The following is a 57,671-nucleotide window of genomic DNA, read 5'->3' on the forward strand; positions in this document are numbered from 1 at the left end:
GAGGCTGTGCGGCTCCTGCTCCTTGGCAGCCTCGAGCGAGGCACGCGCCTCGGCAATCAGCTCGTCCAGCTGAGCACGGGTCATTTCGCCGACCGGGATGGCCTTTTCGGCCAGCACCGACAGGGAATCGCCGTTGATCTGGGCAAACCCGCCGGTGACCAGGTATTCGCTGGTCCCTTCGGGAGCTTCGACCTTGAGAATGCCCGGACGCAGCGTGGTGATGGTGGGGGAATGATCGGGCATCGCCGTCATGTCCCCTTCCGCACCGGGGATCTGGACCGCGGTCACCTGAAGCGAAGCAAGGCTCCGCTCCGGGCTCACGAGGTCGAATTGCATCGTGTTTGCCATCAGGGATACTCCTTAGGCGGCTTCTGCGGCCATCTTCTCCGCTTTGGCGATCACTTCGTCGATGCCGCCAACCATCAGGAAGGCCGCTTCGGGCAGGTGGTCGAACTCGCCGGCCACGACACGCTCGAACGAGTCGATGGTGACTTCCAGCGGAACCTGAACACCCGGCGAACCGGTGAACACCTCGGCCACGTCGAACGGCTGCGACAGGAAGCGTTCGATCTTGCGGGCGCGGGCCACGGTCAGCTTGTCCTCTTCCGACAATTCGTCCATGCCGAGGATGGCGATGATGTCCTGCAGCGACTTGTAGCGCTGGAGGATCTGCTGAACGTCGGTCGCAACCTTGTAGTGGCGTTCGCCGACGATGGCCGGGTCAAGCAGGCGCGAGGTCGAGTCGAGCGGGTCCACGGCCGGGTAGATACCCTTTTCCGAGATCGCACGGTTCAGAACGGTGGTTGCGTCGAGGTGCGCGAACGAGGTCGCCGGCGCGGGTTCGGTCAGGTCGTCCGCAGGGACGTAGATCGCCTGCACCGAGGTGATCGAGCCCTTCTTGGTCGAGGTGATGCGCTCCTGCAGAGCGCCCATGTCGGTTGCCAGCGTCGGCTGGTAGCCCACCGCCGAAGGAATACGGCCCAGCAGAGCCGACACCTCGGAGCCCGCCTGCGTGAAGCGGAAGATGTTGTCGACGAAGAACAGAACGTCGGTACCGGACTGGTCGCGGAACTGCTCGGCCAGGGTCAGACCGGTCAGAGCAACACGGGCACGCGCCCCCGGAGGTTCGTTCATCTGACCATAGACCAGGGCCACCTGAGATTCTTCCAGGTTGTCCGGCTTGATCACGTTCGATTCGATCATCTCGTGGTACAGGTCGTTCCCTTCACGGGTCCGTTCACCAACACCGGCGAACACCGAGAAGCCCGAGTGCACTTTGGCGATGTTGTTGATCAGTTCCATGATCAGAACGGTCTTGCCCACGCCGGCGCCGCCGAACAGGCCGATCTTGCCGCCCTTTGCGTAAGGGGCCAGCAGGTCAACGACCTTGATGCCGGTCACCAGGATTTCCGACTCGGTCGACTGTTCGTCGAATTCGGGCGCGGACTGGTGGATGGCGCGGGTTTCGGTCGCCTCAACCGGGCCTTTTTCGTCGATCGGCTCGCCGACCACGTTCAGGATGCGGCCCAGGGTCGCGTTGCCCACCGGCACCGAGATCGGGCCGCCGGTGTCGACGACTTCCGCACCGCGGACCAGACCTTCGGTCGCGTCCATCGCGATGGTGCGGACGGTGTTTTCGCCCAGGTGCTGCGCAACTTCGAGCACCAGACGCTTGCCGTTGTTGTCGGTTTCCAGCGCGTTCAGAATTTCAGGCAGGGCATCATCGAACTGCACGTCAACGACGGCCCCGATGATCTGCGTGATTTTGCCTTTAGCATTCGCCATGTTTCGTCTCCGGTTTTCTTACAGCGCTTCGGCGCCGGAAATAATTTCAATCAGCTCGTTGGTGATCACGGCCTGACGCGAGCGGTTGAACTGGATGGTCAGCTTGTCGATCATCTCGCCCGCGTTGCGGGTCGCGTTGTCCATCGCGCTCATCCGGGCGCCCTGTTCCGATGCGCCGTTCTCGAGCAGAGCCGAGAAGATCTGGGTCGCCACGCCGCGCGGCAGCAGGTCGGCCAGGATCCGCTCTTCGCCGGGCTCGTAGTCATAGACCGCGCCCCCGGTTTCCGCCTCGACATCCTCGAAAGAGGCCGGAATGATCTGCTGAGCCGTCGGGATCTGGGTCACGACGTTCTGGAACTTCGCGTAGAAGATCGTTGCAACGTCGAATTCCTCTTCATCGAACCGGGTCAGGATGTCCTTGGCGATGTCCTGCGCGTTGGCGTAGCCGATGCGCTTGACCTCGCTCAGGTCGATGTGGCCGATGAACAGATCGCCATATTCACGCTTCAGGGCATCGCGGCCTTTCTTGCCGACGGTCAGGATCTTGACCGTCTTGCCCTTGGCGCGCAGCTCGTCCGCCTTGGCGCGGGCGAGCTTGGCGATGTTCGCGTTGAAGCCGCCGCAGAGACCGCGCTCGGCCGTCATGACGACCAGAAGCTGAACCTGATCGCTGCCCGTGCCGCGCAGAAGCTTCGGGGCGCTCTCGCTGTCCCCGACCGAGGCCGCCAGCCCCGCCATCACAGCATTGAACTGCTCGGCATAGGGGCGGGCGCTTTCGGCAGCGTCCTGGGCGCGGCGCAGTTTCGCGGCCGCGACCATCTGCATGGCCTTGGTGATCTTGCGGGTCGATTTGACCGACTCGATCCTGTTTTTTAGGTCCTTCAGACTTGGCATCGCCGCATCTCCTTATGCGAAGGTGGCGGCGTATTCGTCCAGCGCAGCCTTGATCTTGTCGGCAGCCTCACCCTTGATCTTGGGATCTTCGTCGGTGATCCACTGGAGCAGGTCGGCGTGTTTGCCGCGCAGATGTGCCAGCAGGCCAGCCTCGTAACGACCGACGTCCTTCACGTCGATCTTGTCGAGATAGCCGTTGGTGCCGGCGAAGATCACGCAGACGATTTCGGCGTTGGTCAGCGGCGAGTACTGCGGCTGCTTCATCAGCTCGGTCAGGCGCGCACCACGGTTCAGCAGCTGCTGGGTGGCGGCATCCAGGTCGGAACCGAACTGGGCGAACGCGGCCATCTCACGATACTGGGCCAGTTCCAGTTTCACCGGGCCGGCGACCGACTTCATGGCGTTGGTCTGGGCCGACGAGCCCACGCGCGAAACCGACAGACCGGTGTTCACGGCGGGACGGATGCCCTGGTAGAACAGCTCGGTTTCCAGGAAGATCTGGCCGTCGGTGATCGAGATCACGTTGGTCGGAATAAAGGCCGACACGTCGCCGCCCTGGGTTTCGATGACCGGCAGAGCGGTCAGCGAACCGGCGCCGAAGTCTTCGTTCAGCTTGGCCGAACGCTCCAGCAGGCGCGAGTGCAGGTAGAAAACGTCGCCCGGATAGGCTTCGCGTCCCGGCGGACGGCGCAGCAGCAGCGACATCTGACGATATGCGACGGCCTGTTTCGACAGGTCATCGTAGATGATCAGAGCGTGGCGGCCGTTGTCGCGGAAGTATTCGGCCATCGCGGTTGCGGCATAGGGTGCCAGAAACTGCATCGGTGCCGGGTCGGACGCGGTTGCGGCCACGACGATCGAGTATTCGATGGCGCCGGACTCTTCCAGTTTCTTCACCAGCTGGGCCACGGTCGAACGCTTCTGGCCGATGGCCACGTAGACGCAGTACAGCTTTTTCGATTCATCGTCGCCGGCGGCGTCGTTGTAGACCTTCTGGTTCAGGATGGTGTCCAGAGCCACGGCCGTTTTACCGGTCTGACGGTCGCCGATGATCAGCTCGCGCTGGCCGCGGCCGATCGGGATCATCGCGTCAACCGACTTCAGGCCGGTCGCCATCGGCTCGTGCACCGACTTACGCGGGATGATGCCGGGCGCCTTGACGTCTGCGATGCCGCGCTGCTTGGCGTTGATCGGGCCCTTGCCGTCCAGCGGGTTGCCAAGGCCGTCAACGACCCGGCCCAGCAGCTCGTCACCGATCGGAACGTCCACGATCGCGTTGGTGCGCTTGACGGTGTCACCTTCCTTGATGTCACGGTCACTGCCGAAGATCACGACACCGACGTTGTCGGCTTCGAGGTTCAGCGCCATGCCCATGATGCCGCCCGGGAACTCGACCATTTCACCGGCCTGCACGTTGTCGAGGCCATACACGCGGGCAATCCCGTCGCCGACACTCAGCACGCGGCCGATTTCGGCCACTTCTGCTTCCTGACCAAAGTTCTTGATCTGGTCCTTCAGGATTGCAGAAATCTCTGCAGCTTGGATACCCATTTATCCGACCTCTTTCATTGCATTCTGGAGGGAGTTGAGCTTGGAGCGGATCGAACTGTCGATCATCTTCGAGCCCACTTTGACGACAAGACCGCCGATGAGGTTCTCATCAACGGTCGCATTTACTTTCACGGTCTTGCCCACACGCTCGGACAGCGTCTTGGACAGTTTTTCCATCTGGGTCTTGGTCAGCGGCTTGGCCGACGCGACCTCGGCGGTCACTTCGCCGCGCTCTTCGGCCAGCATGTCACGCAGGACCTTGAGCAGCTGAGGCACCACGAACAGGCGACGCTTCTGCGCCATCAGGCCCAGCGAGTTGCGCAGCACGGCGTTCAGCCCCATCTTGTCGGCAATCGCGGTGATGGCTGCCTCTTGCTCGGCGCGCGAGATCAGCGGAGAGGCGATCAGTTGACGAAGATCGGCACTTGCGTCCAGCGCCTCGGCCAGATCGTTGACCCCGGCCTCGAGGCCTGCAAGATCATTGTTCTCTTTTGCGATCTCGAAGATCGCGGTGGCATAGCGCTCGGCGATGCCTGCGGAAATCGAAGCTGGTTCGGACACGTCCACCCTTCCGATATTTTTGGCCCCGAATTCGCTTGGCTTTCGCTTCCCCGGGGGCGTGACGAAGCCCCGCCGAAAGGCAGGGCACGAAAATCACCGGGGATGTAGCAGAGCGCTCCCAACCTCGCAATACAGTATAGCGGTAACAGAGTTATCCACAAAATATTTGTTTTCAATGACTTGCCACAACTGCGACCCTTTGGACCCCGATCTGGGCTTGAAAATTGTTACCAACTTGCAGGTTTTCGCGATTCCTGTGACGGATTTGGCGCAATTTCAGTCCAAAGCCGAGCCGAGCCGGATACTCAAGAAAAACCGGCCTCTCCGGCCTCAAACCGGCTTCAACAAACCGTCCAGCGCCTTGACGGTGCGGCGGGGCGTATCCTTGGCGACGTTGCCGCGCGGAGGATGCACGCGCTTGCTGACTTCGACCATCAGCACCCCCCCCGCCATGATCGTCGGCAGTCTCTGGCCTGTCTTTTCGATGAGGTTGCCCGACTTCAGCCAGAAGCGCCGGTAAGATGGCGGAAGATACAGCGCCGAGCAATGGGCCTCGGGCAGGAACTGGTGGATCTTGAGTTGGGATTCCAACTGACCCAACGTGTAGGGGCGTCCGAAGCCAAAAGGCGTCTTGTCCGATCGCGACCACAGCCCGGCGCGGTTCGGCACGATGAAGATGGCCTTGCCCCCCGGCCCCAGCACCCGCCAGCACTCGTCCAGCAACTGGCTGGGCCGCTCCGAGGTTTCCAGCCCATGCATGACCACCAGCTTGTCGACATGGCCCGTCTCGATCGGCCAATGCGTCTCTTCGCTGAGCACCGAGACATTGGGCATCCCCGCCGGCCAGGGCATGACCCCCTGCGGCCCCGGCATCACCCCGATCACCCGGCGGGATTCGGCCAGGTAGGGCCGCAGCAGCGGCACAGCAAAGCCGAAGCCCGCAACGGTCTGGCCCTTGGCCTCTGGCCATATCTGCAGCAGGCGCCCCCGGATCGCGGCTTGCGCGGCACGGCCCAGCGTGCTGCGATAGTAGAAATTCCTCAGATCCTGCACGTCGAGATGCATTGCGGACACCTGCTCGATCGGCTTAGCTGGATGCAGTCTAGCAATGAAAGGGCAAAAGACCATGCCTCTCGAGATCGTCACGATTCCCTGCCTCAGCGACAATTACGCGTTCCTGGCGCATTCCGCTGAAAGCGGCGAGACCGCTCTGGTCGACGCGCCCGAAGCCGCGCCGATCCTTGCGGAACTGTCCAGGCGCGGCTGGCGGCTGAGCCATGTCCTGCTCACCCATCACCACTATGACCACGTTGACGGACTGGCCGAGATCCTGGCCGAGCACCCAGCCCGCGTTGTTGGTGCTGCGGCCGATGCCCATCGTCTGCCGCCGCTGGATGTTCGCGTTTCCGATGGCGATACGTTCAAGGTCGGGGGCGAACTGGTTCGGGTTCTTGAGGTGCCCGGGCACACGATCGGCCATGTCGCCTATTACATGCCGCAAAGCCGCGTGGTCTTTACGGCCGACAGCCTGATGGCGCTGGGCTGCGGGCGTCTGTTCGAAGGCACCGCGCCACAGATGTGGGCCTCGCTGAGCAAGCTGGCGGCCCTGCCCGATGACACGCTGGTCTGTTCGGGCCACGAATACACGCAGGCAAACGGCCGCTTCGCCGAAACCATCGAACCGGAAAACCCCGCCTTGCAGCGGCGCATCGCGGACATCGCCCGTGCTCGGGCCGCCGGGGAGCCCACGGTGCCGTCACTGCTTGCATTGGAAAAGGCGACAAACCCTTTCCTGCGCGCCGCAGAACCCGGAATTCAGGCAAACCTCGGCATGACGGGGGCGGACCCTGCCGATGTTTTCGCCGAAATCCGCGCCCGGAAAGATCGTTTCTGACGGCAAAAAAGTATTCCTCACAGCCACGGTCACAGGAAATGTGACTGTCAAGAGCAAGAAAACCCTTGAAGCCGGGCGATGATCAACCAAACTCTATAGTTATGAGGACATGGTTGGACTGGGGCTCTGACCGCAACTCGGCCCCGTTCCCGACCCAAGACAGAGGAGCACCCGCGTGCCTTCATTCTCGAGCACATTAGAACAAGCCATTCACGCCGCTCTTGCGGCGGCAAACGAGCGGCACCATGAATTCGCGACGCTGGAGCATCTGCTGCTGGCCCTGCTGGAAGAACCCGATGCCGTGCGTGTCATGAAGGCATGCAGTGTCAACCTGAACGAGTTGCGCAGCACCTTGATCGAATTCATCGACGAAGACCTGTCGAACCTCGTCACCGATATCGACGGGTCCGAGGCCGTGCCGACGGCGGCATTCCAGCGCGTGATCCAGCGCGCCGCGATCCATGTCCAAAGCTCGGGACGAACCGAAGTGACCGGCGCGAACGTGCTCGTGGCGATTTTTGCCGAGCGTGAAAGCAACGCGGCCTATTTCCTGCAAGAGCAGGACATGACCCGCTATGACGCGGTGAACTTCATCGCCCACGGTGTCGCCAAGGATCCGGCTTACGGCGAAAGCCGCCCCGTCACGGGTGCCGATCAGGCCGAGGAAGAGACGCAAAACACCAACAGCGAGGCGGACCAGAAGGAAAGCGCGCTCGGGAAATACTGCGTCGACCTGAACGCCAAGGCCCGCGCCGGCGATGTCGACCCGCTGATCGGGCGCGCCGACGAGGTCGAGCGCTGCATCCAGGTGCTGTGCCGCCGCCGCAAGAACAATCCGCTTCTGGTGGGTGATCCGGGCGTCGGCAAGACAGCCATCGCCGAGGGTCTTGCCTACAAGATCGTTCAGGGCGAAGCACCCGAGGTTTTGGCGAACACCACAATCTACGCACTCGACATGGGCGCGCTGCTGGCCGGCACCCGGTATCGCGGTGACTTCGAAGAGCGCCTCAAGGCGGTGGTGACCGAGCTTGAAGAACACCCCGACGCGGTGCTGTTCATCGACGAAATCCATACCGTGATTGGTGCGGGCGCCACGTCGGGCGGGGCGATGGATGCCTCGAACCTGCTCAAGCCGGCCCTGCAGGGCGGCAAGCTGCGCACCATGGGATCGACCACCTACAAGGAGTTCCGCCAGCATTTCGAAAAGGACCGCGCCCTTTCCCGCCGGTTCCAGAAAATCGACGTGAACGAACCTTCGGTCGAGGACAGCGTGAAGATCCTCAAGGGTCTCAAGCCCTATTTCGAGAAGCACCACGACATCAAGTACACCGCCGACGCGATCAAGAGCGCGGTGGAACTGTCGGCACGCTACATCAACGACCGCAAGCTGCCCGACAAGGCGATCGACGTGATCGACGAGGCCGGGGCGGCACAACACCTGGTGGCCGAAAGCAAGCGCCGCAAGACGATCGGCGTGAAGGAGATCGAGGCGGTGGTCGCCAAGATCGCCCGCATTCCGCCCAAGAACGTCACCAAGGACGATGCCGAGGCTCTGAAAGATCTCGAGTCCTCGCTGAAACGTGTCGTCTTCGGTCAGGACGAGGCCATCGAGGCGCTGGCAAGCGCCATCAAGCTGGCCCGTGCCGGTCTGCGCGAGCCTGAAAAGCCCATCGGCAACTACCTGTTCGCCGGCCCGACCGGCGTCGGCAAGACCGAGGTCGCCAAGCAGCTGGCCGATACTCTGGGCGTGGAGCTGCTGCGCTTCGACATGTCGGAATATATGGAGAAGCACGCGGTCTCCCGTCTGATCGGCGCGCCTCCGGGCTATGTCGGCTTCGATCAGGGAGGCCTGCTGACCGACGGCGTCGACCAGCACCCGCATTGCGTGCTGCTGCTGGACGAGATCGAGAAGGCGCACCCGGACGTGTTCAACATCCTGCTGCAGGTGATGGATCACGGCGAGTTGACCGATCACAACGGCCGCACGGTGAATTTCCGCAACGTGGTGCTGATCATGACCTCGAACGCGGGCGCGCAGGAGCAGGCCAAGGCGGCCATCGGCTTTGGCCGCGACCGGCGCGAGGGCGAAGACACCGCTGCCATCGAGCGCATGTTCTCGCCGGAATTCCGCAACCGTCTGGACGCCGTCATCTCCTTCGCGCCGCTGCCGAAGGAGGTCATCCTGCAGGTGGTCGAGAAATTCGTGCTGCAACTCGAAGCACAACTGCTCGACCGTGGCGTGACCATCGACCTGACACCGGCTGCCGCCGAATGGCTGGCCGACAAGGGCTATGACGACAAGATGGGCGCCCGCCCGCTGGGCCGGGTGATCCAGGAAAACATCAAGAAGCCTCTGGCCGAGGAACTGCTGTTCGGCAAACTGGCCAAGGGCGGCATCGTTCGGGTCACCGTCAAGGATGGCGAGCTGGATCTGGAAATTCATGGCCCTGGCCAGCCACGTATCTCGGGCAAGAAACCTCCGCTGCTGACGGCGGACTGACGGTTTCCCATCCGAAAAACAGACACCCGCGGCACAACCTGCTGCGGGTGTTTCTTTTTGGTGGCGACGGTGCTGTCCGATGACCCACAGGGCGCCACCTGCATCGGCCCGGGTTTCGATTGCGCGGGCGGTTACTTTTCGGTCAGTTTCAACTCGATCCGGCGGTTCTGGGCGCGGGCCTCGGGCGTGTCGGCGGTATTGACCGGCTGGAACTCGCCAAACCCGTTTGCCGAAAGCCTGTTCGGCGGAATGCCCAGTTCCTCGACCATGTAGCGCACCACCGACAGGGCGCGCGCCTGGCTGAGTTCCCAGTTGTCCCTGTAGCGCCCGTTTCCAACCAGCGGGATGTTGTCGGTATGGCCATCGACCCGGATGATCCAGTTGATTTCTGGCGGGATCTCGCTGGCGATACTACGCAGGATGTTGGCGACCTTGGCCACCTCCTGCCTGCCTTCGGGGGACAGTTCAGCCGAACCCGGATCGAACAGCACTTCCGAGGAGAACACGAACCGGTCGCCCTCGATCCGGATGCCTTCCTGATGCCCCAGAAGGTCGCGCAGCCGACCGAAGAATTCCGAGCGATACCGTTCGAGATCCTTGGCCTTTGCTGCCAGTTCCTCTTTTTCACCTTCCAAGGCCTTGGCCTCGGCCTCCAGCCGTTTGCGCTCGGCCTCTTCCAGCAGGCGGCGCTTGCGCTCTTCCGAGGCTGCACGGGCCAGCGCCGCGTTCAGGTCCTGCCCCAGTGTCTGGATCTGGATATTGGCGGCCTCGTTGCGCTCCTTGTAGTCGTCCAGCAGCGCCTGCAACGACCCCAACTGTGTGCGCAGAGCCGCGATCTGCTGGTTGAGCAGCGCCGCCTGCCTGTGCGCCTCTTCCGAGATGGCTTTTTCCTCGGCAAGGGTTTCGCGCGCCGTGGCCAGCAAGGCCGCCCGTTCCTCGGCCAGCGTCCTTTGCGACTCGGCGGCGGCTTCGGCTTCGGCCCGCGCCTCGAGAGCCGCCTGCAACTGTTGCTTCAACTCCTCGGGGTTGAGTTCTCCGAAACGCCGCTCCAACTCGCGCTTGGCGGCCTCCGCCGCAGCCAGCAGCGTCAAAGTTTCCTCGGCCTCTTTCCGCTGCGCCTCCAGCGCAAGGGTCATCGCCGTCAGTTCCGCATCCGCGTTCTGCAGCCTTTCACGCAGGGCTTCGGCGGCGGCAGCCTCGGCCAGACGGGCGGCCTCTTCCTCGCCCAGTTGCTGCTCCAACGTCTCGATCCGCGCCGCGTTTTCCTCGCCGCTGCGTTCCAGATCCGCCACCAGCGCCTCGAGCGCCTCGCGGCGTGCCGCGGCCAGACGGGCGGCTTCGGCTTGCGCGTCGATCTCCTCGCGGCTGCGGGCCAGCGCCAGGTTCAGCGCCTCCTGTTCCGAAAGCAGTTCCTCGCGCGCGGCCTGCAACTCTTCGCGTTCCGCCTCGAGCGCCGCGATGCTGCCCCGGGCGCGCTCCTGCTCGGTCAGAAGCGCCGCCACCTGGGCCTCGAAATCGGTGATCCGCGTCTGGGCCGCCTGCAGTTCCTCGGCCTGCCGGTCCCGCTCGGTCGTCAGCGAGGCAATCAGGGCGCGGGCCTGCACCAGATCGTCTTCGGTCTGGGTCAAGGTTGCGTTCAATGCCCCCAGCCGGGCCTGCAGGCGGCTGTTCTCGCGTTCTTCAAGGCCCAGTGCCGAAGCCAACGCCGACACCTCGTTCGCCAGCGCGCTCAACTCGTCCTCCTGCCCCGAGATCGTCTCGCGCAGAACGAACTGCACGACCATGAAAATGGTCAGCACGAAGGTCAGCACCATCAGCAGCCCGGTCATCGCATCCACGAATCCGGGCCACACAGACCCCTGGAAACGTTGACCGGTGCGGCGGGACAGGGCCATGGGTCACTCTCCGTCAGGCGCGGTGCGCATTGGACCCCGAGAATGAGACAGCGCCTTGACCAGCAGGTCAATGTCCTTGCGAAGCTCGATCATGCTTTCCTGGCGCCCGGCGGAAATCTCTTCGAGAATGCGCAGCAACTGCACGTCCATCGAGCGCAGCCGCATCCGGCTTTCCGCATCGATCCCGTCGCCCGCACCTTTTTCGCGCATGTGGTCGAGCAGCGCCTCCTGCCCCAGGGCAACGCGATCCAGCGCGGCGACGACCCCTTCGGTGTCCTGTTGCCGTTGGTTCATCTCTCCGATCACATCGATCAGATGGCCCAGTTTGGAGGCCACCTCGATATTACCCTTCTCGCTGGCCGAGAACATTGTCTGCAGCGCGTCCATCTGTTCGGACATCGCCTCGAGGATCGGCGTGAGCACGGCCAGTTCCGCACCGCCCTCGTCCCCGGCGGCAAAGCCCACGCGGGTGATGGTCGAAAGCCACTCCTCGAGCTCGCGATAGAACCGGTTCTGCCCGTGGCCGGCGAACAGTTCCAGCAGGCCCACGATCAGCGACCCGGCCAGACCGAGCAGCGACGAGCCAAAGGCCACGCCCATGCCTCCGAGCTGAGCTTCGAGCCCCGTCATCAGCCGATTGAACACGGCCAGACCTTCTTCGCCTTCCTGCGGATTCAGGCTGCGAATGGTGTCGACGACGGCGGGAACCGTGGTTGCCAGACCGAAAAACGTGCCCAGCAGGCCCAGATAGATCAACACGTTGGTGATGTAGCGGGTGATCTCGCGCTCTTCCTCGATCCGTTCCGAAACCGAGTCGAGGATCGAGCGGGTCGAGGTGGAGCTGATCTGCATTCGCGCGCCCCGCGAGCCCAATAGCGACGCCAGCGGCGCCAGCAGTTGCGGCGGCCGCGTCCCGTCACGTTCCACACCGCTGACAAACTGTTCGATCCAGCGCACCGAGCCGATCAACTGGATCACCTGGTAAAAACAGGCAAGCACGCCAATCACGAAGACAAGCAGAATGAAACCGTTGAGATAGGGGTTTGCCTCGAATACCGGCAAGACCCGCGGCAATGCGATGAACACGCCGAACCCGGACAAGGCAATCACGATCAGCATCATCACGATCTGTCGGATCGGTTGCGAGAAAAGCGGCCTCGCCTCGTGGTGTGCCTGCGCCATGCGCCTTGTTCCTGATGTTATCTGCTCTTGTTCAAACCTATCGGCATTTTACGGTTTACGCCAAGAGTTTATGCCATCAGACCCCGGACCCGCTCGGACAACCATTCCAGATCCGGGTCATGCAGTCCGATTTCCGCCAGATGCTCGGTGGTGTTGAACAGGTATTCGGTGTTCGGCCCCCTGCCCCCGACCGCGCGGGCGATGATGTGGGCCTGTTCCTCGAGTGGCATGCCGCCGCAATACTGAACATGATGCGGGTCGATCACATAGGTCACCGCGTTCACCACCTCGCCGCAATCGAGGTGCACGTCCAGCACCCGTTCCAGGTAAGCCGAGGAAACCAGCTCGCGCTCGCGCAGCTCGGCCAGCGTTCTTTCTTCGTGGCCGGCTTCGACGGCAAGCGCCACCCCCTTGCAATGCGCCCCGTCCACCTCGTCCAGCGCCAGCACCAGGCCGGGGGTTTCCTCGGTTCCGCGGTGGTGGATGGAACTCATGCAGAACGACCGGGCATAGCCATGCAGTGTCGCAAGCTCGCTGCGGGCCACCGGAAAGCCGGGATTCCACAGAAGTGATCCATATCCGAACACCCACATCGTCATCGCGCTGGTCCTTGCCGTTTTTGCTCTATAAACATCAATTCCGGAACGGGCAAAAGAGGCCATTCGACATGAGCCGTCTGGTTCGAGTTTTCATCATCGCCGCCCTTGCATGGACGGGCTACTGGTTCATCGCCGGTTACGGGCTGCGTTCTGCGATTTCCGGTTGGTTCGAGCAACGCCAGCAGCAAGGGTGGCAGGCCGAGTTTTCTGAAATTGGCACCTCGGGCTATCCAACGCGCCATATCACGCGGCTGGACAACCCGGTTCTGGCGGACCCGGTCAACGGCACCGCGTGGCGGGCCGACTGGATTCATCTGGACAGTCCGGCGATCTGGCCCGGGCGCCAGACCCTGCGCTTTGCCGACACGCCGCAACGCCTGTCTTATTTCGACCGGACTGCGATCCTCACCGCGCAAGGCCTGCAGGCCGAGTTGCACCTTCAGCCGGGCGTGGCGCTGGTTCTCGAACGCATGGCGCTCACCTCGGCGCCGTGGTCGATCACCCAAGACGGAGATCTGGTCGCGGCGGCCCAGAACCTGAACCTGATCATGGCCCGGGCGGAAACGCCAGAAACCTATGACATTCTTATCGAGGCCAATTCGTTCACCCCCGGCGAGGGCCTGCGCAGCCTCATGCAGACCGAGTCATCCTTGCCGCAGGCGTTCGACGCTCTGAAACTCGACATGACCGTCGTTTTCGACAAGCCGTGGGACAGAACGGCGCTCGAGGAGCGTCGGCCGCAGCCAGTGACCATTGATCTGGCACTGGCCGAAGCCCAGTGGGGGGAATTGCACCTGTTCGCCACCGGAGAACTGGACGTGGACGAACAGGGCGTGCCCACCGGAGAGATCGCGCTCAAGGCCGAGAACTGGCAGGACATGGTCGCGATGGCAAACGCCGCGGGTGTGCTGCCCGATCAGGCGACGGATCCGGTCAATCGCGTCCTGAACCTGCTGGCTGGCCTGGGGGGCAATCCGAATGCGCTGGATGTGCAGCTCAATTTCCGTGACGGCTTTGTCGCTTTGGGCCCGATCCCGCTGGGCCCGGCGCCGCGCCTGATCCTTCACTGACCGTCAAGGCAATCATCGACACACCGGGCCGCCCCGGTGTCGGGCCGTATCGACATGGAAATGGTCGCGGTGATAGCCGTCGGAACCGGGTCCAAGAACCGTGCCGAAAGGCCCGCACGCGCCTTTTCTGACCTTCCGCAACAGCTTTCGCGAGGGGTCGCGTTTCCAGCCTTCGAGAACGGTCAGCACCTCGCCATCCATCATCACGAAGGCCGAGATGTCGATGGCCCGCCCCTTGCCATGCTCCGAGATCCGAGCGCCCTTCTGGTTGTTGCGGGTGCGGCAGGCGTAATGCGCAGCGACCTTTAGTTCGACCACCGGCCCTCGGCGGCGGAAGGTGGGCTTCACCGATCGTTCCACCCATTGATTCAGCGCCTCGGCCGTGCCGCAATCCATCAGTGACGGTCTGCTGAGGCGCACCCCGGAGATCGAGGTGACCTCGACCGCGTCCTCGATCCCGCAGCCCTTGATCCTGCCGGGGACCTTGCCGGCCGACTTGCCCTGAATCTCGATATTGCCGCAAACCGACCCCTTGCGCAGGCGGCGTTTCTTGAAAAAAGCTTTCTGTTCAACCTCCTCGGGTCGGAGGAACGGAAACAGAGACACGTCCGGCCCCAATCCCGGCAGGTCAGCCGGGCGCACAGCAGCTTGCAGAACTTGTCGGGATACCGGCCTGATCTCGGGGCGCAGCGTCGCTCCGGCCAGGGTCGCGGCCGTATCTTCGACCCGTGCGCTGGCCGCCGCAACAAGGTTGTCGCCGGCATCGGGCCGGGTCTTGGGGGGCAGCGAGGTGCCGGGCGGGTTGGCGGCCGAGGTGGTCGCAACCAGCGCCATCGCCCCCAGCAACGCTATCCCGCCCCGGCGCATCATGACTTGCCGTGCACACGCCCAAAGTCCGGCGCGTCCGTATCCTGTCCGGCGTCGATGATGCCCCGCCGTATCGCCCGCGTGCGGGTGAAGTAATCGAACAGCAGTTCACCATCTCCGGTTCGGATCGCGCGCTGCAGGGCGAACAGCTCTTCGGTGAACCGGCCCAGGATCTCCAGCGTGGCGTCCTTGTTGGTCAGGAACACGTCGCGCCACATGGTCGGGTCCGAGGCCGCGATCCGGGTGAAATCGCGGAAACCGGCAGCCGAGTATTTGATGACCTCGGAATCGGTGACGCGCCGCAGGTCGTCGGCCACGCCGACCATCGTGTAGGCGATCAGGTGAGGCGCATGGCTGGTGACGGCCAGAACCAGGTCGTGGTGGTCGGCGTCCATTTCATCGACATTCGATCCCATGCCTTCCCACAGGGCGCGCAGCCGGGCGATGGCCTCGGGATCAGACCCTTCGACCGGCACCAGCAGGCACCAGCGGTTGTCGAACAGCTCGGCAAAGCCGGATTCGGGGCCGGAATGCTCGGTCCCGGCCAGCGGGTGGGCGGGGACGAAGTGCACGCCTTCGGGAATGTGTGGCCCGACATCCCTGATGACGTGGCGCTTGACCGAGCCCACATCCGACACCGTCGCCCCCGGCTTCAGAACCGACGCGATGTCCTTGGCAACAGACCCCATGGCGCCCACCGGCACACACAGCACGACGAGATCGGCGCCTTCCACCGCCTCTTGCGCGGTATCGCAGACGCGGTCGCACAGGCCGATGCGGCGGGCGGTCTCGCGCGTCTCCTCGGAACGGGCATAGCCCGTCACCTCGCCCGCCAGACCGGCGCGCTTGATGGCCCAGAACATCGACGACGCGATCAGGCCCAGGCCGATCAGCGCCACGCGGTCGTAAATCGGGCTCATGCAACGCCCCCCTTGAATGCAGTGATGGTGGCGGCCACGCGGCGGCAGCCCTCTTCGTCGCCGACGGTGATGCGCAGCGCGTTCGGCAACCCGTAACCAGCCACCCTGCGCACGATCAGGCCGTGCTGCTGAAGATAGGCGTCGCAGGCCTCGGCCTCTTGCTGATCCGCAAAGCGCGCCAGAATGAAGTTCGTGCAGGACGGGTCCGACGGCACACCGATCTTTGCCAGCTCGTCGGCCAGCCAGACCCGCAGCCGGGCGTTCTCGGTGCGGCAGAACTCGACATATTCCCTGTCCCTCACGGCGGCCTCGGCCGCGGCCAGGGCCGTGGTCGACAGGTTGAACGGCTGCCGAATGCGGTTCAGCACGTCGATGATCTCTTTCGGCCCATAACCCCAGCCGACCCGCATGCCGCCAAGACCGTAGATCTTGGAAAACGTCCGGGTCATGATGACATTGCTGCGGGCATCGACGACGGACACGCCGCCATCAAAACCGCCGACATATTCGGTATAGGCCCCGTCCAGAACCAGAATGACCTGCGGCGGCAGGTTGTCGGCCAGCCGGGCCACCTCGGATTCCGGGATCATGGTCGAAGTGGGGTTGCCGGGGTTGGTCAGGAACACCACCCGGGTCTTGTCCGTGCAGGCTGCAAGGATCGCGTCCACATCAACCACGCGCTCACGCTCGGGCACCTGAACAGGAACGGCCCCCGCCATCCGCGCCAGGATCGGATACATCGAGAAGCCATGCTCGGTATGAATGACCTCATCCCCGACGCCGGCATAGGCCTGCACCACGAATTGCAACACCTCGTCGCTGCCCACGCCGCAGATGATCCGCTCGGGGTCGAGCCCATGCACCTCGCCGATGGCCGCCCGCAGGCTGTAGTGATCGGTGCTGGGATAGCGGTGCAGCGTTGTCGCGCTGTCGCGCACGGCTTCGATCGCCTTGGGGCTCGGGCCGAACGGGTTTTCGTTCGAGCTCAGTTTGATGACATTGGCCACGCCTTCGACATGGGACTTGCCGCCCTGATACAGGGCGATGTCCATGATGCCGGGCTGCGGAGTGATCTGGTTCATGTCGGGGCTCCTTGGATGGGCCCCTCATAACCTTCTCACCGGCTTGAGAAAAGCGGCAATGCCCTCATGCGGCCTTGAAACGCGCCGTTGACGGGTCGGCGTCGTAGAAAGGCGCGAATTCCTCGGTGCGGCGCGACAGGTCGTTTACGCTGTCGATGATGAAGCGGACGGTCTCTTCGCTCATCAGATATGAGAAGTTCAGCCGGACCCAGCCGGGTTTCTTCAGCTCTTCGCCGGCGGCCAGCGCAGCGTGCAGCGCCTCGGAGGCCTCTCTGTCGATCCCCAGCAGGCGGTGAGCATAAGGACCAGCGCAGGCGCAACCGCCCCGCGCCTGGATGCCGTAGACATCGGACAGCATCCGGGTGAACAACTGCTGATGCACCGGTTTCCCGGCGTTGTCGGTGACGAGGAAAGAAAAGATCGGCAAGCGGTGCGCCTTGTCGGTGCCCAGCAGGGTCAGATGCGGGTTGCCGCTCCAGCCCTCCAGCGCCATCCGGTTGCAGAGCGCCTCGCGCCGGGCGATTTCGTCCTCGCCCACCACGTCCTTGACGATGAAGGCCAGCGCCGCGCGGATATCACCGATCACGTTGGGCGTCCCGGCCTCTTCGCGCGCGGCCAGATCGGTGCTGTAATCGTGCCGCCAGGGCGAGACGAAGGACACCGTGCCGCCACCCGGCCAGCTGGGGCAGCTGCGTTTCACCGCCCCCTTGTTGACGATCAGAACCCCGGATGCGCCCGGCCCACCGGGAAACTTGTGCGGCGAGACGACGATCGCGTCTTTCCGGGCATCCGCTGGCCCCATGCTCATCGGCAGGTAGGGACCGCCGCCGGCGTAGTCCCACACGGCCAGCGCGCCGTGCCGTTTCAGCAGCCGCGTCACCGGGTCGGGGTCGGTGATGATGCCCGTCACGTTGGACGCCGCCGAGAAGGACCCGATCACCAGATCCGAGTCCGCGTTGGCGATCAGCGCCGCCTCGAGCGCGGCCAGATCCGGCCCGCCCTCGGGCGCTTCCGGGATCTCGATCACCTCGGCCTTGCTCTCGCGCCACGGCAGGATGTTCGAATGGTGCTCGTACGGCCCGATCAGAACAACCGGCCGGTCAGCCTCGCCGACTCCCATCAGGCTGACCAGCCGGTTGAGGCCCGCGGTGGCGCCGGACCCGGTGAAGATCACCGCGTCCTCTTCCCTCGCGCCGACGATGCGGGCGATCTCGGCGCGGGCCTCGCGGCGCAGCCGAGTGATGTAGGAACCGCAATAGGAGGCCTCGGTATGGCTGTTTGCGTAGAACGGCAGGACATGTTCGGCGACGAATTGCTCGACCTGTTTCAGCGCCCGCCCCGAAGCGACGTAATCCGCATAGACCAGAGGCACATCCCCGTTCAGGCCCGGGATCAGAATGTTTTCACCAATCAATCCGTCGCGCAGCGTGTTTTCGTGAGCAGCGGTTGCGATCTCTGCGCGAAATTTGGAAAGGATCATCTTACAGGCTCCATGTTGCCCAATAAATATGATCGCCCTCAACCGAGAAAACTTCACCATTCTTCATTCACTTTCATCCATTTTTGTGTCATATGCTTCGAAATGGAGCAAAAATTAGATCAAATTGACAGGCGCCTTCTGCGGGAACTGCAAAAGGATGCCTCCCTCTCTCAGCGGGAACTGGCGGACCGGGTGGGCCTGTCGCAGAACGCCTGCTGGCGCAGGCTGAAGGCCCTGACCGAAGGCGGCGTCCTGCGGGGCTCCACCGCGCGGATCGCGCGCGAGAAACTGGGGCTGGATCTGGTGGTGTTCGTGATGCTGCGCACGCGGCACCATTCCAAGGAATGGCTCGACGCCTTTCGCAGCCATGTCCTGACCATCCCCGAGGTGGTCGATTTCCACCGCATCGGTGGCGACTACGACTATCAACTCAAGGTCGTCACGCAGGACATGGCGACTTATGACAAGGTCTATCAGCGCCTGATCGAAAAGGTCGAACTGGACAGCGTGACCTCGTATTTCGCGATGGAGGCGATCGCCGAGGGGCGGCCGCTGCCCTTGTGAGCCTAGCCGTCGATCCGAAAATCGGCATCGGCAAGAAATCGCGCCTTGCCTTCCGGGCGGTCGAAATCCACATGCACGATCCGCCTCGTGTCGCGTCCCGCGGTGACACGCCGGAAATAGAAATCCCGATCGGCGAAATTGCCGGGCTTCATGATCCACCGGGCCATTCCCGCCGTGAGCCCCCTGTATGGGGCAATCAGGTCGATGATCCAAAGGTGGTCACCCGAGTTCCAGTCATCGAATGACAGGGCCTGTCCCGAGACCAGCCTGGCCTCGGCCTCGGGTTCCAGATTGGCCCAGGTGAACATGCCACGGGGCACGCCGTCGAAGCGGAAAATCCTGAACTGCCCAAGCTCGACGGGCGGCTCCAGCGCGGCGCGCAGATTGGCGACGCTCATCCCGGCATGATGGGGGCTGCGCATCGCCAGAAACATCACGTCGCCATAGACCCGCAGTTTTTCCTGCGAAGGAAATTCCCGGTTTTTCCCGGCTTGGCCGTCTGCCTTCACCACGTGCTCTGCCCCCCGGACAACAGCCGCGCCTCCTGCACCCGCGCGACGGGTCTGGCGGTCGCCCCGAACCCTGCTTCGTTCTCGATATCCGGAAACAGCTCCAGCAATTCCGATCGCGTCTCGGAACTGACCGCAGAAAGCGAATAGTCCGCCGGGTGGAAACTCTCGGTCGCCGCGCCATTGGTAAAGATCACCTGGTGGCCGTCGAAAAGAATGTGGAAATACTCGACCTCATCGACCGAGCAATCCACGTAGATCGACTTGCCATCCACCAGGGCCTTGGCGGGAACCAGAACCTCGTCCTGCCCCATGAAAAGCTGCGCCCGCCAATCGCACACCAGAACGCGATGCTGCGGAGATACGACCAGATCCCGAACCGGCTTGCCATCGCCCAGCGCGCCCGAGGAAATCCTAACCGGCCTCAGGTTCGGGTTTGCCTCCAGCTCTTTCGCAGACACCGCCCGTGACCCAACCCACCTGATCTTCTGGAACCCGTCATCGAGAGTCCGCACGCTGTCACCCGCGCCGAGCTTCTCGACGGGGATCTCGCCTCTGTCCGTCTGCACTGCGGTGCCGCGGGCCACGCAGATCAGCAGGGTGAAGGTGACCGTATCGTCATCCGAATTGCCGCCGCTGGTCCCGAGGATCGTGAAGGAAATCGTCTGGTCGCTGCCGCTTTGGAAGACCGCCTGCCGGTCGATGTCGAAAGAAAAACTGCCGTCCGGGTTCAGGACGAAATTGTTGGTATAGGTATCGAAGTTGGCGCTGAACTGCGTGATGGAATAGCTGTCGGCCTCGCCAACCGACTCTCCGGAAATCAGGCTCACGACGTCAAAATCGCCGGTTACCATCGTCACCGACGGGTCGGACAGGTCCACGTCCAGTGTCCAGTCGGACGGGCCGCCGTCATAGCCCGTGACCTCACCAATGTTGTAGCCCATCCTTGCGCCTTCCTGCTCGCATCTCGATTGCCAGTTTCACTGCCGGTTCGCGTTCGGGATCATACACCTGCCTGCGGTTTCTGCGACCATAACAAAAAAAAGGCCGCGCCCAAAGCGCGGCCTTTTGATCTTGCGATCTCGAAGGGATCAGTTCTTGGCGTAGAATTCGACGACCAGGTTCGGTTCCATCATGACCGGGTAAGGCACGTCGCCCAGGCTGGGGGTGCGCACGAAGGTCGCAGTCATCTTCGAGTGGTCGACTTCCAGGTAATCCGGAACATCACGCTCGGCCAGGGCAACCGCTTCCAGAACGACGGCCAGCTGCTTGGACTTGTCGCGGACCTCGATCACGTCGCCTTCCTTGACGCGGTAGCTGGGGATGTTCACCCGCTTGCCGTTCACCTTGACGTGGCCGTGGTTCACGAACTGGCGCGCGGCGAACACGGTCGGCACGAACTTGGCGCGGTAGACGACGGCGTCCAGGCGGCGCTCCAGCAGACCGATCAGGTTTTCACCGGTGTCGCCCTTCACACGCTCGGCTTCGGCGTAGATGCGGCGGAACTGCTTTTCGGTCAGATCGCCATAGTAGCCCTTCAGCTTCTGCTTGGCGCGCAGCTGCAGACCAAAGTCCGACAGCTTGCCCTTGCGGCGCTGGCCGTGCTGGCCGGGGCCGTATTCGCGGCGGTTGACCGGGGATTTCGGACGACCCCAGATGTTTTCGCCCATCCGGCGGTCGATTTTGTACTTGGCAGACGTGCGTTTGGTCACGGCTGATCTCCTTCGTTGTGTCGAGGCCCGCATGGGCCACTATGAAGGGCGTTGTCCTCTTGGGTTTCCCCATGACAGGCATCCCCTTGCGGGGGCCACCAACACCAATGAAGCCGCGCTTATATATGCGGAGACGGGAGAGTCAACCGACGAAGGCCAAGAAATGGTACAAGCCTGGCGTCAGCCGAGATTGGGCCGGGAAACGGGTTCAGGATCCTGGCCTTCCTGCCCGGCAGCGTCAATTCGGGCGGCCTGCAAGAATGTAACCCCGGAGGCCCCGGTGCGCGCCACGTCCGTTTCGCCGGCAGAAAACCGTGTAATACCGCTGACCCAGAAATCCTGCCCCTTGGGCGGGACTTCGCCGTTGAATACCAACATGGGCTCGAGATACTGCCTGGTTTCGACCAGAAGCATAGCGTAGCTGCGCGCGCCATTGGTGATCGTTACGTGGGCGCTGACGCCTTGCGGGGAAAAGCCGACCGTGCCCGCCGAGCGGACATTTCGGATCACGGAACGCAGCGCGCCGCGCCCTTCCGCGTCCTCGCGCGCGCCCCAACCCGGCTGGCTGCCAAACTGCTGCGCTTCGACAGGAGAATTCAACTGGATGATCCTTCCCCGCCATGACCAAGCTGCCCCGATGGCCAACGTTTCGAGAGGCGCGGCCTCCAGTTCGTCGATTTCCGTCTGAGACCAAAAAATGGCGCTCGCGCCGCCAAAGTCGGTTTCCATCCGCCTGCCTGCTACCCTAAAATACTTGTGTCATTTTTATTTGCGCCCGGTTAACAAATTGAGCAGTGCGGAGAAAGTACTGCCGACCAAAAAGCGCCTCACTGTTGCCGTCGCATCATTCCGAATTGAGACTTTTCGCCCGCTGGTTGAAAATTCCAGCCCCAACCAGCGCAAACACAACCTAAGGGGATATCTCCCGACTTGGGTGATGGGCGCATCATTCTTGTTTTCGAGTTGCGCCAATCAGGCCGGGCGCGGGCTTCAGCCGGAATTGCCCGGCCCACCTGCCAAGGCGGCAACCTTGGCCCAGAGGTCGGGGTCAACCGTCACCTCAGCTTGGCTCTTGGCCATCGAGCCGGGGATGCGGACCGACGGGTCGTCGGCGACAGCTCTGGCCACCCTTTCGATGCGCTCGGCAAAAGCCCCGCCATGCGCCCCCGGGTCGATCAGGATATAGAACTGCCCCAGATCATGCGGCGGTCCGTCCGGGGCTTTCAAACCCTGCACGTCCAGCGAGTTGACCGAACCGGTCAGGCCGGCGGCGAGGAACTCGACCAGCAGGCCCAGCGCCCAGCCCTTGTATCCGGCCGCACTGACCAGCGAGCCCTGCAGCGCCTCGGCCGGATCGGTGGTCGGGTTTCCGTCGCGGTCGACCGCCCAGCCCAGGGGGATCGACTCTCCGGCCGCCTTGGCCATGGTGATCTTGCCCAGCGCCACCGCGGCGGTGGAGAAATCCGCGTGCATCGCCGGCCCGTCAGGCCCCGGCAGCGTGAAGGCAATCGGGTTTGTGCCGATCACGCGGGTCTTGCCGCCCGGCCCCGCGACGATGGCGGAGGCGTTCGTGAAGCCGATCCCGATCAGCCCCTCGGCGGCGATCTGCTCGGTAAAGAACCCCAGCGACGTGCAGGTATGGGAATGGGCCACAGCCAGCGAAGCAATGCCGCAGGATTTCGCTGCTTCTACCGCGAGCGGCAGCCCCCGCGCAAACGCAGGCTGGGCAAAGCCGAGCCGGGCATCGGCCGTGACCGCACCGGGGCGCGGGGTCGTGATTTCGGGCTCGGCCGTCCCGTTCACGCGGCCTGTGACCAGTTGCTGACAGTAGCTTTCCAGGTAATAGAGGCCGCAGATCACGTTGCCGGTTTCCTCGGCACGCGCGACGGCCCTGGCAACCTCGGCAGCCTGCCATCCTCCCGCGCCATGAGCCACCAGCGCCTCGGCGCTTTTCCGTTCTATTTCCGAGACCGATACCTGCATCGCGGCTCCCCCCTGTCATACCTCTTCTGACGATTGTTAGAGCATGGCAGCAATGGGGTCTATCTCGTTGCGGCACCATGGCGGCAGGACACGTCACCGGCTGCGGGCCAGATGGCTGAGGAGGCTACCTTTTCCGGGCGACCAGCATCACCGGGTCATAGGTGAGCGACAGCATTCCGTTTCGCTCAAAGCGTTCGCGATAGGCACTTTCGAAGCTACGCAGCTGTTGCTTGCTCCACCGATCCCGCGCCCTGCCGTTGACGCCCGTGGCCCTGAGGTGGCGCAGCACATCGACGGCCGTGGGAAACTCCAGCACGATCGGCTGCTGACGGATGGCTTTCAGTTCCAGCCCCGGCGGCAGGATGCCGGGCCAGTCGCCCACGTTCAGATAGTTCGGCGCGGCGGCCGCCGAGCCCAGCGCGGCCAGTTCTCGGAACTGTGCGGTGCCGAAGCCCGACAGGGCCAGCCAGCCGCCGGGCCCAAGCGATGCGCAGAGCCGCTCCAACACCTCGGGCAAATCGGGCAGCCATTGCACCGTCGAGGCCGACGCGATCAGGTCGTATTCCTGCGGCAACCGGAGCGTCTCGACCGGGCCAGCAACGAAACGGAGAGGCACGCCTTGTTTCCTTGCCGCCGCACCCGCAAGCTCCGCGGCCTCTGCCACGAGATCGTTCAGCGTCAGCGCGCCTATCGAGAACCGCTGCAACAGGGCTTCGGTCAGGTGGCCGGTCCCGCATCCGAATTCCAGCACGTTGCCGAACTGCTCTGGCGCGCCGCATTCGGCGAGCAGTCCGGCCAGGTCACGCGAGATCTGCGCCTGCGCGCGGGCGGCCTGATGATATGTTCCCAGCCCCCGGCGAAAGCACTGGCCGACACGGGTCGAAGAGGTTTCGGGCAGCAGATGGTCCTTCATGCGAACATCTCCTCCCAGGTCTCGAACCGCTCGAAGGGCGCGTGAGGTGCAGGGATTTCACGCACGTCCTGCCCCTCCCACGCCCTTCGCATGTTGGCCGGGGGAAAGATCTTGTCTTTCGTGCCGATCCAGATCCGGTCGAAGGCTGTGGCCGGGGCATCGCCTCGCGCCTCGATCGCCCGCAATTCCTGCTGGCGGGCTTCGACATCCATTTCCGCCTGGGGCTGCGCCGCACCGAACGCCCGCGCGAGAAACAGTTGATACGCACCGGGGCTGAGGGTTTCGACCGTCTTTCTCATCGCAACGGGCGGAATGCCGAAGGTCCGGTCGACCGGGTGCAAGGTGCCGTTCACCGCGACCTTGCGGGCGAACGGGTCGGGCCTGCCGGCCTGCCAATGTGCGTAGGACGCGACGCCAAAGGACCACGCCAGCAGGCTGACGCGCCGGTAGGAGGACAGGTCGGGCAGATCGGTTGCCAGATCGCGGTAGTCCTCGACGAACAGAACGTCCTGCGGCCCGCGCAGATGCAGGAAGGGGGACGGCCCGACCGCCCAGCCGCCGAAGACGGCGATCGCCTCGTCGGCGCCGCTATTTTTCAGCCAGCGGGCCTGCATCAGAGCTCCCGCGCCAGGCGCAGCATCCCGGCCGTGATCCGGCCGAGCGAGTCCGGGTCGGTTACAAAGGGCGGCATGCAATAGATGTTGTTGCCGAAGGGGCGCAGGAACACGCCCATCTCACGGGCGCGGGCGTGGGCCTCGTCGGCGGAAACGCGGTGGTTCATCTCGATCACGCCGATCGCGCCCAGCACCCGCACGTCGCGGACATTGGGCAAGGCGCGCGCCGGGGCAAGTTCCTGTTCCATCTGCGCCGCGATACCCGCAACGGTGCCGCGCCAGTCCTGCCCGGTCAGCAGGTCGAGCGAGGCCTGCGCCGCCGCGCAGGCCAGCGGATTGGCCATGTAGGTCGGCCCGTGCATGAAGATGCCGGGGTTGCCGCCGCCCACCCCCTCGGCCACGCGGTCGTTGGTCATGGTGCAGGCAAACGAGATATGTCCGCCGGTCAGCCCCTTGCCCAGACAGATGATGTCGGGCTCGACGGCGCAGAAATCGGTGGCGAACAGCTCTCCGGTGCGGCCGAAACCCGTCGCGATCTCGTCGAAGATAAGCAGGATGCCGAATTCGTCACACAGCGCCCGCGCGCCGTTCAGGTAGTCGGGGTGATAGAAATACATCCCCCCAGTGCCCTGCACGACGGGTTCGAGGATGAAGGCGGCGATCTCGCCTGCGTGGGCCTCGAAGACCGCGCGCAGCTCGCCCAGACCGTTCCGCGCCGGATCCTCGTCCCAGTCCTGCCCGATGGTCACCGGCGGGCGCGAGACGAAATGCTGCACGCTCAGCGCCCCCTGGAACAGGTGGTGCATCCCGGTGTCCGGGTCGCAGACGCTCATCGCCTTCCAGGTGTCGCCGTGATAGCCCGAGCGGATCGTGGCGAATTTGCTGCGACCCGGGAAACCCACCGCGTGCTGATACTGCACCGCCATCTTCATCGCCACTTCGACGGAAACCGAACCGCTGTCGCAATAAAAGATGCGGGTCAGGCTGGCGGGCGTGATTTCCAGCAGCTTGCGGCCCAGATCGACCGCCGGATCATGGGTCAGACCGCCGAACATCACATGCGGCAGGCGGTCGAGCTGGTCGTGGATCGCGCGGGTGATCGCCGGGTTGCGGTGGCCGTGCATCATGCACCACCACGAGGACATGGCGTCGATCAGCCGGGTGCCGTCGTCGAGGGTGATGAACAGCCCCTCGCTTTCCTTGACCAGAAATGTCGGCCCCGGTTTGGTGACATTCGTATAGGGGTGCCAGAGATGTTTCTGGTCGAATGCCAACTGGCTCAGATCGCGGTCGGTCATCGGGTCAGCGCCTTTCGGATCGTGTCGCAGTCGATATGGGCGGCGAAGGCCTGGGCCAGGGTTTCGGGCGTCAGCGGGTCGATCATCGGCAACCGCCCCAGATGCGCGACCTTGCCGAAATCGACGATGGTCTGCTCCACCTGCGGTTCAGCCTCGCCGACAAAGGCCACGCCCACCACCGGGCACCCGGCCTCGCGCAGCGCCCGCAGCGACAGCAGCGTGTGGTTGATGGTGCCAAGCCGTGTTCTGGCGCACAGGATCACCGGAGCGCCCCAGCGGGCAAAGAGATCAAGATAAAGCACCCGCCGGTTCAGCGGCACCATCAGCCCGCCGGCCCCTTCGGCCACCAGAACCGTGTCGGTTTCGGGCAGGGTCAGCGTATCTGGGTCGATCTCGACCCCTTCGGCCTCGGCCGACAGGTGCGGCGAGGCGGGCAGTTGCAGCAGATACCCCTCGGGCAGTGCCGGGCGGCCGGACAGGCGCGCGACGATCTGGCTGTCGGTCTCGGCCTCGATGCCCGATTGCACTGGCTTCCAATAGGTGCCGCCAAGGGCCTGCACCAGCCCGGCCGAAAACACCGTCTTGCCGATCTCAGTATCGGTGCCGGTGACGATCAGAGCGGTCATGGCGCCTCCTTCAGGATCTCGGCCAGGTCGGTGAACATCGCGGTGATCACCGGCGCGGGCGTATTCAGCGTGATCGAGATGCGCAAGCGTGACGTTCCGCGCGGGACGGTGGGGGGACGGATGCCGCGGATGTCATGGCCCCGCGCCTGCAACTGCGCCGCCGCCGCCATGGTGCGTTTGTCATCCCCGATAATCACCGGCAGGATCTGGCTTTGGAACCGCGCCAGCCCGCATAGTCGGCCAGCCTCGGCCCAGGCGTGGCGGATGCCCTGCCAGGCGCGGTCGCGGCGTTCGGGGTTGTCAGCCAGTTCGCGCAGCGCCGCGCGCACCAGCGCGGCATTCAGCGGTGACGGCGCGGTGGCGAAGATGAAGCTGCGCGCCTTGTTGACCAGCGTTTCGATCAGCACCGCCGGCCCGCAGATCAGCGCCCCGGAAACCCCCAGCGCCTTGCCGCAGGTATGCAGCGACAGGACGTTGGGCGCCGCCGCGATGTCATGCCCAAGCCCCCGGCCCAGATCGCCGAAAACACCTGTCGAATGGGCCTCGTCCACCACCAGAACCGCGCCCTCGGCATCGGCCAGCGCCTTGAGCGCGGCCAGCGGCGCCAGGTCGCCATCCATGGAATAGACCGCTTCGACCGCGATCCAGACCTGCCCTCGACCGCCCGCCTCGCGCCACTTGCGCAGCTGCGCGGCGGCATCGTCGGCGTCGTTGTGGGCAAAGGCACGAGTCTCGGCCCGGCCCAGCCGCATGCCGTCATGGGTGCTGGCATGGATCAGCGCATCATGCAGCACCAGATCGCCCTGCCCCGGCAGGGTGGAAAAGATCGCCTGATTGGCGGTAAAGCCGCCGCCCATGAACAGCGCCGCCTCGGTGCCGAAAAACGTCGCCGCTTCGGATTCGAGCAGCTGATGCTCGGCATCATTGCCGCGCAGCAGGCGCGAGCCGCCCGCCCCGACCGGCACGCCGCGGGCCAGCGCCTCGGCCGCGGCTTTGCGCAGCACGTCGTCGCCCGCCAGCCCCAGATAGTCATTCGACGAGAAATCATGCCCCGCGCGCGCCATCAGCTGGCGGTGGCGGCCTCGTTCCTTCAGCGTCTGCAGAACCTGTGCGTGGCGCGGAAAGCCCATCTACCTGCTACCGTCGCAGCCCACCGCCATGGCCGTCATGCCGAGACGGTCGAACAGCGCCTGGTCCTTGTCCTCTTCGGGGTTGTCCGCCGTCAGCAGCGTATCGCCCACGAAGATCGAGTTCGCCCCAGCGAAAAAGCACATCGCCTGCATCTCGTCGCTCATGTCGGTGCGGCCGGCCGACAGGCGCACATGCGATTTCGGCATCAGGATCCGGGCCAGGGCCACCGTGCGCACGAATTCGATCGGGTCGAGCTTCTCGACATCGGCCAGCGGCGTGTTCTCGATCGGGATGAGCATGTTGACCGGCACGGAATCGGGATGCTGGTCCAGCGTGGCCAGCGCCAGCAGCATGTCGATCCGGTCCATCTGCTGCTCGCCCATGCCGACGATCCCGCCGGCGCAGACCTTGATGCCCACCTCACGCACGCGGTTCAGCGTGTCGATCCGGTCAGCAAAGGTCCGGGTGGTGATGATCTCGGAGTAGTAGCGTTCCGAGGTGTCGATGTTGTGGTTGTAGTAATCCAGCCCCGCGTCGCGCAGGCGAACGACCTGGTTGTCGTCCAGCATGCCCAGCGTCATGCAGGTCTCCATTCCCAGCGCCTTGACGCCCTCGATCATCGCGGCCAGCGCATCCATGTCGCGGTCCTTGGGCGAGCGCCACGCGGCCCCCATGCAGTACCGGGTCGCCCCGCCTTCCTTGGCCTTTTTGGCCTCGGCGATCACGCGTTCGACCTCGATCAGCTTCGAGGCCGACAGCTTGGCCCCGTTGCGTGCCGATTGCGAGCAATAGGCGCAGTCCTCGGCGCAGCCGCCGGTCTTGATGCTCAGCAGTTTGGATTTCTGCACCTGGTTGGGATCGAAATGCTGGCGATGCACGCTGTGCGCCTGGAACAGCAGATCCATGAAGGGCTGGTTGTAGATCTTCTCGGCCTCTTCGCGCGTCCAGTCGGTGCGAATGTCACAGGTGTCTAGCATTATGTCGCCTTTCCTCGTCCCGGGTTGCGTCTCAATCGCGAAAACTTGCCGCGGTTGCAAGAGCGCAAAGCGCGGCGGATCGCTGCGGCCAGATCGGGATTGCGGAGTGTTTCCCGAGGCGCAGCAGGCTGAAGTTTCAAGGTGATAGCGGAAATGCGACGCAAGTGTTTACGAAACCTCTGGCCGCGCAACCGCCCATCGGCACGCCGACGGCGCCATCGCGGAAACCGCGCATGGCGACAAGCCGAAGTCGCAGGCACCGGCGCCCGCCGCAAGGGCCCCACCCCAGGCCAATGCCGACCTATACACATGGCAGGAACGGCGATAAAGTTGCTTTGACAACGGCAGCTTATGCGCGCCGGATCAAGCATGAACACGCATCTGGTTCAACGGCCGCACCGGCGTGCCACCGGCATATGGAACGGCGCTTAGACGGAAAGGGATCGTAGCATGGCTTTCAACTCCGCGGAGAAGGTGGCGAACCGGCTTGACGAGGTGCGCGCTCTGGCAGCCGAGCGGCTCGAGCGGTCCGACGCCGGGGCCTTTCGCGAGGTTATCGACATTTTCGCCGCCACCGCCGCGCATGACGAAATCCTCGAGCAACCCGCCGAAGAGCTTTATGGCTCGCTGCTGGCGCTCTGGAAATTCTGTCAGACCCGCAACCCCGGGGAAAGCAAGGTCAGGATCTACAATCCGCGCATCGCCGAGCACGGCTGGGAATCGAGTCACACGATCCTCGAGGCGATCAACGACGATATGCCGTTTTTGGTGGATTCGCTCACTGCCCTGCTCACCGAAAAGGGGCTCGCGCTGCACGCATTGGTCCACCCCGTGCTCCAGGTCAGGCGCGACTCGAAGGGGGCGCTGGCCGGTCTCTGCAAGCCCGGCGAAAAGAACACGATCAGCGAATCCGTCATCCAGGTGAAAATCGACCAGGTTGCGGACCCCAAGGCGCTCGCGGAATTGGGCAACGAGATCGAGAGCATGTTCGCCGACGTCACCGTGGCAGTGACCGACTGGCGCGAGATGCTTTCGAAGCTGGACGATGTGACGGCGGACCTGAAGAAAAAGGCGCCCAAGTCCGAGGCCGACGCAACCGCCGAAGCCTGCGAGTTTCTCGACTGGATGGCCGCCAATCATTTCACCTTTCTCGGCTACCGCCATTTTGCGCTGAAAAAATCCGACTCGAAGCTGAGCATGGAGCCGGGGCCTGGTCTGGGGCTCATGCGCGACCCGGACTACACGGTGATGCGTGATGCCGATGGCAAGTTCACGCACTGGACACCGCAGATCTCGGATGTCACGCGCGACCCGTCATCCCTCCTCATCATCAAGGCCAATCGCCGCTCTACCGTGCATCGGCCCGTTCATTTCGACGTGGTGGCGGTCAAGGAGTTGAATGACAATGGCGTGATGGTCGGAGAGCACGTTTTCATCGGGCTCTTCACGTCAGCGGCCTACAACCGGAGCCCGCGCGAGATACCGCTGCTACGGGGCAAGGTCGCCCGGGTCATCGAACGCGCCGGTTTCGCACCGTCGAGCCATGACGGAAAGGCCCTGACCAACGTGCTGGAAACCTATCCACGCGACGAGCTGTTCCAGGCGTCCGAGGCGCAGTTGCTGGAGAACGCGGTGGGTGTGCTGCATCTGGCGACCCGGCCCAGAACGCGGCTGTTTCCAAGGCCTGACCGTTTCGGGCGCTTCGTCTCTTGCATCGTCTATGTGCCTCGGGAACGGTACAACACCGAGATCCGGATCCGGATCGGCAACATCCTCTGCGATGCGCTCGACGGACGCGTCGCCTCTTGGGAACCGTCATTCAGGACCGAAGGGCTGGCCCGGATCCACTTCGTGATCGCGATGTCCGGCGGGCGCATCCCGGACTACGATGCCGCCGCCATCGAGGCCGAAGTCGCCACGGCCGTCCGGTCCTGGAGCGACATGCTCCTCGAGACATTGACCGACCGCTGCGGCGAGGCCGAGGGCGCGCGCCTGCATGCCCGCTATGGCAAGGGTTTCAGCGCCAGCTACCGCGACGACGTGCAGGTCGCCGCCGCGATCGGCGACATCGAAAAGCTTGAGACAATCAGCGAGGACAAGCCGCTCGCGCTGCATTTCTACCGCCGGCTCGAAGACAGCGAGACCACGGCGCGTTTCAAGATCTATCACCATGGCGGGCCCGTGCCGCTGTCTGACGCGCTGCCGGTGCTCGAGAACATGGGTTTTCGGATTCTCAACGAACATCCCTACAGGGTCGAACTTGGGGACACCGACAGCTGGATCCACGACTTCCACATGGAATCGGCGGCGGGGGTGGAAATCGATCTTTCGGAACTGCGCGCCAAGCTGGAGGATGCCTTCGACGCGACCTGGAACGGGCTTGTCGATGACGACCCGCTGAACCGGCTTGTGGTGCTGTCGGGGCTGAGCGCGCGCGAGACGGCGCTGCTGCGGGCCTACAGCCGCTTTCTGCGCCAGGCCCGCATACCCTACTCGATAGATTACATGGAGGATGCGCTCGCCCAGTATCCCGAGATCGCGCACAGTCTGGTTGCACTCTTCGCGGCCCAGTTCGACCCCGAAAACAAGCTTGATGCCGAAGGCCGCGGAGCCGAGCGCGCCCGGATCATGGCCCAGATCGACGCCGCGCTCGAGGACGTGCCCAGCCTCGACATGGACCGGATTCTGCGGCGTTTCCGCAACGCGATCGCATCGACGCTCAGAACCAACTACTACCAGCCGGGCGCAGACGGGCGGCCAAAATCCTATTTCTCCTTCAAGTTCGACTGCGACGAACTCGACGAATTGCCGCTTCCGCGTCCGTGGCGCGAGATCTTCGTCTACTCTCCGTGGGTCGAAGGGGTGCATCTCAGGGGCGGCCCCGTCGCGCGGGGCGGCTTGCGCTGGTCGGACCGCAAAGAGGACTACCGCACCGAGGTGCTGGGTCTCGTCAAGGCGCAGCAAGTCAAGAACGCGGTCATCGTGCCGGTGGGGTCCAAGGGTGGCTTTCTGCCCAAGAAACTTCCGGCTGGCGGCAGCCGGGAAGAGATCCAGGCCGAGGCGATCCGCGCCTACAAGACCTTTCTCTGCGGCCTTCTGGATCTGACGGACAATCTGGTGGCCGGAGACGTGGTGCCGCCCGATGCGGTGGTGCGCCGCGACAGTGACGACCCCTATCTGGTGGTTGCCGCCGACAAGGGCACGGCGACATTCTCGGACATCGCCAACGGAGTGGCCGCGGAATACGGCTTCTGGCTGGACGACGCCTTCGCCTCGGGTGGCTCGAACGGCTATGACCACAAGGGCATGGGCATTACGGCCCGCGGGGCGTGGGAGGCCGTAAAGCGCCATTTCCGCGAACTGGGCCAGGACACCCAGACCGAGCCGTTCGACGTGATCGGCGTCGGCGACATGTCGGGCGACGTGTTCGGCAACGGGATGCTGCTGTCCGAGCAGATCCGCCTGATCGCCGCATTCGATCACCGAGACATCTTCATCGACCCGGACCCCGATCCGGCGTCGAGCTTCGCGGAACGAAAACGGCTGTTCGAAACGCCCCGGACAAGCTGGCAGGACTATGACACCAAGCTGATCTCGAAAGGCGGCGGGGTCTTTTCGCGCGCCTCCAAGTCGATCCAGCTGACGCCCGAGATCAAGAAGCTGACCGGTCTGAAGACGGACAAGGTCACGCCCTTCCAGCTGATCAAGGCCATTCTGACCATGAAGGCCGACCTTCTCTGGTTCGGAGGCATCGGGACATATGTGAAGGCCTCGACCGAGACCAATGCCGACGCCGGCGACCGGGCGAATGACGCGATCCGGGTAGACGCGACCGAGCTGCGCGTGCGCGTGATCGGCGAAGGCGCCAACCTGGGCGTGACGCAGCGCGGGCGGATCGAGCTTGCGCGCAAGGGTGTCAAGGTCAACACCGACGCGGTGGACAACTCGGCCGGGGTCGATTGCTCGGACCACGAGGTGAACATCAAGATCGCGCTCGGCGCCGTGGTCGAGGCCGGCGACATGACGCCCAAGCAGCGCAACAACCTGCTGGCAAAGATGACCGACGAGGTTGCCGAACTGGTGCTGCGGGACAATTACGACCAGACCCTGGCCATTTCGATCACCGAAGCGCGCGCCGCCGAGATGCTGGACGATCAGGCGCGCTTCATGCGCGCCCTCGAAGCCAGCGGCAACCTGAACCGCGAGATCGAGTTGCTGCCGAGCGACGAGGCGATTGCCGAGCTCCGGGCCGCCGGGTTGGGCCTCACGCGGCCGGAAATCGCGGTGCTGGTGGCCTATGCCAAGATCGTCATCTTCGGCCAGCTCGTCGCCGCGCGCCTGCCGGATGACGAGTATTGCCAGCGGTTCCTGATCGACTACATGCCGACCCCGCTGCGCAAGAAATACCGCGATGCAATCCTCGCCCACCCCCTGCGGCGTGAAATCATCGCCACGGTGCTATCCAACGTAGTCGTGAACGAAGCCGGTCCGTCGCTGATCAACAGGATGAGCGAAGAGACCGGCGCCGGCCCGACCGGAGTCGTCAAGGCCTTCGTCATCGGCCGCGACATTTTCGAGATCGAGGCCCTGCGCGCTGAAATCAATGCGCTCGACAACAAGGTGCCGGCAGAGGCCCAGAACGAGATGCACCTGGCGCTGTCCGACATGATTGCCTCGCAAAGCCAGGCGACCATTTCCCGCGCCAGCGACCACACGGTGGCCGAGGTGATCGCGATCTACAAGCCCGAGGTTTCGCGGATCACCGAGTGTGTCGGAGACCTTTTGAGTCCTTTCTCGCGCAAGAGAATGGAAAAACGTATCGCTGGCTTCATATCGGCTGGAGTGCCCAAGGAACTGGCCGGGCGGATCAGCAGGCTGGAATTCCTCGGGGGCGCGCTCGACATCGTGGATGTCGCGCGGCCCAGGAAACGCGACGTGATCGACGTGGCCGAAGCCTATTTTGCCGTCGGCGCCCGTTTCGGACTCGACTGGCTGAGAACGACGGCCCGTGGAATCGAACCGGCCGATCATTGGGAGCGCGTAGCGCTTGGCCGGCTGATAGCCGACCTGCGGTCGCAACAATCGCTGATCGCGGCGGCGGCGCTTGACATAGGTGAGGACAGGAAAGGGGCGGCCTGCGTCGATCGCTGGGCCGACGCCCATGCCGAAGCCGTGCGCCGAGCCGAACGAATGGTTCAGGAACTGCGCGAAGGGGGCGCGCTGTCCATCGCCAAGCTTGCCGTTGCTTCGTCGCGATTCCGCAGCATCTGAGGCCGACGGCGGTTCGCGCGAGCAAGCGCCAGATAATGCTTGGAAGAATCAAATCCCTGCCTTAATGGCGTGGCGCACATTGGCCCGGCACTGAACGCAAAGGATTCACGTGGTTGAAACACTCGTCTGATGCACCGCACTCCATCTACGGCGTGGAAAAATGGGGCAAGGGCCTCATCGAGGTGACGGAGGATGGCGAGATCGGGCTGCGCAACCCGCTTGCGCCCGAAACACCGGCCATCAGCCTGCCAGGTATCCTGCATGATCTGGACCAACGCGGCATCAAGTCTCCGATGATCCTGCGCGTCAGCTCCTACCTTGAGAGCGAAATTGCCCATATCAACGAAAGTTTCGCCAACGCGATTTCGCGCACGGGCTACAGGGGCAAGTACCGCGGCGTCTTTCCGATCAAGGTGAACCAGCAGGCACAGGTCGTCGACCGCATCGTCGAGTTCGGCAAGAAGTATGACTACGGGCTCGAGGCCGGCTCGAAGCCCGAGTTGGTGATCGCACTGGCGCACCGGCTGGCCCGCGAGGCACTGATCGTCTGCAACGGCGTCAAGGACGCCGAATTCATCCAACTTGCCACCCTCAGCCGCAAGCTGGGCTTCAACACGGTGATCGTTCTGGAAAGCCCGAAAGAGGCCGACACGGTCATCGAGGTCTACAACGAACTGGGCATCGAGCCGCTGCTGGGCGTGCGGGTAAAGCTGACCAACCAGATCAGCGGCAAGTGGGAGGAAAGCTCGGGCGACCGCTCGGCTTTCGGGATGAATACTGATCAGCTGGTCACGGTCATCGACAAGCTGCGCGACGCCGGGCTGCTGCACTGCCTTAAACTGCAGCATTCGCATCTGGGCAGCCAGGTGCCCGACGTCAATGACGTGCGCCGCGCCGTGGGCGAGGCCTGCCGCTACTACACCGAACTGACGCGCGAGGGCGTGCCGCTCAGCCATCTGGATCTGGGCGGCGGCATGGGCGTGGATTACACGGGCGAAAAGAAGGCCACAGAGAACTCGATCAACTACACGGTCGAAGAATACTGCGCCAATGTGGTGGAAACCGTGGCCTATGCCATGGACGAGGCCGGGGTGGACCACCCGACGCTGGTCACCGAGAGCGGGCGGGCGGTGGTTGCGACCTCGTCGATGCTGGTGTTCAACGTGCTGGAAAGCACGCTCTATGACGCGCCCAATGGCCCCGAGGTCGAAGACGGCGATCACCACATGGTCGCGGACCTTGCCGCCGTGCATGGCTATCTCAGCCACGACCGCCTGCAGGAATGCTGGAACGACGCCACCTTCTATCGCAACGAGTTGCGCGCCCTGTTCCGCCGCGGATACGTGGATCTGCGCCAGATGGCCCGTGCCGAGCGGATCTACTTGTCGCTGATGGCGCGCATCAAGGCGCTGGTGGCCTCGGAAGAGGTCGAAACCGACGTGGACGACCAGCTCGAGAAACTGGCCGATATCTACCATTGCAACTTCTCGCTGTTCCAGTCGCTGCCGGATGTCTGGGCGATCGACCAGTTGCACCCGATCGTGCCTTTGCAGATGCTGAACCAGGCTCCCGACCGCCGCTGCGTGCTGTCCGACATCACCTGTGACAGCGATGGCAAGATCGACCGCTTCATCCTGACCGACGGTGTCTCTCCCAGCCTGCCGGTGCATACCCTGCCGGAAACGGAAGAATATTACATGGGAGTATTCTTCGTCGGCGCCTACCAGGAAACCCTTGGCGACCTGCACAACCTGTTCGGCGATACCAACGTGGTCACGATCGACCTGCGTCCCGACGGCGGCTTTGACCTGCTGCATGAACAAGAAGGCGACACGATTTCCGAAGTCATGGCCTATGTCGAGTTCGACCCGTCGGACTGCGTCGCCGCCTTCCGCAAAATGGTGGACGAGGCGATCTCGACCGGTACTCTGAAGGCCAAGGACCGAAAAACCCTGATGAGCGCTTACCGCGACAGCATCAACGGCTATACCTATTACGAATAACCCCCGGCGAAAGGAGATTTTCCCATGGGCAAGACACTGGTTGTTGGCGCAGGTGGCGTCAGCCACGCCGCCGTGCACAAGATGGCGATGAATTCCGACATCTTCACTGACATCACCCTGGCCAGTCGCACGAAATCGAAATGCGACGCCATTGCCAAGTCGGTCAAAGAGCGCACCGGCGTCGATATCAAGACCGCCGAGCTCGACGCCTACAAGGTCGCCGACACGGTCAAGCTCATCAAGGAAACCGGGGCCGAGATCCTGGTGAACCTGGCCCTGCCCTATCAGGACTTGGTGCTGATGGATGCCTGCCTCGAGGCCGGGTGCCACTACCTCGACACCGCCAATTACGAGCCCGAGGACGAGGCCAAGTTCGAATACCACTGGCAGTGGGCCTATCAGGACAAGTTCAAGCAGGCCGGCCTGACCGCCATTCTGGGCTCGGGCTTCGACCCGGGCGTGACCAGCGTCTTTGCCAAGTGGCTCAAGAAACACAAGCTGGACACGATCCGCCAGATCGACGTGCTGGACGCCAATGGCGGCCAGAACGATCAGGAATTCGCCACCAATTTCAACCCCGAGATCAACCTGCGCGAAGTGCTGGCCGACGCCCGTCACTGGGAAAACGGCGAGTGGAAAGTGACGCCGGCCATGACCCACAAGGTCGAGTTCGACTTCCCCGGCATCGGCCCCAAGAACATGTACCTGATGTATCACGAGGAACTGGAGTCGCTCTCGACCCACTTCCCCGAGATCGAGCGCGCCCGCTTCTGGATGACCTTCGGCGATGCCTACATCACCCATGCCAAGGTGCTGCAGAATGTCGGCATGACCCGGATCGACCCGGTGGTCCACAACGGGGTCGAAATCATTCCGATCCAGTTCCTGAAAACCCTGCTGCCCGATCCCGGCGATCTGGGCGCCGAAACCAAGGGCAAGGCCTGCATCGGCGACATCGCCACCGGCCAGGCCAAGGACGGCTCGGGCGAAAAGACCTATTACATCTACAACATCTGCGACCACGAAGAATGCTACCGCGAGGTCGGTTCGCAGGCGGTCAGCTACACCACCGGCGTCCCCGCCATGATCGGCGCGGCGCAGGTGCTGAAAGGCAACTGGCGCGAGCCGGGCGTGTGGAACATGGAACAGCTCGATCCGGATGATTTCATGGACATGCTCAACAAGCACGGCCTGCCTTGGCAGGTCCACGAACTCGACGGCCCGGTCGAATTCTGAGCTTTTCAGACTTCATCTTTTTCCAAATACTCCGGGGGTCCGGGGGCAGCGCCCCCGGCCTCTCCACCAATCGGAGGCGCCGGACATGACTCAATTGATGCAGACGCAGGCCGGAGACGCCGGAGCCTTCCGCAAATTCGACCTGACCCGCGTCCCCTCCCCCTGCTTCGTCGTCGACGAAAAGGCTGTGGAACGGAACCTGGCGGTGCTGGCCGATATCGGGGACCGTTCCGGCGCGCATATCCTGTCGGCGCTCAAGGCCTTTTCGATGTTCGCGCTGGCGCCACTGGTGCGCCAGTATCTCGGCGGCACCTGCGCCAGCGGCATCTACGAGACCCGGCTGGGCCGCGAGGAATATGGCGGCGAGGTCGCGACCTTCTGCGCGGGCTACAAGGACACCGACATCGACGAGATTCTTGCCCTGTCAGACCACATCATCTTCAACAGCCCCGCGCAGAAAGACCGCTTTCTGGCCAAGGCTCAGGCCGCCGGGCGGCAGGTCGGGCTGCGCATCAACCCCGAGCATTCCGAAGGCGAGGTCGCGAAATACGACCCCTGCGCCCCCTGCTCGCGCCTCGGCACCCCGGTCAGCCAACTGGACGCCAAGGCGCTCCAGGGCGTGGACGGGCTGCACATGCACACGCTTTGCGAACAGGGGTTCGAACCGCTGGCGCGCACCTGGGCGGCGGTCGAGCCGAAACTCGCCCCCTTCCTGAACGGCCTGAAATGGCTCAATTTCGGCGGCGGCCACCACATCACCCGCAGCGACTATGACCGCGACGGGCTGGTGGACTTCATCAAGGCCATCCGCAAAAATTACGGCGTCGAGGTCTATCTGGAACCCGGCGAGGCGGTGGCGCTGGACGCGGGCATCCTGGTGGGCGAAATCCTCGACCTGCCGCACAACGGCATGGATCTGGCGATCACCGACATCTCGGCCACCTGCCACATGCCCGACGTGATCGAGGCCCCCTATCGCCCCGCGCTGATGGACGAGGCCGAAACCGGCCACACCTATCGTCTGGGCGGCCCCTCGTGCCTGGCGGGCGACGTGATCGGCGACTACACCTGGGCCGAGCCACTGCGGATCGGGCAGCGTTTTGCCTTCCTCGATCAGGCGCATTACTCGATGGTCAAGACCAACACGTTCAACGGCGTGCCACTGCCCACGATCGCCCTGTGGAACAGCGAAACCGACGCGCTGAAGATCATCAGGGAATTCGGCTACGACGACTTCAAAGAGAGGCTTTCATGAGCATTTTCCTCGACAGCGAACTGACCGAGGCCGAACGCAGCGAAGACGCCCGGTTCCGCGTGATCCCGGTGCCGCTGGAACGCACGGTCTCCTACGGCTCGGGCACGGCAAACGGCCCCGCCGCCATCATCGAGGCCAGCAATGAACTCGAACGCATCACGGGCCACGCGGAACCCTGCGTCGAGGGCATTTTCACCGAAGCCCCGTTGGATTGCGACGGCCCGCTGCCGGACGTCATGGAGCATCTGGCCCAGCGCACCCAAGCCGCCGTCCGCGCCGGCAAGGTGCCGGTCACGCTGGGCGGGGAACACTCGCTCAGCTATGGCGCGGTCATGGGCGTGGCGCGCGCCCTGGGCCAGCCCCTCGGCATCGTGCAGATCGACGCCCATGCCGACCTGCGCAACGCCTACCAGGGGGAAAGACACAGCCATGCCTCGGTCATGCACCTGCTGGCCGAAGAAGGCATACGACTGGCCCAGTTCGGTGTCCGCGCCTTTTGCGAGGAAGAGGCCCAGAGCCGCCTGCGCCACCACGTCTTCCACGTCGATGCCGAGGAACTGGTGACCGGCAACATCCACGCGGTCGACCTGCCCGAGGATTTCCCCGAACTGGTCTATGTCAGCTTTGACGTCGACGGGCTTGATCCGTCGCTGATGCCCGCCACCGGCACCCCGGTTCCGGGCGGGCTGGGATACTACCAGGCGCTGCATCTGGTCGAGCACGCCCTGAAGGGCCGCCGCTGCGTCGGCTTCGACGTGGTGGAACTGGCCCCCGACGGCAATGCGGCGTGGGATTTCACCGCCGCGCAGATCGTCTATCGCCTGATGGCCTCCTGCTAGTCCTCGGCAGTTTCGTTGAGCTCCATGTGCCCCTCGCCCTTGTTCAGGATGCGGCGCAACATGGGTTCGAAGAACTCGAGCGGCTTGGTCGGGTAATCCGGGTCAAACGCCTTCTGATCGTATTCATGGCAGAAATAGCGGCAGTCCTCCCAATAGGGGCTGTCGCGGTACTTGTCGCGCGCGTTCCGGTCTCCGCCCAGGAAATGGTTGTAGTAATAGCCCTGGAACACGCAGTGGTGTTTCAGGATCCAGTGCGTTTTTTCGCTGACATAGGGCTTCATCATCGCCGCAGCCAGCTCACCGTGGTTGTAGGGGGACAGGATGTCGCCCACGTCATGCACCAGCGCCGCGATCACGATTTCCTCGTCGGCGCCATCCTCGTAGGCGCGCGTCGCCGCCTGCAGGCAATGCTGGTAGCGGTTGATCGGATAGGGCGTCCATTCTTCGTCCAGTGACCGGATGGCGTCGAGAATACGGTCCGGCAGGGCGGCATTGTAGGCATCCTCATAGTCCATGACCGCAAGGAAATCCTCCTTGGTGGCGTTTTCGAAACTGGTCCAGGTGGGTTTGTGGCTTTTGTCCAGCATTGCGCGTCCCATGAATAATGTTGCGCGGTGACGATAACCGCTTTCAGGTTACACAAAAAATGAATTGATTTTATCGAACCGATGAAAAAATAGTTTCGAATGCAGATAAAGGCGCTTGAAACCTTCCTGTGCGTGGCCGAGTGCGGCGGCTTTCACGCGGCGGCCCGAAAGATGCACGTCACGCAAACCGCCGTCAGCGCGAGGATCCGCAGCATCGAAGAGGCCGTGGGCCACCCCCTGTTCACACGCGGCGCGGGCGGCACCAACCTGACCGAGTTCGGCCACCGATTTCGCCCCTATGCCGAACAGATGGTGTCGCTCTGGGCCTATGCCTCGCGCGAACTACCGGGGCAGAACCCCAGCCGGGTGTCGATCCGGCTTGGGGCGCAGCTCAGCATCTGGGATCCCCTGCTGGTCGATCTCGCCATCAGCCTCGAGGAGAATTTCGGGAAGCTCCTGCTGACACTGAACTACGACCACGACCTGAACATGATCGAGGCGGTCGGAACGCATGTGCTGGATGCGGCACTGACCCATGAACGCCCCCGCGACGGCCGCATCGTTTTCGAGGAGCTGGCACCCGAGCGTCTGATCCTTGTCGAAACGCCCGGGCCATCCGTGGACGGCGGAGAAACGCTGTTCGTCGATCTGGAGCTTGGCGAGCAATACCGCCAGCATGTCCGCGCCATCGCGCGCGCGGCAGAGGGGCAGGCGATTTTCCTGGGCAACTGCATGATGGCGCTGCGCTATCTGCTGCGGCGCGGCGGGCGGGGATATTTTCCCGACTACGTCGTGGCGCAACATCTGCGCTCTGACGAGTTGCGTCCGGTTCCCGGCGCGCCCGACCTGATGCTGCCGCTCTACCTCGTGTTTCACCCGGACATGTCCCGGCACGCGCAGTTCGACGAACTCCTGACCTGTTTGAACGCGCTGCGCAGCGCCCCCGATCCCGGTGCCGGAGCGGGGGCGCAAACCCGCTACTGAGCCGACCAGCGCAACTTGCCGAACAGGTTGGGCAGGCGCAGCCTGCCGCCGCCCGTCCGCCGCACCCGGGGCTTTCCGGGCGCAGGCGGATCATCGTCCAGCGCAAGTTGCGCGATGTCCTGCCGCGTCAGCGGTTGGTCCGGCGCTGCCGCCATGAGATCGGCCGCCTTGCGGGCGACCTGCGGCGCCGCCACGCTGGTTCCGTTGAGGGCCACCCGCGACCCGCTGCTGGACCCGGCGCTGAGAACTCCGCCCAGAACATCGCTGTCGTCACTCACGGCCGAGGCATCGGGCCCCGTTGGCCGTTGGTCGTTCAACGTGGGACCGCCGGCGGAATAGCCCGCCATCCTGCCGGTCGAGCGGACATAGCCGGCAATGACCGCCGGAGTGTCGCCGCTGGCGTATCCGCTGATCGTCCCGGCGCGGCGGACCGGACCGGCATGATCGTCCGGATCGTCGTCCAGTTCCTTACCGCCCGGTTCGGCGAACCGCCCGTAGCGGGGGTCGACGAGATAGGACTGCCGCCCGAATTCGGGAAAACCCGGCAGCCTCTCGTCCCGGCGCACCCACAGGTTCATTGTCAGATCCTCGATGCCATGCGGTTTCGAGAAACTCAGGTGCCAGGCCCCGGCGGGCGCCAACGGGCCAACATTCAGCGGGTGCCCGGTGCTCACGACCATCACCTCGAACAGCCCCGGCTCACCCGGATCATTCGGAGGTCTGTAACTGATGATCGCCAGATCCTCGTTGTTTTCCGTCAGCTTCGCCTGCATCGGTGCCGCGCCGGCCTGCACCGTGGCCGATCCTGCCGCACCCGGCGCCATCAGCGTCAGGCTCACCGCTCCATCGGGAACGGCGGGCAAGACCGGCATCCAGACCTGCAACATGGACGGGCTCAGATCGTCCGGTTGCACCTGCCAGTTGATCCGTTCCGTATCCTCGTCATCCGTCAGAATGAACTCGGCATGGCACCGGGACAGATTCCCATTGCCCGATGGCAGGGTCATCAATTGCGGACTGCCGAAATCCGCCGCCATTTGCGCCAGGGCGGTTTCGATCACCTGCTCGATCAACCCCCGGCCATTATGCGGACCGGCAAAATTGCCGAAACTGAAATTGATCACGATGGGTGGCTTCTTGCCGGTGCCGGTGATCTTGAACTGGCCCAGGCGGGCCGCAATGAAATCGAGAGCCCGCTCCAGCGGAACATCCAGCCGGTCCCCGGTCGGGTCATGAACGGCCCATCCCGGCAACTGAACGGCTATGATCTTGCGGTCCTTGCCCTGTTCGTCCTCTGCCGGGTAGCCCGCTGCCAGGCCGGTGACATGCGTTCCGTGCGACACCCGCTGCGCGCAGGGTTTCAGCACCGACCTGCCCCAGTCGATCAGGCCGATCTCCCGGTAGAATCCAGCCTCATCCAACAGGCCGTTCTGCATGTTCTGCTTCAACTTCTGCTCGATCTCGTTCTGCGTCCAGATACGGCCGAAACTGCTGGGCAGTTCCGCGTCCGGACTGGGCACGCCGTCCATGTCCCAGAAAAAGGCCACCCGGCTGACGTCCAGCTCGCCGGTCGGACCCTCGCGGCGGAACAGGTCGTGACCGATGGCGATGCCATAGTCGATCACGGCGACAAGCACGGTCTCGGGCCCGACCTTGACGGGTTTGGTGCCCGGCTCCAGCGGGGCGCCGATCGGCGAGGGCACGTCGGGGGTCACTGGGCCCGTGACCGACATCGAAAGAACGCCCAGAGCCGCTTCTCCGTCGGATTTGTTTGCCCTCTCGATGTATTTTCGCTGAACGAAGAACGTGACGAATGCCTGCGGTTCGTTGGCCCTGATGGCTTCGCTGTATTCTCCGGGGACGATCACGTTCTCCAGCAGGTCCTGCGCGTCAGCCAGGTCCAGCAACTCGTTGATCGTCCGGTTTCGGTCCGTATCCTCGTTGCGCGAGACTTCCACGACCGCCATCCACCACAGCGCGTCATAGTCCCGGTCGATCCTCGCCCGCAGCGCGTCGCCGTGCAGCCCGTCGTTTCCCTTCACAAATCCCAGGTTGGCAGCGGTAAAACGCTTCATCATGTTGACGCGAAACTCCAGTTCCGCATCCCGGACCAGTTCATCCGGCCCCATCTTTATCCAATCAAATGACATAACAATTACCCTCACAAAAACCGGATCAGAAATCCTTCCACTCGTCCGCCGCCTTGCCCCAGAGCCAGTGCAGCGGTTTCGACATCGCCTGAGTTTGATCGACACCCGTCAGAGCGGTTCTGGTCACCCAGTCCGCACTCGTCTTCTGCTCGGGGTTCTGGCCATTTGCCGGATCCCTCGGGTCGTAATAGGCGCGCCAGTCGAAATCGATATCGCCGACCTCGGTGCCGTCATCCATCGTGCGGAAATATTTCGTGCCGTCAAATTCCCAGCTCGCCTTGGGAAATTCGAAGTTGGCCGGATCACCGGCAGTCTCGACAAAGGTGCATCGATCTACGAAATACCGCCCCAATGTCAATCCGAGGACCGCACCAACGGCACTGTCCACGGGAAAGTGCACCCCGGCCACCGTCCGGTTGATGGCGATCCGGGCCGCCACGCGCATCAGCATTTCGCCCCAGAGCCCCTGGTCATAGGGGTTCTCTTTTGGGGGATCCACCTTGTTCGCCCTCAGCAGCAGCCACAGAACCCGCGCCATGGTGAACGCTTCGGTCGAATGCCCGCTGGGCAGAGCCCCATGTGTCGGCGTCCAGATCATCGGCTGGATCTGCGGCGAATATTCGATCGGCCGCTTGCAGGCGAGCGCGTATTTCAACCGCATCTCGACGAAATTCGCCAGCCAGTGCGCAGTCGCCAGCAGTTCGATCGTGTAGGGCGTGCGCGCCGGCTCGATGAAGGCGATGGCGCGCAGAAACTCGGTCGGAGTGCCAAGCTGAGACAGGATTTCGCCCATGCGATCCTGCCGCAGATCGGCATAGTTCGCCACCAGATCGAGTTGCTGCGCAAAAATCTTCTGTGTCGGTCGTTTCACAGCCACCAGAGGAACGTATTTCGCATCAGTCGAACCCGGCAGCGCCGCCTCCAGATGATAGACGCGTGCCCATCCGGGTTTCGTCGCATCCGCCGCATCCGGCTCGAAACCGAAACCGATGCGGCTGCCCAGTTCCAAGGCAAAGATGCTGCCGCGCACCGCGGGCGACAGCCGTTCCAGGTATTCGACGTCTTCCTGGCCGCTGGGGTCGACCGCAGAGCCGGAGACAGGGATCCAGGATCCGGCGATACCGTCACGACTGGTGATCAGCGCCGCCGAAACCAAGGGAGGGTCGACCGGGCCGCCTCCGAAGGCGCCAAAAGCCCCTGTGCCGCTGAAAGCGCCAAAAGCTCCAAATGCACCAAATGCGCCAAAAGCCCCGCTCGTTCCGAAAGCACCAAAGGCGCCAAAAGCCCCCTGTTGCGATTGGTTCGATTCAATTGCCATTCAAAGTCTCTCCTTATCAAAATTCGTTCAGTTCAATTCTTCAGTCCGGCACTCCTATCTCTCTCAAGGTGTCGGCAAAGGCCTGGCCAACGGGGAAATCCGCGCTGGGAGAATTCCGCAACCATCCACTGACGGTGAAACCGGGATTCGCCCTCAGGATTTTCGCGGCCGCGCCCCGGGCCTCGGCGTGATGCCCCATCCGCCACTCGGTCACCGCCAGCATCCTCAGCGAGGACATGTGCAGGCGGTTGAGGCGCAGCGAGCTCTTGATCAGTTCCAGGGCGCGTGGATAGTCCTCGGCCACCAGGCTGGCACTGCCCGCCAGGCATTGGAAAAAGAACCGATGCGGATCCCTCGGCGCCAGATGCAGGGCGCGCTCGGTATCCCGAACCGCTCGCTCCCCCTCGCCGCGAAAGGCATAAAGCGTGCCGCGCAGCGCGCGCCCCGCGGCCTCGTTCGGCGTGTATTCGAGGGCGCTGTCATATAGCTCCTCGGCCTCGGACAGGTTGTGCAGCAGGTTGGTCTGGACGAACCCTTCGGCGATCAGCGCCCCGCTGTTGGTCGGATCGAGGTCCAGGGCGCGATGCGTGTGGTTCAGCGCCAGCGCGGCCTCCTGCCTGGGGTCGGGGGACCATCCCTGAACGACCCGCAGAACGTGCCAGCGCGACTTCCACGACAACGGGACCGGCGTGTTCGGGATGCGCTCGATCAGCGCGTCCAGCAGATCTCCGGCCCGCGCGAAATCCGTGGGGGACAGGCGATGCATCAGGGCAACGGCCGCCATCAGGATCTCGTAGCTGTCCAGCGTCGGCACCGGGTGGGCCATGGCCCGCTTCATTTCCAGATCGAGAATGGCAAGGTGAATTCCACTGGCCACCTCGGAAAAGATCGAATTCTTCTGCAACAGGGCCGAGGCGTCGACCTCGAAGCGGTCCGACCAGATCACGCGGCCGGTCCGCGCCTCGGACAGGTTGAGATCCAGCAGGTGGCGCTGCTTTCCGACGGCACAGCTGCCCGAGAGCAGAAAATCGGCCTCCAAGGTCTCAGAAATCTGCGAGAGGGTGAATTTCTCCGGCGAGATCCCCATCGTCGAGAGGCGCGAGATCACGTTCATCTGGTGCGACCGCGAAAGGGCGGTAATGATGTCTTCGGTCAGCAGGTCGCGCCAGACATGCGCCTCGCCATTCCGCTCGATCACCAGCGGCAGCACCGCGATCGTCGGCAACAGATCCTCGGGCGCCAGCAGGGGCGCCACGCGCGGGAACTCGTGCGGCGCCACCACCCGGAACGTGTGGACCGGCTGTGGCACGTTCTTGAGGAAGACCGGCCCGACATCCTCGAACTCGGCATCGACACTATTGGCCAGCGCATCGCGGACGCTGGCCGAAGCCATGATTTCGCCGGGCATCGTCGCGTCCGCCAGCCTTGCGGCGATGTTGACATCCCGCCCATAAAGGTCGGCATCAAGGCTGCGCAGAACCTCTCCGGCATGTATCCCGATCCGGATATCCATTCCCTGCGCGGCAGGGTCGCTCTGGTTCACGGCGGCGAGGCGGCTGCGCATCTGCAGTGCTGTCTGTACCGCCTCACAAGCGTCGCCGAATTCCATCATCACACCGTCGCCCAGGCGCTTGACGACCCGACCCGTCTTGCTGCGCCCGACCTCGGTCTCGACGGAGTCCACGAAGCCAAGCCAGCGGCGCACCGTGCCTTCTTCGTCACTTTCGATCAGGCGAACCGAATCCACGACATCCGCAAACACCACCGTCTTGGATGACCGCTGCAATGCCTGGCCTTCCCAGGCCAAGGGTTCCTTGGTCGAGATCGTGCCGACCATGAGTGGCACCCCACCAATCGCTTAAACCAGTTCAATCAAGTTCCCATTATACACAACTGCGCGCATATTTCGCATTTTGTTCGCATCAATCGGCATCAATCTTGCCACGCCGGCAGAAGATTCCGTCAGCAGGGAAGGATCGACGAAATAGAAAAGCTCGGGCGGACCGCGACTCTGAACGCCCTGCGTTTCAAACGCCGGACGCGGCAGAAGGAGAATACAAAGCGGTTTCAGGCAGGTGGGCTGCCCTTTGGGCAGCGCGCCAATGGCATGGCCGGGGCAAAAAAGAACCCGGTCAGTTGAGACCGGGTTCCTCGTGTTTTCAGAAGCCTTTCAGATAGGCGATCACATCGGCCTGTTCGCTTTCCTTCTTGAGGCCGGCAAAGGACATCTTGGTGCCTTTCACGACGTCCTTGGGCTTGGCCAGGAACGCGGCAAGGGTTTCTTCATCCCAGACCAGACCACCTTCGGCGGCTTCCTTCATGGCGGGGGAATACTTGAACCCTTCGGCCTGGCCCGCAGCGGCGCCGACGATGCCGTTCAGCGCAGGGCCGACCTTGTTCTTGGCGCCTTCACCCACGGCATGGCAGGCCTTGCACTTCTTGAACACCTTCTCGCCCTTGGCGGCGTCGCCCTCGGCGAATGCAGGCAGTGCCAGCGAGGCGGCCAGCGCCGTGAGGATCAGCGAACGTTTGATCATGATGTTATTTCTCCGTCTTTCAGATCAACATTTCCAGTTTCGATCGGGGAAAACGACTCAGTACCAGAGCAATTTCTTCCCTTGGTATCAGACACAGCGCCGTGGACAAGCCATCCGCAATCGCAGCACTGGGCGCCGAGACGGAAATCGCCTGATGCAAAGGATTGCCGCCGCGCGGATCAAGGATATGTGCCTGCATCCCTCCAATCCTTGTCGCATCCGGCGCCGAGGTCGCAACGGCCCGGTCACGCAGGGTGATACGCTGCCGGATCGCCCCATCCGGCCCCAGCAGGCCAACCTGCCAGTCGCGGCCATCTGCGTGGCGGCCCAGCGCGGCGATCTCACCCATGTCGACCAGCACATCGGTCAGCCCGAACGACTTCAGCAGCCCGGAAATCCGGTCGGTAATCGCCCCCTGCGCAATCCCGTTCAGGGTCAGGCCCGAAAGCCCGGGCCGGGGCAGGAGGACTTCGTCAGGCTGGACGGAAACCCCCTGCCATCCCACGGCCCCTCGAGCCGCTTCGACCTCGTTCTCTGTGCCCCCCTGCGCCAGCGCCAGCCACAGCGGTTGCACGCTCGGGTCAAAGGCACCTTCGGTCGCGTCGTACAGGGCCGAGCACAGGCTCAGCACATCCAGCAGTTCCGGCGCGGGATCAGTCAGGCGTCCGTCGCGGTTCAGTGCGCTGAGTTGCGACTCGGGGCGATAGAGGCTGAAAATCAACTCCAGCCTTTCCAGTTCCGCCTCGACGGCCGCGATGATCGGGGCCGCCTCTGCATCGTCCAGCCCCTCGATGCGCAGGCTGGCCCCTGCGCCAAGGGCAACGCCACGCCACTGCGCGGATGGGGCGGCCACCGCTCCCGCGGGCAGGGCTGCGCAGGCGGCCGAGATGGACAGAAAGCGGCGACGTGAAAGCTGAGTCATGCCGGTGTCTCCAGGGTCAGGTCCAGATCAACGGGCCCAAGAACCGTTGCATCAGGAATATCCGAAAGTGGCACCGCAGCGCCACCGTACTTTTGTATGAAGGCTTCGGCCGCTGACGGCTCGGCAAAGGGCACCACCTCGGGCGCGCCCATGCCGCCCGCGACATTCGCCCCGACGACGAACACCGCGCCCTCGGCGGAAATCCAGTTCGAGATGCCCGGCGACTGCCAGCTGGGCGCGGTCCCCATGTCGCTGACATAGACGGCGGTGATCTCGGCATCGCGCTCGGGGCTCTTGAGATAGGCGAGCATGTCGCGCACCTGCGCAAAGAACAGAGGCGCCGGGTAACCTTCGAGGTGAATCTGCCCCTTGGGCCCGCCATGTTCGGCGACATTCATCTGGCAGAAATAGCTGAGCGCGGTCTCGGTCAGATCAACGGGCGCAGGGGGCGCGGCCGCCTGTTCCTCTTTGCAGGCAGTCAGGGCGACGAGTGCGATCAGGGCAATGCGTCTCATGGCTCGACCCTCCGGAACGCGGCGCGCGCCAGCACAAAGCCCAGCACCGGCCAGATCATCAGCGAGGCGGGTGCGGCCCATGCGGGCAGGGCCTGCGCCGCGCCGGTCATGCCCGAGGCCATCGCCACGCCTTCGGTCGCCGCGATGTTCCAGACACGGAATGCGTCGGCCGGGTTGGCTACCATCACCCACGGAAAGACGGATCGGGTGAAGGTGCCGCTCTGATCCATGACAACGGCCCCCAACAGCCCCAGGTCATAGAGAACGACAAAGACAAGCCAGAGCCCGGCCGACAGACCTGCCGCCGCCGTGGCGCCCCGTGCCAGGGCAGACAGCAGGTAACCCAGCGCCAGGAACACGGCGCCCAGGAGGATCGAAGTGAGAATGAGGCGCGCCAGCGCCATAAGACTTTCGGGGCCGGCACCACCAAACCAGGCGGCCACCGCCCCGGCCGTGCCGAAGCCGATGGTCATGGCAAAGGCCAGCGCGGCCAGATGCGCGGCAAATTTGCCCAACAGGATCTCACCACGGCCCGCCGGATAGGACAAGAGCAGCGCGAGGCTGCCGCGGTCGACGTCTCCGGCGATGGCATCAAAGGCCATCATCAGCGCCAGAAGCGGCGCGAGATAGACCGAAAGCGTGGTCATCGAGGCAACCGACACGGTCAGCATGTCAACGCCCAGCGTGCCGGTGGGCGCGCTGCCGGCAAAGGTCAGCGCCAAGGCGAACAGCACCATGATGAGCGTCGCCACAAGCAGCCAGCGGTTGCGACGCAGGATCAGCATTTCGGCGCGGGTTATGGCAAGAAATCGAGTCATTGAGCCGCCTCCCGTGCGTAGTGGCGATAAAGGTCTTCCAGCTTGGGCGGTGCCATTTCCAGATCGGCCACCGCCTCGCCCATGGCGGCGATGCGGCGCAGGGCCTCCATCTTTTCGGCGGGCGAGCACAGGATCTCGACCGAAGCGCCATTGACCCGGCGACCACCCAGTTTGGCGGCCAGCACGTCGGCGTTCTCGGTGGCGCGCACCCGCAGCTTGATCGGCAGCCCGGCCAGTTCCGACAGGTTGGCCAGCGTGTCGTCGGCTACCTTGACGCCCTTGCGCAGGATGGCGATGCGGTCGGTGCGGGCCTCGACCTCGGTCAGGGCGTGAGAGGCGATCAGCACTGCCGTCCCCTGCCCCGCCAGCTCGTCGATGATGGCATAAAGGTCCTGCCGCGAGATCGGGTCCAGCCCGCTGGTCGGCTCGTCCAGTAGCGCCACCTTCGGACTGCCAAGCAGCACCTGCGCCAGACCCAGACGCTGCCGCATCCCCTTGGAATAGGTGCCGATGCGCCGATCCAGCGCGTCGCTCAGGCCCACCCGATCAAGCAGGCCGGGAATGTCGGCCTTTTCGCCCGAGAGGCGGGCAAACAGCGTCAGTTGTTCGCGCCCGGTCAAGGCGGGGTGGAACGAGACCGCCTCGGGCAGATAGGCCGTGTCGCGCCGCGCCACGGCGCTGCCGGGAGCCGAGTCTCCGACACGGATCGTTCCGCCATCGACCGGGATCAGCCCGAGGATGGATTTGATGAGGGTCGACTTGCCCGCGCCGTTGTGACCCAGAAGCGCCACGCGCTCTCCGGGGGCAAGGGTCAGGTCCACATCGCTCAGAACGCGGGTCTTGCCGCGATCCTTGCAGACTTGCTGGATGGTCAGGGCCTTATCCGTCATGAGGCACCTTTTGCATTGCTGGGGGTTTGGGGGCTTTCATCATCGGGTTGCTGTCCACCACGCCACCCGGCAGCAGCGCCGGGAAGGCCGATTGCGACCAGCGCACCAGTTGCACGGCGGGCGAGCCGAGCAGCATCTTGGCTGCGGGTTGGGTCCACAGCACATGGTCCATGCTATCGTTGGGGCGATAGGGGGCGTCGGCGATGCCGTCGCCATCCACGTCATAGGCGGCAAAGTCGGACCAGTAATTGCCGCGACCGTCTTCCGACCACTCGACCCATTTGGTCGAGACGTATTTCACCTGTGTCCGGTTGCCGACGAAGGCGTTTCCGACGATGCGGTTGCCCTCGGACCCTGCGGTGAAGTGAATGCCGATACCGCAGCCCTCGAACCAGTTGTTGGTGAATTCGTTCTTGTTGGCATTGTAGAGGAAGGTGCATTTCTCTTTCGCGCCCTTCACCACGTTGCCCGAGATCACGCTTTCATTGGCATAGTTCAGCATGACCCCGTGTTCGCGGTCACCGATCGAGACGTTGTTCACCACCTTCACGTTGGTGGTGAACATCACCGCATAGCCCAGATCGTTGCCGATCGAGACGTTGTCCGAAACCTCGGAATCATCGGCATACATGTAGTGCACGGCAAAGCGCAGGTCCCGGAACAGGTTGTTCCTGAACGTGTTTTTCCTGGACGAATTCACGAAGATCCCGTCGCGGCCATACTGGATGTCGTTGTCCTCGACCACCGCGCCGGGCGCGTTCCAGACATAGACCCCGTTGCCGCGGATGTTCATGTGCCGGTCCTGCCGGCCCTCGATCCGGTTGCCCTTGACCAGGCTGTCCCGGGCGCCGTGGATGTCGACACCGTAAAGGTTGCCGATCAGCACGTTGTCGAGGATCCGCGGCGCAATCGCCGTCTTGGTCAGCTTGATGCCGCTGTCGATGTCCTCGTGATCCGAGCCCGAGCCGACCACCGTCAGACCCCGCACCGTGACGCCCTGCCCGGTGACGGTGATGACGCTGCCCTTGCCCTGTCCGTCGATCGTGGCCTGCCCCAGCCCGTCGATCGTGATGGGCCGGTCCAGAACCAGGCGCTCGGTGTAAACGCCGGGGCTCAGGCGGAGGGTGTCGCCCTCCTCCGCCTGAGCCAGTGTTTCGGTGATGGCCCCTGCCCGGTTTGGCACATCCCATTCCGCCGCCCAAAGGGACGAGCCGAACAGGAGCGGGATGAGCAGGAGCCAGCGCATGGGTTATGCCCCCTGCGGCTCGACCAGCATCCGGCCGCGCATTTCCATGTGCAGCGCGTGGCAGAACCACTGGCAGTAGAACCAGTGCACGCCCGGACGGTCGGCAGTGAAGGTGACCGAGGCGGTAGCCTGCGGCGCGATCTCGAAGGCGATGCCGAAGTTCGACAGGCAGAAGCCGTGGGTCACGTCGTCCACATCATCCAGGTTGGTGATGTAGATCGTCACCTCGTCGCCCTGCTTGACGGTGAACTTCTCCAAGCTGAAGGTCGGCGCGACCGAGGTCATGTAAACACGCACCTTGTTGCCGTCACGGATGGGTTCGTCGGCGCCATCTTCCAGCACCACGCCATCGGCCTCGGCTTGCTTGCGCGCATCTTCCCACATCGGGTCGTTGCGATCCCAGACGTTGACCGGGTTGACCTTGGACCGGTGAACGATGATCGAGTCATGCGGCTCGGCAAAGGTCGGGCCGTCGTGGACCACCTTCATCTTGTCGCCCGAGATATCGATCAACTGTTCGTTTTCCGGCTTCAGAGGACCAGTATTCAGGAAGCGGTCTTTCGAGAACTTGTTCATCGAAATCAGCCACTTGCCGTCGGCCTCTGCGGTCTCGCCCATCGAAGTCGAGTTGTGGCCCGGCTGATAGTGCACGTCCACCTTGTCGACGATGGGATCGACGTCCTCGCCCGCATACTGGCGGATGGCCGCGTCGATGTTCCACTTCACCACCTGGCTGTCCAGGAACAGCGTGGTATAGGCGTTGCCCTTGCCGTCGAACGCGGTGTGAAGCGGTCCAAGGCCCAGCTGCGGTTCGGCGACGACGGCCGAACGCGGATCGGCGTTTTCGCTGAACAGCGCGTCCACCTTTTCGACATCGATCACCGACACGGTCGGCGACAGCTTGCCGTTGATCATGATGTGCTTCTTGTCCGGCGCCGCGTTCACGCCATGCGGCGAGTTCGGGATCGGGATGTAGCGGGTATAGTTCTTGCCCGACTCCTTGCGGCCATCGACAACCTTGACGCCGTTCAGTTCCTGATAGTCGCCAGCGGCAATGCCCGCTTCGATTTCCTTCAGGTTGAAGACGACCACATGGTCCATCTCGCTCTCGGTCATCTCGGCCAGGTTCATGCCCATTTCCGAGTTGTACGAGGTCGAGAAGGCGTATTTGCCCTGATAGTCGCAGTCGGTGTTGTCGAGGTTGCCCGACACGATCACCTGCCAGGCGATCTCCATCGTGTCGCCGTCGATTGCGGTGAAGATGTTGACGTATTGCGACGGATCGTCCAGCACGCTGCCATCGTTGACCAGCGGCGCCTCGTGCTCGCCATTGGCAAAGACATAGCCGGTGCGCGGGTATTTCTGCGGACGCAGCCCGTGGATGTCATGCGCGTTCGGGATCTCGATGATCTTGTCGCATTTCATCACGTCGCAGCGCACGCGGGCCACGCGGGTGTTGGCCTTGTCGTTCATGAACAGGTAACGGCCGTCATAGGTGCCGTCGGTGAACGACATGTGCGGGTGGTGCAGGTCGCCGTTGTCATAGGTTTTCATGCCGCGCTTGGCCAGGAATTCCTTGGTTTCCGGCAGCAGGCCCTCGGTCAGCACCTTCAGCGACTCGTTGGTCTGGCCCCAGCCGGTGGCCGAGCAGCGGTTGAACACCGGCACCCGCATCAGCTCGCGCATCGAGGGCACGCCCAGGATACGCAGTTCGCCGGTCTGGCCCGAGGACCAGAAGCCGTAATATTCATCCAGTTCGCCGGGCTCAAGATGTTGCTTGGCGGCGGCGCTGGCCTCCTTCGCGGTCATCAGGGTCGAGCCCAGACCGGTCCCGGCCAGAACGGCGCCGGTTGCGGTGGCCCCCAACAGGCCGCGGCGGGTGACGTTCAGGTTCTTGTCGTGTTCCGACATGGTCGTTCCTCCTTTTAAGAAACGTTTTGCGGTTTGGCGTTCGGATGGTTCGCCGGTGGTTGTCCGAGAGGGGTCTTGACATTGACCGTTCCAGTCTTGGCCCGCCGTTTCATCTGGCGGATCACGACGGGGCATTTGCTCTCGGACTGGTACAGCACCTGACAATGCAGACAGGTGACGCATTCATTCGGGTTGATCTTGCCCGTGGGGTGGATGGCCTGGACCGGGCATTCGTTCCGGCAGGTCTGACAGGGATTGCCGCATTCGTTGTAGCGCTCGAGCCAGTCGAACATGCGGATCCTGGCGGGGATCGCCAGCGCGGCGCCCAGCGGGCACAGATAGCGGCAATAGAACCGTTCGATGAACAGGCCGATCACCAGCAGCGACACGGCGAAGACCACAAAGGGCCATTCGCGCACGAACTTGAGGATGATCGCAGTCTTGAACGGCTCGATCTCGGCATAGTGCTCGGCCAGCGGGATCGACACGATGCTCAGGCCGAACAGCGCCAGGAAGATAATGTACTTGATCGGCCAAAGGCGCTCGTTCAGGCCCCAGGGCAGGGTCCATTGCGGCACCTTCAGCGCGCGGGCGATCTTGTTGGTCAGTTCCTGCAGGGCGCCGAAGGGGCACAGCCAGCCGCAATAGGCCCCGCGCCCCCAGAACAGCAGCGCGGCGGCCACCGCGAACCACTGGATGAACACCAGCGGATCCAGCAAGAAGGCATCCCAGGTAAACCCGGTGCGCAGGCTGCCGACCAGGGCCATGATGTTCACCACGCTCAGCTGCGCGTTGGCGTACCAGCCGATGAAGAACAAGGTCATCGTCAGGAACCCGATGCGGAACCAGTAGAAGACCCGCGCGTTCATCGTGGCGTGGAACTGGAAGAAGAACGTGGCCGTCAGCACCAGCAACATGGCGCCCAGCACCCCGATCTCGACCGTGCGGTCCTTCCAGATCCGCTGCCACAGGGCCGATTTGGCCGCGGCCTCGCCGGTGGCGTCATCGACCACGGAGGGCGCGGGGGCCGCCGGAAGCAGGTACTGCTCGGGCAGCTTGTAGCCCAGATCGAAGGTCAGGAAGGTCTTTTCCACGGCACCCACGGCCCGCTGCACCAGCAGTTGCAGGCGGAACGGCGCGGTCGGATCGAACTCGGCATCGGCGGGGATCTTGAAGATGTCCAACTCGGTGAAGGTCGGCGCTCCCGGCGCGGCGACCTCGCCCAAACGGCGCTGCTGCCGGTCGAAGAACCGGACCGAGCTGTCACCCTGGATCAACTGAATGCGGTCGAAGATGCCGCCACGGACATAGCCCGAGCCCTTGAAGCTGTAGGCGCCGCGACCCAGAACCAGAATGGCATGCTCGCCTTCGTCCAGCCAATTCACCATGTTCTGGTACTCGGCCTCGCCCAACAGCGACTTACCGATCGACGGCACCGAGACCAGCGCCATGTGCATGTCGATGAAAGTGTCATCGGGCTCGCCGGGTTCAGGGCGCGCGATGGCGCGCGCATCGCCGGTGGCCTCGAAGGCCTCGTTGATCTGCCCGACATCCAGCGTCATGCGCCGAATGGACCCGTCGCCCGAAAGCGTTGCCCAGTCGTAGGTATCTGTTTTGGACATGTCGATCTCGCGCCGGGGTCCGGTTGCCTGAACCTGGGACAACCCGCCCAACCCAAGCGCGCGCGCCACCTTGAGGCCGCCGCGCACAAGGCTGTCGTCGATCACCATGATGGTGACGGTCGCGCCCGAGATGATGTCGAGATCATGTCCTTCGCCGCCGGTCTCAGCCTCGATCTTGAGATCCAGGCCGGCATAGCCCTCGGTCAGTTCGACCATGCGCGAATTGGGGATGCCGATCAGCACGATGGGCTCGGAATGCTTGACCAGTTTCACGCCGGTCAGCACCGCGTCGTCGTCGATGGCGGCGACAACGTGAATCGGTTTGCCGGAATAGCCGGTGGTGCCCACGAAATCGGATGTCAGAAAGGCCCAGGCGATGGTCTCGCCATCCTTCAGCACCGGGGCAACGGGCACGTCATCGCGCACCGGACCGACGGCATCGGCACCGGGCGCCAGTTCGGCGGGATCGATATCGGGCAGGAAGCTGGCCAGGCTGTCGGCCTGCGCCGTCAGTGCCGCCAGGCAGAATGCAAAGGAAATAATAAAAATATGGATTGCGCGCTTTACGACCACAGCGCACCTCCTGTTACCTGGGTTGACGCCGTGGACGCGCGCGGGGCGCGTTCGTTTCTATTTTGGGATGCGCACGGGGGGCCGCGGTTGTCGGGCCAGAACTGGGCCGGATTGTACGGTTTGTACACGTCCCGACCCTGCAATGTTCCGATTTGTACAACCTCTGGCCGGGCCAGTTCGGGCGCGGCGGCCATCAGAGCGGGGCCGCTCGCGGCGCAGAGAATGCAGCTTGCGCAGTCCGGGCAGGGCGCGGTGCCGTCAGAGTCGTCTTCGAGATCGACCTGAACCAGCACCGGCCCCGCTTCCGAGCAGATCTCCATCCACTCGCCCTCATCGGCGCTCGCCAGCGTCGGGAGGAACGATTGCAACAGCAACAGGAGGACGCCCACCACCCCGGCCAGCGTTTGGAACACGCGAGCAACTGGCAAGGTATGGGGACGGCAGGGACGCATGGAGACTCCACTCGGAAAGCTCTGAGGGAGTCCTAGCGGGTCGGCACGGGTAACTACTTGACTTAGGTCAGGTCCAAAAAGGATTTTTGTAAAGGCACCTAGCAGACTCAGGCCAGGGAATCCGCCTCGGCCAGCAGCCGGATGACCTCGGAATCGGGGGTCTGGGTGAAATCCACGTAATGCGCGCCGATGGCCCAGAAGGGTTCGGGCATTTGCAGGCAGACGATATCGTCCACATCGCCGCGCAGCTGCGCCAGCGAATCCCTGGCGGCGACGGGCACGGCCAGCACGATTCGGGCGGGGCCGCGCCGCTTCAGCGCCTTGAGCGAGGCGCGGACCGTGGCGCCCGTGGCGATGCCGTCATCGACGACGATGGCCGTTCTGCCCTGGATGGGCACGGATTTGCGATCCCCCAGATAGGCCCGGCGGCGGCGCTGTATCTCGAGCAGCTGCTGCTCGGCCAGTTGCGAGATCCTCTCTTGCGTCAGGTTGAAGGCGCGGGCGATCTCGGTGTTGATGACGATCTGGGGATCGTCGCCGTTGACGATGGCCGCCGCGGCCAGTTCGGGCTGCGAGGGCACCCCGATCTTGCGCACCATGATCAGGTCCAGCGGCGCCTTGAGCGCTCGGACGATCTCGATCGCGACGGGAACGCCCCCGCGCGGCAGCGCCAGAACCACCGGGTCTTCATAGCCTTTTTCAGAAAGCGCCGCGGCAAGCGCCTGCCCCGCGACACTGCGGTTTGCAAACTGTTCCATCGTCCTCGGCCCCTGTCGGCAAATGCGGGTTTCGGGAAGGTATGAAAGTTTAGCGCCAAATGGACTGCGACGCCAATCGGCAGGTTCAGAAGACCGGTTCGGGCGGGCGGAAAGGTCGGAACACGGCCGTCAGAGCCGCGTCAGTTGCCCTTTTTCACATAGGCATCCGGCACATGGCGCCGGACCGCCTCGAGCGCGCGGAACGCGTCGTCGCGCGACGAGGTGGCGACGACGATCGAATAGAGCCCGTCCTTGAGATTGTCGAAATCGTCGGTGTTGATCACCCGCACCGGCAGGCCCAAGGCCCGAAGCTCTTGCATCCGGGCCGAGGCCTGATCGGGCGCGCCATGCGGAACTGAGCCCGCGATCACCAGCCAGTCTCCGGCCGCCGGGGCGTCCTGCGGTTCGGCGCGGACCTGTGGGGTGTCACTGGGCGGGGGCGTGCCGACACGCCCGCCCGTCGCCTCGCGCCAGCCGACTGCCACAGCCTCGAGCCGGGCCTTGCGGCCCGGATGGGTGTCGCTGCCGGCCTCGGGCAGTTGCCTGAACAGCCATTGCGCATCTTCCAGGCTTCCGCCCAGCTTGCCCACCGCGAAACCGGCGAACCTGTCGGCCTCGAGTTCCGTCGGGGGCCGGCTGCCGCCCGCCTCGAGCGTGTGGCCGTTCAGGTGATGCGCGATCTCATGCCCCAGCAGGGCGACGGCCGCCCAGCGGTTGTTGGGAATCGTGTTCTGGATCCAGTCCTCGCTGTAGACGATCAGCCGTTCCTCGCCGTCGATCACGGCGGCGGCGTTGGGGACGTTGGCGGCAAAGATGGTGAAACGCGGCACGAGGCCCACCGTCGACATGATGTCGGCCACCATGTCCCGCGCCTGCTGGCTGGACGAGAAGGAATAGATCTCGCCCTCGAGAACGTCATCGGGCGCGAATGAGCAGATGTGGCTTTGGTTTGCGATCTCGAGCCGCGACTGCGCCTGTGCGCTGGTCGCACCCAGCAACAGGGGCAGGATGACCGCCCCGCACCAAAACCCGATTTTCATGATACCCCCGCCGATTGCCTGATGTGTCTGCCCGTGTTTCAGGCAGGTTCGGGCAAGGGGGATAAAAACTCAAGGAGATTTCGGGCGGCGGGCGCAGGACCCCGCGACAGGTTCAGGAGCCGCCATCGCTGGCGACC

At 63.7% G+C, this 57,671-nt stretch carries 49 protein-coding genes (1 of these 49 cut by a window edge); 10 read left to right on the forward strand and 39 right to left on the reverse strand.

Translation table 11 applies throughout. The features are described from left to right. From AVO45_RS18120 to AVO45_RS18145, 6 genes are all read right to left on the reverse strand, one after another. On the reverse strand, positions 1-348 hold the 5' portion of the coding sequence (locus AVO45_RS18120) for a F0F1 ATP synthase subunit epsilon (protein ID WP_068349853.1). It extends 63 nt beyond the left edge of the window; 348 of the gene's 411 nt are visible here — the first part of the coding sequence; its start codon is at positions 346-348; its stop codon lies off the left edge, out of view. A gap of 12 nt (positions 349-360) precedes the next feature. Beyond that, positions 361-1,785, reverse strand: a complete 1,425-nt coding sequence (gene atpD, locus AVO45_RS18125; RefSeq protein WP_068349854.1) for a F0F1 ATP synthase subunit beta — start codon at positions 1,783-1,785, stop codon at positions 361-363. Between the two features lie 18 nt (positions 1,786-1,803). Then, complete coding sequence (locus AVO45_RS18130; protein WP_068349855.1) at positions 1,804-2,679, reverse strand: F0F1 ATP synthase subunit gamma; 876 nt, start codon at positions 2,677-2,679, stop codon at positions 1,804-1,806. A 12-nt stretch (positions 2,680-2,691) separates the two neighbouring features. Next, on the reverse strand, positions 2,692-4,230 hold the full coding sequence (atpA, locus tag AVO45_RS18135; protein ID WP_068349856.1) for a F0F1 ATP synthase subunit alpha: 1,539 nt from the start codon (positions 4,228-4,230) through the stop codon (positions 2,692-2,694). After that, entirely contained in the window at positions 4,231-4,791 is a 561-nt protein-coding gene (locus tag AVO45_RS18140) for a F0F1 ATP synthase subunit delta (RefSeq protein WP_068350018.1), read from the reverse strand. 330 nt (positions 4,792-5,121) lie between these two features. Beyond that, entirely contained in the window at positions 5,122-5,856 is a 735-nt protein-coding gene (locus AVO45_RS18145; protein WP_068349857.1) for a class I SAM-dependent methyltransferase, read from the reverse strand. A gap of 61 nt (positions 5,857-5,917) precedes the next feature. Here AVO45_RS18145 and gloB point away from each other — a divergent pair, with 61 nt between their 5' ends. Together gloB and clpA are read left to right on the forward strand one after the other, a co-directional pair. Beyond that, the gene (gloB, locus tag AVO45_RS18150) at positions 5,918-6,685 is read left to right on the forward strand and encodes a hydroxyacylglutathione hydrolase (RefSeq protein ID WP_205627911.1); all 768 of its coding nucleotides are present in this window, start codon (positions 5,918-5,920) and stop codon (positions 6,683-6,685) included. 175 nt (positions 6,686-6,860) lie between these two features. Further along, positions 6,861-9,185 carry an ATP-dependent Clp protease ATP-binding subunit ClpA gene (gene clpA, locus AVO45_RS18155; RefSeq protein WP_068349860.1) on the forward strand — a complete coding sequence of 775 codons (2,325 nt, stop codon included), beginning with the start codon at positions 6,861-6,863 and terminating at the stop codon, positions 9,183-9,185. 131 nt (positions 9,186-9,316) lie between these two features. Here clpA and AVO45_RS18160 read toward each other — a convergent pair whose 3' ends face one another. The 3 genes from AVO45_RS18160 to AVO45_RS18170 all read right to left on the reverse strand — a co-directional run bounded on the left by AVO45_RS18160 (position 9,317) and on the right by AVO45_RS18170 (position 12,861). Further along, complete coding sequence (locus tag AVO45_RS18160; protein ID WP_068349862.1) at positions 9,317-11,080, reverse strand: peptidoglycan -binding protein; 1,764 nt, start codon at positions 11,078-11,080, stop codon at positions 9,317-9,319. 3 nt (positions 11,081-11,083) lie between these two features. Further along, the gene (locus tag AVO45_RS18165) at positions 11,084-12,262 is read right to left on the reverse strand and encodes a biopolymer transporter ExbB (protein WP_068349864.1); all 1,179 of its coding nucleotides are present in this window, start codon (positions 12,260-12,262) and stop codon (positions 11,084-11,086) included. A gap of 68 nt (positions 12,263-12,330) precedes the next feature. After that, positions 12,331-12,861 carry a gamma-glutamylcyclotransferase gene (locus AVO45_RS18170; protein WP_068349866.1) on the reverse strand — a complete coding sequence of 177 codons (531 nt, stop codon included), beginning with the start codon at positions 12,859-12,861 and terminating at the stop codon, positions 12,331-12,333. Between the two features lie 68 nt (positions 12,862-12,929). Here AVO45_RS18170 and AVO45_RS18175 point away from each other — a divergent pair, with 68 nt between their 5' ends. Continuing rightward, on the forward strand, positions 12,930-13,931 hold the full coding sequence (locus AVO45_RS18175) for a DUF2125 domain-containing protein (protein WP_068349868.1): 1,002 nt from the start codon (positions 12,930-12,932) through the stop codon (positions 13,929-13,931). 12 nt (positions 13,932-13,943) lie between these two features. On the opposite strand, the gene AVO45_RS18180 is transcribed toward AVO45_RS18175, so the two are convergent. The 4 genes from AVO45_RS18180 to AVO45_RS18195 all read right to left on the reverse strand — a co-directional run bounded on the left by AVO45_RS18180 (position 13,944) and on the right by AVO45_RS18195 (position 18,280). Beyond that, complete coding sequence (locus tag AVO45_RS18180) at positions 13,944-14,801, reverse strand: extensin-like domain-containing protein (RefSeq protein ID WP_068349870.1); 858 nt, start codon at positions 14,799-14,801, stop codon at positions 13,944-13,946. Then, positions 14,798-15,718 carry a prephenate/arogenate dehydrogenase family protein gene (locus AVO45_RS18185; RefSeq protein WP_068349875.1) on the reverse strand — a complete coding sequence of 307 codons (921 nt, stop codon included), beginning with the start codon at positions 15,716-15,718 and terminating at the stop codon, positions 14,798-14,800. The genes AVO45_RS18180 and AVO45_RS18185 overlap by 4 nt, the downstream gene beginning before the upstream one ends. After that, positions 15,715-16,800, reverse strand: a complete 1,086-nt coding sequence (gene hisC, locus AVO45_RS18190; RefSeq protein ID WP_068349876.1) for a histidinol-phosphate transaminase — start codon at positions 16,798-16,800, stop codon at positions 15,715-15,717. Before hisC ends, AVO45_RS18185 begins: the two co-directional genes overlap by 4 nt. Positions 16,801-16,864: 64 nt before the next feature. Next, the gene (locus tag AVO45_RS18195; protein WP_068349877.1) at positions 16,865-18,280 is read right to left on the reverse strand and encodes an aminotransferase class V-fold PLP-dependent enzyme; all 1,416 of its coding nucleotides are present in this window, start codon (positions 18,278-18,280) and stop codon (positions 16,865-16,867) included. Between the two features lie 102 nt (positions 18,281-18,382). Here AVO45_RS18195 and AVO45_RS18200 point away from each other — a divergent pair, with 102 nt between their 5' ends. Next, on the forward strand, positions 18,383-18,844 hold the full coding sequence (locus AVO45_RS18200) for an Lrp/AsnC family transcriptional regulator (protein WP_068349878.1): 462 nt from the start codon (positions 18,383-18,385) through the stop codon (positions 18,842-18,844). Positions 18,845-18,846: 2 nt separating this feature from the next. On the opposite strand, the gene AVO45_RS18205 is transcribed toward AVO45_RS18200, so the two are convergent. From AVO45_RS18205 to bioB, 11 genes are all read right to left on the reverse strand, one after another. Then, complete coding sequence (locus AVO45_RS18205; protein ID WP_068349879.1) at positions 18,847-19,356, reverse strand: toxin-activating lysine-acyltransferase; 510 nt, start codon at positions 19,354-19,356, stop codon at positions 18,847-18,849. Next, complete coding sequence (locus AVO45_RS18210) at positions 19,350-20,297, reverse strand: Hint domain-containing protein (RefSeq protein ID WP_068349887.1); 948 nt, start codon at positions 20,295-20,297, stop codon at positions 19,350-19,352. Before AVO45_RS18210 ends, AVO45_RS18205 begins: the two co-directional genes overlap by 7 nt. Positions 20,298-20,444: 147 nt before the next feature. Further along, positions 20,445-21,065: a 30S ribosomal protein S4 gene (gene rpsD, locus AVO45_RS18215; RefSeq protein ID WP_068349888.1), complete on the reverse strand. Its 621-nt coding sequence runs from the start codon at positions 21,063-21,065 to the stop codon at positions 20,445-20,447. 180 nt (positions 21,066-21,245) lie between these two features. After that, positions 21,246-21,794 carry a hypothetical protein gene (locus tag AVO45_RS18220; RefSeq protein ID WP_068349894.1) on the reverse strand — a complete coding sequence of 183 codons (549 nt, stop codon included), beginning with the start codon at positions 21,792-21,794 and terminating at the stop codon, positions 21,246-21,248. A 261-nt stretch (positions 21,795-22,055) separates the two neighbouring features. Beyond that, entirely contained in the window at positions 22,056-23,048 is a 993-nt protein-coding gene (locus AVO45_RS18225; RefSeq protein ID WP_068349896.1) for an Ldh family oxidoreductase, read from the reverse strand. A gap of 124 nt (positions 23,049-23,172) precedes the next feature. Continuing rightward, positions 23,173-23,961 carry a methyltransferase domain-containing protein gene (locus tag AVO45_RS18230; RefSeq protein WP_068349898.1) on the reverse strand — a complete coding sequence of 263 codons (789 nt, stop codon included), beginning with the start codon at positions 23,959-23,961 and terminating at the stop codon, positions 23,173-23,175. Beyond that, positions 23,958-24,575, reverse strand: a complete 618-nt coding sequence (locus tag AVO45_RS18235) for a pimeloyl-ACP methyl esterase BioG family protein (protein ID WP_068349899.1) — start codon at positions 24,573-24,575, stop codon at positions 23,958-23,960. The genes AVO45_RS18230 and AVO45_RS18235 overlap by 4 nt, the downstream gene beginning before the upstream one ends. After that, entirely contained in the window at positions 24,575-25,873 is a 1,299-nt protein-coding gene (bioA, locus tag AVO45_RS18240; RefSeq protein WP_068349900.1) for an adenosylmethionine--8-amino-7-oxononanoate transaminase, read from the reverse strand. Before bioA ends, AVO45_RS18235 begins: the two co-directional genes overlap by 1 nt. Continuing rightward, on the reverse strand, positions 25,870-26,499 hold the full coding sequence (gene bioD / locus AVO45_RS18245; protein WP_068349901.1) for a dethiobiotin synthase: 630 nt from the start codon (positions 26,497-26,499) through the stop codon (positions 25,870-25,872). The genes bioA and bioD overlap by 4 nt, the downstream gene beginning before the upstream one ends. Further along, positions 26,496-27,629: an 8-amino-7-oxononanoate synthase gene (locus AVO45_RS18250; RefSeq protein WP_068349902.1), complete on the reverse strand. Its 1,134-nt coding sequence runs from the start codon at positions 27,627-27,629 to the stop codon at positions 26,496-26,498. Before AVO45_RS18250 ends, bioD begins: the two co-directional genes overlap by 4 nt. Beyond that, positions 27,630-28,607, reverse strand: coding sequence for a biotin synthase BioB (gene bioB, locus AVO45_RS18255; RefSeq protein WP_068349904.1), 978 nt, complete (start codon positions 28,605-28,607; stop codon positions 27,630-27,632). Positions 28,608-29,057: 450 nt separating this feature from the next. Here bioB and AVO45_RS18260 point away from each other — a divergent pair, with 450 nt between their 5' ends. The 5 genes from AVO45_RS18260 to speB all read left to right on the forward strand — a co-directional run bounded on the left by AVO45_RS18260 (position 29,058) and on the right by speB (position 39,211). After that, complete coding sequence (locus tag AVO45_RS18260) at positions 29,058-33,878, forward strand: NAD-glutamate dehydrogenase (protein ID WP_068349906.1); 4,821 nt, start codon at positions 29,058-29,060, stop codon at positions 33,876-33,878. 113 nt (positions 33,879-33,991) lie between these two features. Then, a complete protein-coding gene (speA, locus tag AVO45_RS18265; protein ID WP_068349908.1) occupies positions 33,992-35,881 on the forward strand; it encodes a biosynthetic arginine decarboxylase in 1,890 nt (629 codons plus the stop codon). Between the two features lie 24 nt (positions 35,882-35,905). Then, positions 35,906-37,117 (forward strand): saccharopine dehydrogenase family protein, encoded by a 1,212-nt coding sequence (locus AVO45_RS18270; RefSeq protein ID WP_068349910.1) that lies wholly within the window; start codon positions 35,906-35,908, stop codon positions 37,115-37,117. A gap of 85 nt (positions 37,118-37,202) precedes the next feature. Beyond that, positions 37,203-38,372, forward strand: coding sequence for a carboxynorspermidine decarboxylase (nspC, locus tag AVO45_RS18275; RefSeq protein WP_068349912.1), 1,170 nt, complete (start codon positions 37,203-37,205; stop codon positions 38,370-38,372). Further along, positions 38,369-39,211, forward strand: a complete 843-nt coding sequence (speB, locus tag AVO45_RS18280) for an agmatinase (RefSeq protein WP_068349914.1) — start codon at positions 38,369-38,371, stop codon at positions 39,209-39,211. Before nspC ends, speB begins: the two co-directional genes overlap by 4 nt. Here the strand turns inward: speB and AVO45_RS18285 are convergent. Beyond that, a complete protein-coding gene (locus tag AVO45_RS18285; protein WP_068350019.1) occupies positions 39,208-39,798 on the reverse strand; it encodes an HD domain-containing protein in 591 nt (196 codons plus the stop codon). The genes speB and AVO45_RS18285 overlap by 4 nt on opposite strands. Before the next feature lie 99 nt (positions 39,799-39,897). On the opposite strand from AVO45_RS18285, the gene AVO45_RS18290 reads away from it, so the two are divergent. Continuing rightward, entirely contained in the window at positions 39,898-40,782 is an 885-nt protein-coding gene (locus tag AVO45_RS18290) for a LysR family transcriptional regulator (protein WP_068349916.1), read from the forward strand. Here AVO45_RS18290 and AVO45_RS18295 read toward each other — a convergent pair. The 14 genes from AVO45_RS18295 to AVO45_RS18360 all read right to left on the reverse strand — a co-directional run bounded on the left by AVO45_RS18295 (position 40,776) and on the right by AVO45_RS18360 (position 57,534). Then, entirely contained in the window at positions 40,776-42,932 is a 2,157-nt protein-coding gene (locus tag AVO45_RS18295) for a S8 family serine peptidase (protein WP_068349918.1), read from the reverse strand. The genes AVO45_RS18290 and AVO45_RS18295 overlap by 7 nt on opposite strands. A gap of 25 nt (positions 42,933-42,957) precedes the next feature. Further along, a complete protein-coding gene (locus AVO45_RS20140; RefSeq protein ID WP_068349921.1) occupies positions 42,958-44,250 on the reverse strand; it encodes a phosphatase PAP2 family protein in 1,293 nt (430 codons plus the stop codon). Positions 44,251-44,290: 40 nt separating this feature from the next. Beyond that, the gene (locus AVO45_RS18305; protein WP_068349923.1) at positions 44,291-46,087 is read right to left on the reverse strand and encodes an adenylate/guanylate cyclase domain-containing protein; all 1,797 of its coding nucleotides are present in this window, start codon (positions 46,085-46,087) and stop codon (positions 44,291-44,293) included. A gap of 322 nt (positions 46,088-46,409) precedes the next feature. Then, positions 46,410-46,787, reverse strand: coding sequence for a c-type cytochrome (locus AVO45_RS18310; protein ID WP_099045751.1), 378 nt, complete (start codon positions 46,785-46,787; stop codon positions 46,410-46,412). Between the two features lie 19 nt (positions 46,788-46,806). Then, on the reverse strand, positions 46,807-47,709 hold the full coding sequence (locus AVO45_RS18315) for an FAD:protein FMN transferase (RefSeq protein WP_068349925.1): 903 nt from the start codon (positions 47,707-47,709) through the stop codon (positions 46,807-46,809). Then, complete coding sequence (locus tag AVO45_RS18320) at positions 47,706-48,224, reverse strand: nitrous oxide reductase accessory protein NosL (protein ID WP_068349926.1); 519 nt, start codon at positions 48,222-48,224, stop codon at positions 47,706-47,708. Before AVO45_RS18320 ends, AVO45_RS18315 begins: the two co-directional genes overlap by 4 nt. Further along, positions 48,221-49,042, reverse strand: a complete 822-nt coding sequence (locus tag AVO45_RS18325) for an ABC transporter permease (RefSeq protein WP_068349927.1) — start codon at positions 49,040-49,042, stop codon at positions 48,221-48,223. Before AVO45_RS18325 ends, AVO45_RS18320 begins: the two co-directional genes overlap by 4 nt. Continuing rightward, entirely contained in the window at positions 49,039-49,932 is an 894-nt protein-coding gene (locus tag AVO45_RS18330; RefSeq protein WP_068349928.1) for an ABC transporter ATP-binding protein, read from the reverse strand. The genes AVO45_RS18325 and AVO45_RS18330 overlap by 4 nt, the downstream gene beginning before the upstream one ends. Further along, positions 49,922-51,178 (reverse strand): nitrous oxide reductase family maturation protein NosD, encoded by a 1,257-nt coding sequence (locus AVO45_RS18335; RefSeq protein WP_068349934.1) that lies wholly within the window; start codon positions 51,176-51,178, stop codon positions 49,922-49,924. Before AVO45_RS18335 ends, AVO45_RS18330 begins: the two co-directional genes overlap by 11 nt. Positions 51,179-51,181: 3 nt before the next feature. Further along, positions 51,182-53,089, reverse strand: a complete 1,908-nt coding sequence (gene nosZ, locus AVO45_RS18340; RefSeq protein WP_068349936.1) for a TAT-dependent nitrous-oxide reductase — start codon at positions 53,087-53,089, stop codon at positions 51,182-51,184. Between the two features lie 14 nt (positions 53,090-53,103). Then, positions 53,104-55,284, reverse strand: a complete 2,181-nt coding sequence (locus tag AVO45_RS18345; RefSeq protein WP_068349938.1) for a NosR/NirI family protein — start codon at positions 55,282-55,284, stop codon at positions 53,104-53,106. Then, the gene (locus tag AVO45_RS18350) at positions 55,275-55,697 is read right to left on the reverse strand and encodes a DUF2946 family protein (RefSeq protein WP_240482174.1); all 423 of its coding nucleotides are present in this window, start codon (positions 55,695-55,697) and stop codon (positions 55,275-55,277) included. Before AVO45_RS18350 ends, AVO45_RS18345 begins: the two co-directional genes overlap by 10 nt. Before the next feature lie 146 nt (positions 55,698-55,843). After that, positions 55,844-56,494 (reverse strand): phosphoribosyltransferase, encoded by a 651-nt coding sequence (locus tag AVO45_RS18355; RefSeq protein ID WP_068349940.1) that lies wholly within the window; start codon positions 56,492-56,494, stop codon positions 55,844-55,846. A gap of 140 nt (positions 56,495-56,634) precedes the next feature. Next, positions 56,635-57,534, reverse strand: a complete 900-nt coding sequence (locus AVO45_RS18360) for a M48 family metalloprotease (protein WP_068349941.1) — start codon at positions 57,532-57,534, stop codon at positions 56,635-56,637. Positions 57,535-57,671: the final 137 nt, after the last annotated feature.

Origin of the sequence: Ruegeria marisrubri (assembly GCF_001507595.1) — a bacterium.
Taxonomy (GTDB): domain Bacteria; phylum Pseudomonadota; class Alphaproteobacteria; order Rhodobacterales; family Rhodobacteraceae; genus Ruegeria; species Ruegeria marisrubri.

What these genes read in the sequence shown, in the direction of transcription:
- AVO45_RS18320 (WP_068349926.1), bottom strand. Translation starts at nt 48,224, where the DNA reads ATGAGACGCATTGCCCTGATCGCACTCGTCGCCCTGACTGCCTGCAAA.
- AVO45_RS18355 (WP_068349940.1), bottom strand. Translation starts at nt 56,494, where the DNA reads ATGGAACAGTTTGCAAACCGCAGTGTCGCGGGGCAGGCGCTTGCCGCG.
- AVO45_RS18235 (WP_068349899.1), bottom strand. Translation starts at nt 24,575, where the DNA reads ATGCAGGCCCGCTGGCTGAAAAATAGCGGCGCCGACGAGGCGATCGCC.
- AVO45_RS18290 (WP_068349916.1), top strand. Translation starts at nt 39,898, where the DNA reads ATGCAGATAAAGGCGCTTGAAACCTTCCTGTGCGTGGCCGAGTGCGGC.
- AVO45_RS18325 (WP_068349927.1), bottom strand. Translation starts at nt 49,042, where the DNA reads ATGACTCGATTTCTTGCCATAACCCGCGCCGAAATGCTGATCCTGCGT.
- AVO45_RS18225 (WP_068349896.1), bottom strand. Translation starts at nt 23,048, where the DNA reads ATGCAGGTATCGGTCTCGGAAATAGAACGGAAAAGCGCCGAGGCGCTG.
- hisC (WP_068349876.1), bottom strand. Translation starts at nt 16,800, where the DNA reads ATGAACCAGATCACTCCGCAGCCCGGCATCATGGACATCGCCCTGTAT.
- AVO45_RS18185 (WP_068349875.1), bottom strand. Translation starts at nt 15,718, where the DNA reads ATGAGCCCGATTTACGACCGCGTGGCGCTGATCGGCCTGGGCCTGATC.
- AVO45_RS18210 (WP_068349887.1), bottom strand. Translation starts at nt 20,297, where the DNA reads ATGGGCTACAACATTGGTGAGGTCACGGGCTATGACGGCGGCCCGTCC.
- atpD (WP_068349854.1), bottom strand. Translation starts at nt 1,785, where the DNA reads ATGGCGAATGCTAAAGGCAAAATCACGCAGATCATCGGGGCCGTCGTT.
- AVO45_RS18160 (WP_068349862.1), bottom strand. Translation starts at nt 11,080, where the DNA reads ATGGCCCTGTCCCGCCGCACCGGTCAACGTTTCCAGGGGTCTGTGTGG.
- bioA (WP_068349900.1), bottom strand. Translation starts at nt 25,873, where the DNA reads ATGACCGACCGCGATCTGAGCCAGTTGGCATTCGACCAGAAACATCTC.
- AVO45_RS18285 (WP_068350019.1), bottom strand. Translation starts at nt 39,798, where the DNA reads ATGCTGGACAAAAGCCACAAACCCACCTGGACCAGTTTCGAAAACGCC.
- AVO45_RS18305 (WP_068349923.1), bottom strand. Translation starts at nt 46,087, where the DNA reads ATGGTCGGCACGATCTCGACCAAGGAACCCTTGGCCTGGGAAGGCCAG.
- bioD (WP_068349901.1), bottom strand. Translation starts at nt 26,499, where the DNA reads ATGACCGCTCTGATCGTCACCGGCACCGATACTGAGATCGGCAAGACG.
- AVO45_RS18195 (WP_068349877.1), bottom strand. Translation starts at nt 18,280, where the DNA reads ATGATCCTTTCCAAATTTCGCGCAGAGATCGCAACCGCTGCTCACGAA.
- speB (WP_068349914.1), top strand. Translation starts at nt 38,369, where the DNA reads ATGAGCATTTTCCTCGACAGCGAACTGACCGAGGCCGAACGCAGCGAA.
- AVO45_RS18250 (WP_068349902.1), bottom strand. Translation starts at nt 27,629, where the DNA reads ATGGGCTTTCCGCGCCACGCACAGGTTCTGCAGACGCTGAAGGAACGA.
- nosZ (WP_068349936.1), bottom strand. Translation starts at nt 53,089, where the DNA reads ATGTCGGAACACGACAAGAACCTGAACGTCACCCGCCGCGGCCTGTTG.
- AVO45_RS20140 (WP_068349921.1), bottom strand. Translation starts at nt 44,250, where the DNA reads ATGGCAATTGAATCGAACCAATCGCAACAGGGGGCTTTTGGCGCCTTT.
- AVO45_RS18270 (WP_068349910.1), top strand. Translation starts at nt 35,906, where the DNA reads ATGGGCAAGACACTGGTTGTTGGCGCAGGTGGCGTCAGCCACGCCGCC.
- AVO45_RS18130 (WP_068349855.1), bottom strand. Translation starts at nt 2,679, where the DNA reads ATGCCAAGTCTGAAGGACCTAAAAAACAGGATCGAGTCGGTCAAATCG.
- AVO45_RS18330 (WP_068349928.1), bottom strand. Translation starts at nt 49,932, where the DNA reads ATGACGGATAAGGCCCTGACCATCCAGCAAGTCTGCAAGGATCGCGGC.
- gloB (WP_205627911.1), top strand. Translation starts at nt 5,918, where the DNA reads ATGCCTCTCGAGATCGTCACGATTCCCTGCCTCAGCGACAATTACGCG.
- AVO45_RS18335 (WP_068349934.1), bottom strand. Translation starts at nt 51,178, where the DNA reads ATGCGCTGGCTCCTGCTCATCCCGCTCCTGTTCGGCTCGTCCCTTTGG.
- AVO45_RS18295 (WP_068349918.1), bottom strand. Translation starts at nt 42,932, where the DNA reads ATGTCATTTGATTGGATAAAGATGGGGCCGGATGAACTGGTCCGGGAT.
- bioB (WP_068349904.1), bottom strand. Translation starts at nt 28,607, where the DNA reads ATGCTAGACACCTGTGACATTCGCACCGACTGGACGCGCGAAGAGGCC.
- AVO45_RS18315 (WP_068349925.1), bottom strand. Translation starts at nt 47,709, where the DNA reads ATGACTCAGCTTTCACGTCGCCGCTTTCTGTCCATCTCGGCCGCCTGC.
- AVO45_RS18175 (WP_068349868.1), top strand. Translation starts at nt 12,930, where the DNA reads ATGAGCCGTCTGGTTCGAGTTTTCATCATCGCCGCCCTTGCATGGACG.
- AVO45_RS18310 (WP_099045751.1), bottom strand. Translation starts at nt 46,787, where the DNA reads ATGATCAAACGTTCGCTGATCCTCACGGCGCTGGCCGCCTCGCTGGCA.
- AVO45_RS18220 (WP_068349894.1), bottom strand. Translation starts at nt 21,794, where the DNA reads ATGGAAACCGACTTTGGCGGCGCGAGCGCCATTTTTTGGTCTCAGACG.
- AVO45_RS18180 (WP_068349870.1), bottom strand. Translation starts at nt 14,801, where the DNA reads ATGATGCGCCGGGGCGGGATAGCGTTGCTGGGGGCGATGGCGCTGGTT.
- AVO45_RS18260 (WP_068349906.1), top strand. Translation starts at nt 29,058, where the DNA reads ATGGCTTTCAACTCCGCGGAGAAGGTGGCGAACCGGCTTGACGAGGTG.
- AVO45_RS18360 (WP_068349941.1), bottom strand. Translation starts at nt 57,534, where the DNA reads ATGAAAATCGGGTTTTGGTGCGGGGCGGTCATCCTGCCCCTGTTGCTG.
- nspC (WP_068349912.1), top strand. Translation starts at nt 37,203, where the DNA reads ATGACTCAATTGATGCAGACGCAGGCCGGAGACGCCGGAGCCTTCCGC.
- AVO45_RS18200 (WP_068349878.1), top strand. Translation starts at nt 18,383, where the DNA reads ATGGAGCAAAAATTAGATCAAATTGACAGGCGCCTTCTGCGGGAACTG.
- AVO45_RS18145 (WP_068349857.1), bottom strand. Translation starts at nt 5,856, where the DNA reads ATGCATCTCGACGTGCAGGATCTGAGGAATTTCTACTATCGCAGCACG.
- AVO45_RS18230 (WP_068349898.1), bottom strand. Translation starts at nt 23,961, where the DNA reads ATGAAGGACCATCTGCTGCCCGAAACCTCTTCGACCCGTGTCGGCCAG.
- AVO45_RS18170 (WP_068349866.1), bottom strand. Translation starts at nt 12,861, where the DNA reads ATGACGATGTGGGTGTTCGGATATGGATCACTTCTGTGGAATCCCGGC.
- atpA (WP_068349856.1), bottom strand. Translation starts at nt 4,230, where the DNA reads ATGGGTATCCAAGCTGCAGAGATTTCTGCAATCCTGAAGGACCAGATC.
- AVO45_RS18165 (WP_068349864.1), bottom strand. Translation starts at nt 12,262, where the DNA reads ATGGCGCAGGCACACCACGAGGCGAGGCCGCTTTTCTCGCAACCGATC.